At 64.8% G+C, this 57671-nt stretch carries 49 protein-coding genes and 4 pseudogenes (2 of these 53 cut by a window edge); 19 read left to right on the forward strand and 34 right to left on the reverse strand.

Translation table 11 applies throughout. From position 1 onward, the window contains the following. The 4 genes from mmsB to ACVWZM_RS00265 form a co-directional block, all read right to left on the reverse strand. Positions 1–728, reverse strand: the 5' portion of a protein-coding gene (mmsB, locus tag ACVWZM_RS00250) for a 3-hydroxyisobutyrate dehydrogenase (RefSeq protein ID WP_456827439.1). Its footprint begins 160 nt before the window's first position; the window shows 728 of its 888 coding nt (coding positions 1–728); the start codon lies at positions 726–728; its stop codon lies off the left edge, out of view. Between the two features lie 25 nt (positions 729–753). Beyond that, positions 754–1836: an enoyl-CoA hydratase/isomerase family protein gene (locus tag ACVWZM_RS00255; RefSeq protein WP_456851389.1), complete on the reverse strand. Its 1083-nt coding sequence runs from the start codon at positions 1834–1836 to the stop codon at positions 754–756. Then, the gene (locus tag ACVWZM_RS00260) at positions 1833–2978 is read right to left on the reverse strand and encodes an isobutyryl-CoA dehydrogenase (protein ID WP_456851391.1); all 1146 of its coding nucleotides are present in this window, start codon (positions 2976–2978) and stop codon (positions 1833–1835) included. The genes ACVWZM_RS00255 and ACVWZM_RS00260 overlap by 4 nt, the downstream gene beginning before the upstream one ends. 125 nt (positions 2979–3103) lie before the next feature. Further along, positions 3104–4600 (reverse strand): CoA-acylating methylmalonate-semialdehyde dehydrogenase, encoded by a 1497-nt coding sequence (locus ACVWZM_RS00265; RefSeq protein WP_057020030.1) that lies wholly within the window; start codon positions 4598–4600, stop codon positions 3104–3106. Between the two features lie 121 nt (positions 4601–4721). Here ACVWZM_RS00265 and ACVWZM_RS00270 point away from each other — a divergent pair, with 121 nt between their 5' ends. After that, entirely contained in the window at positions 4722–5636 is a 915-nt protein-coding gene (locus ACVWZM_RS00270) for a LysR family transcriptional regulator (RefSeq protein ID WP_028335019.1), read from the forward strand. A gap of 164 nt (positions 5637–5800) precedes the next feature. Here the strand turns inward: ACVWZM_RS00270 and ACVWZM_RS00275 are convergent, their stop codons facing one another. Together ACVWZM_RS00275 and ACVWZM_RS00280 are read right to left on the reverse strand one after the other, a co-directional pair. Further along, entirely contained in the window at positions 5801–6412 is a 612-nt protein-coding gene (locus tag ACVWZM_RS00275) for a TetR/AcrR family transcriptional regulator (protein ID WP_057019760.1), read from the reverse strand. Between the two features lie 60 nt (positions 6413–6472). After that, positions 6473–7023 (reverse strand): annotated as a pseudogene (locus tag ACVWZM_RS00280) (PaaI family thioesterase). A gap of 221 nt (positions 7024–7244) precedes the next feature. Between ACVWZM_RS00280 and ACVWZM_RS00285 the strand changes: the two are divergent. Next, complete coding sequence (locus ACVWZM_RS00285) at positions 7245–8015, forward strand: enoyl-CoA hydratase (protein ID WP_456851394.1); 771 nt, start codon at positions 7245–7247, stop codon at positions 8013–8015. Between the two features lie 180 nt (positions 8016–8195). Here the strand turns inward: ACVWZM_RS00285 and ACVWZM_RS00290 are convergent, their stop codons facing one another. From ACVWZM_RS00290 to ACVWZM_RS00305, 4 genes are all read right to left on the reverse strand, one after another. Next, positions 8196–9608 carry a sensor histidine kinase gene (locus ACVWZM_RS00290; RefSeq protein ID WP_456851396.1) on the reverse strand — a complete coding sequence of 471 codons (1413 nt, stop codon included), beginning with the start codon at positions 9606–9608 and terminating at the stop codon, positions 8196–8198. 141 nt (positions 9609–9749) lie between these two features. After that, positions 9750–11009: an MFS transporter gene (locus tag ACVWZM_RS00295; RefSeq protein ID WP_057019756.1), complete on the reverse strand. Its 1260-nt coding sequence runs from the start codon at positions 11007–11009 to the stop codon at positions 9750–9752. A 228-nt stretch (positions 11010–11237) separates the two neighbouring features. Beyond that, entirely contained in the window at positions 11238–11900 is a 663-nt protein-coding gene (locus ACVWZM_RS00300; RefSeq protein ID WP_456851398.1) for a hypothetical protein, read from the reverse strand. Positions 11901–12054: 154 nt separating this feature from the next. Further along, positions 12055–13185: an IS630 family transposase gene (locus tag ACVWZM_RS00305; protein ID WP_076829362.1), complete on the reverse strand. Its 1131-nt coding sequence runs from the start codon at positions 13183–13185 to the stop codon at positions 12055–12057. 39 nt (positions 13186–13224) lie between these two features. Between ACVWZM_RS00305 and ACVWZM_RS00310 the strand changes: the two genes are divergently transcribed. The 4 genes from ACVWZM_RS00310 to ACVWZM_RS00325 all read left to right on the forward strand — a co-directional run bounded on the left by ACVWZM_RS00310 (position 13225) and on the right by ACVWZM_RS00325 (position 17093). Further along, positions 13225–13506: a LexA family protein gene (locus ACVWZM_RS00310; protein ID WP_076829365.1), complete on the forward strand. Its 282-nt coding sequence runs from the start codon at positions 13225–13227 to the stop codon at positions 13504–13506. 41 nt (positions 13507–13547) lie between these two features. Further along, complete coding sequence (locus ACVWZM_RS00315; protein WP_168855689.1) at positions 13548–13715, forward strand: hypothetical protein; 168 nt, start codon at positions 13548–13550, stop codon at positions 13713–13715. A gap of 635 nt (positions 13716–14350) precedes the next feature. After that, on the forward strand, positions 14351–15547 hold the full coding sequence (locus ACVWZM_RS00320; RefSeq protein WP_253587115.1) for an acetyl-CoA C-acyltransferase: 1197 nt from the start codon (positions 14351–14353) through the stop codon (positions 15545–15547). 241 nt (positions 15548–15788) lie between these two features. Next, positions 15789–17093 (forward strand): MFS transporter, encoded by a 1305-nt coding sequence (locus ACVWZM_RS00325; RefSeq protein ID WP_456851400.1) that lies wholly within the window; start codon positions 15789–15791, stop codon positions 17091–17093. A 27-nt stretch (positions 17094–17120) separates the two neighbouring features. Here the strand turns inward: ACVWZM_RS00325 and ACVWZM_RS00330 are convergent, their stop codons facing one another. The 3 genes from ACVWZM_RS00330 to ACVWZM_RS00340 all read right to left on the reverse strand — a co-directional run bounded on the left by ACVWZM_RS00330 (position 17121) and on the right by ACVWZM_RS00340 (position 20433). Then, positions 17121–18437, reverse strand: a complete 1317-nt coding sequence (locus ACVWZM_RS00330) for a carbohydrate porin (protein ID WP_456851402.1) — start codon at positions 18435–18437, stop codon at positions 17121–17123. Positions 18438–18485: 48 nt separating this feature from the next. Further along, on the reverse strand, positions 18486–19505 hold the full coding sequence (locus tag ACVWZM_RS00335) for a transporter (RefSeq protein ID WP_456851404.1): 1020 nt from the start codon (positions 19503–19505) through the stop codon (positions 18486–18488). Between the two features lie 142 nt (positions 19506–19647). After that, complete coding sequence (locus ACVWZM_RS00340; protein WP_456851406.1) at positions 19648–20433, reverse strand: acetoacetate decarboxylase; 786 nt, start codon at positions 20431–20433, stop codon at positions 19648–19650. A gap of 221 nt (positions 20434–20654) precedes the next feature. Here ACVWZM_RS00340 and ACVWZM_RS00345 point away from each other — a divergent pair, with 221 nt between their 5' ends. Further along, complete coding sequence (locus ACVWZM_RS00345) at positions 20655–21818, forward strand: patatin-like phospholipase family protein (RefSeq protein ID WP_456851408.1); 1164 nt, start codon at positions 20655–20657, stop codon at positions 21816–21818. A 108-nt stretch (positions 21819–21926) separates the two neighbouring features. Here the strand turns inward: ACVWZM_RS00345 and ACVWZM_RS00350 are convergent, their stop codons facing one another. Next, positions 21927–23486 (reverse strand): acyl-CoA carboxylase subunit beta, encoded by a 1560-nt coding sequence (locus tag ACVWZM_RS00350; protein WP_456851410.1) that lies wholly within the window; start codon positions 23484–23486, stop codon positions 21927–21929. Continuing rightward, positions 23416–24392, reverse strand: a pseudogene (locus ACVWZM_RS00355) (IclR family transcriptional regulator). Before ACVWZM_RS00355 ends, ACVWZM_RS00350 begins: the two are co-directional and overlap by 71 nt. A 129-nt stretch (positions 24393–24521) precedes the next feature. Between ACVWZM_RS00355 and ACVWZM_RS00360 the strand changes: the two are divergent. The 4 genes from ACVWZM_RS00360 (at position 24522) to glsA (ending at position 30149) form a co-directional block, all read left to right on the forward strand. Continuing rightward, positions 24522–24743 carry an acetyl-CoA carboxylase biotin carboxyl carrier protein subunit gene (locus ACVWZM_RS00360; protein ID WP_076826552.1) on the forward strand — a complete coding sequence of 74 codons (222 nt, stop codon included), beginning with the start codon at positions 24522–24524 and terminating at the stop codon, positions 24741–24743. Positions 24744–24896: 153 nt separating this feature from the next. After that, complete coding sequence (locus ACVWZM_RS00365) at positions 24897–26060, forward strand: TAXI family TRAP transporter solute-binding subunit (protein ID WP_057019746.1); 1164 nt, start codon at positions 24897–24899, stop codon at positions 26058–26060. 143 nt (positions 26061–26203) lie between these two features. Further along, positions 26204–28267: a TRAP transporter permease gene (locus tag ACVWZM_RS00370; RefSeq protein WP_057019745.1), complete on the forward strand. Its 2064-nt coding sequence runs from the start codon at positions 26204–26206 to the stop codon at positions 28265–28267. A gap of 22 nt (positions 28268–28289) precedes the next feature. Continuing rightward, positions 28290–30149 (forward strand): glutaminase A, encoded by a 1860-nt coding sequence (glsA, locus tag ACVWZM_RS00375; RefSeq protein ID WP_456851412.1) that lies wholly within the window; start codon positions 28290–28292, stop codon positions 30147–30149. Between the two features lie 50 nt (positions 30150–30199). Here the strand turns inward: glsA and ACVWZM_RS00380 are convergent, their stop codons facing one another. The 16 genes and pseudogenes from ACVWZM_RS00380 to ACVWZM_RS00455 all read right to left on the reverse strand — a co-directional run bounded on the left by ACVWZM_RS00380 (position 30200) and on the right by ACVWZM_RS00455 (position 47249). Beyond that, on the reverse strand, positions 30200–31363 hold the full coding sequence (locus ACVWZM_RS00380; protein WP_057015126.1) for an IS4 family transposase: 1164 nt from the start codon (positions 31361–31363) through the stop codon (positions 30200–30202). A gap of 264 nt (positions 31364–31627) precedes the next feature. Further along, a complete protein-coding gene (locus ACVWZM_RS00385) occupies positions 31628–32155 on the reverse strand; it encodes a carboxymuconolactone decarboxylase family protein (RefSeq protein ID WP_168855695.1) in 528 nt (175 codons plus the stop codon). Between the two features lie 577 nt (positions 32156–32732). Beyond that, a complete protein-coding gene (locus ACVWZM_RS00390) occupies positions 32733–33092 on the reverse strand; it encodes a Zn-ribbon domain-containing OB-fold protein (RefSeq protein WP_057019742.1) in 360 nt (119 codons plus the stop codon). Further along, a pseudogene (locus ACVWZM_RS00395) lies at positions 33089–34226 on the reverse strand (thiolase family protein). The gene ACVWZM_RS00390 and the pseudogene ACVWZM_RS00395 overlap by 4 nt, the downstream one beginning before the upstream one ends. A 125-nt stretch (positions 34227–34351) precedes the next feature. Further along, on the reverse strand, positions 34352–35518 hold the full coding sequence (locus tag ACVWZM_RS00400; RefSeq protein ID WP_456851414.1) for an acyl-CoA dehydrogenase family protein: 1167 nt from the start codon (positions 35516–35518) through the stop codon (positions 34352–34354). An 11-nt stretch (positions 35519–35529) separates the two neighbouring features. After that, entirely contained in the window at positions 35530–36729 is a 1200-nt protein-coding gene (locus tag ACVWZM_RS00405) for a CaiB/BaiF CoA transferase family protein (protein ID WP_456851416.1), read from the reverse strand. Between the two features lie 163 nt (positions 36730–36892). Beyond that, positions 36893–37102 (reverse strand): hypothetical protein, encoded by a 210-nt coding sequence (locus ACVWZM_RS00410; protein WP_057019739.1) that lies wholly within the window; start codon positions 37100–37102, stop codon positions 36893–36895. Positions 37103–37245: 143 nt separating this feature from the next. Next, positions 37246–38784, reverse strand: a complete 1539-nt coding sequence (locus ACVWZM_RS00415) for a class I adenylate-forming enzyme family protein (protein ID WP_456851418.1) — start codon at positions 38782–38784, stop codon at positions 37246–37248. Position 38785: 1 nt separating this feature from the next. After that, positions 38786–39955, reverse strand: a complete 1170-nt coding sequence (locus tag ACVWZM_RS00420; RefSeq protein ID WP_456851420.1) for an acetyl-CoA acetyltransferase — start codon at positions 39953–39955, stop codon at positions 38786–38788. A gap of 45 nt (positions 39956–40000) precedes the next feature. Then, positions 40001–40651: a bifunctional 4-hydroxy-2-oxoglutarate aldolase/2-dehydro-3-deoxy-phosphogluconate aldolase gene (gene eda / locus ACVWZM_RS00425; protein ID WP_229191241.1), complete on the reverse strand. Its 651-nt coding sequence runs from the start codon at positions 40649–40651 to the stop codon at positions 40001–40003. Then, a pseudogene (locus ACVWZM_RS00430) lies at positions 40648–41605 on the reverse strand (sugar kinase). The gene eda and the pseudogene ACVWZM_RS00430 overlap by 4 nt, the downstream one beginning before the upstream one ends. A gap of 156 nt (positions 41606–41761) precedes the next feature. After that, positions 41762–42748, reverse strand: a complete 987-nt coding sequence (gene denD, locus ACVWZM_RS00435; protein ID WP_028344631.1) for a D-erythronate dehydrogenase — start codon at positions 42746–42748, stop codon at positions 41762–41764. 52 nt (positions 42749–42800) lie between these two features. After that, positions 42801–43724, reverse strand: coding sequence for a carbohydrate ABC transporter permease (locus ACVWZM_RS00440; RefSeq protein WP_057019735.1), 924 nt, complete (start codon positions 43722–43724; stop codon positions 42801–42803). Continuing rightward, positions 43717–44676, reverse strand: a complete 960-nt coding sequence (locus ACVWZM_RS00445; RefSeq protein ID WP_057019734.1) for a carbohydrate ABC transporter permease — start codon at positions 44674–44676, stop codon at positions 43717–43719. Before ACVWZM_RS00445 ends, ACVWZM_RS00440 begins: the two co-directional genes overlap by 8 nt. A gap of 109 nt (positions 44677–44785) precedes the next feature. Further along, positions 44786–46105 carry an ABC transporter substrate-binding protein gene (locus ACVWZM_RS00450; protein ID WP_057019733.1) on the reverse strand — a complete coding sequence of 440 codons (1320 nt, stop codon included), beginning with the start codon at positions 46103–46105 and terminating at the stop codon, positions 44786–44788. 76 nt (positions 46106–46181) lie between these two features. Continuing rightward, complete coding sequence (locus tag ACVWZM_RS00455) at positions 46182–47249, reverse strand: ABC transporter ATP-binding protein (protein WP_028334988.1); 1068 nt, start codon at positions 47247–47249, stop codon at positions 46182–46184. A gap of 206 nt (positions 47250–47455) precedes the next feature. Between ACVWZM_RS00455 and gntR the strand changes: the two genes are divergently transcribed. The 4 genes from gntR (at position 47456) to ACVWZM_RS00475 (ending at position 52137) form a co-directional block, all read left to right on the forward strand. Continuing rightward, positions 47456–48484, forward strand: a complete 1029-nt coding sequence (gntR, locus tag ACVWZM_RS00460) for an HTH-type transcriptional regulator GntR (protein WP_456851422.1) — start codon at positions 47456–47458, stop codon at positions 48482–48484. Positions 48485–48693: 209 nt separating this feature from the next. Beyond that, complete coding sequence (locus ACVWZM_RS00465) at positions 48694–50532, forward strand: IlvD/Edd family dehydratase (RefSeq protein ID WP_456851424.1); 1839 nt, start codon at positions 48694–48696, stop codon at positions 50530–50532. Between the two features lie 111 nt (positions 50533–50643). After that, positions 50644–51378 (forward strand): SDR family oxidoreductase, encoded by a 735-nt coding sequence (locus tag ACVWZM_RS00470; RefSeq protein ID WP_057019730.1) that lies wholly within the window; start codon positions 50644–50646, stop codon positions 51376–51378. 12 nt (positions 51379–51390) lie between these two features. Then, positions 51391–52137, forward strand: coding sequence for an SDR family oxidoreductase (locus tag ACVWZM_RS00475; RefSeq protein WP_253587127.1), 747 nt, complete (start codon positions 51391–51393; stop codon positions 52135–52137). Here ACVWZM_RS00475 and ACVWZM_RS00480 read toward each other — a convergent pair. After that, a complete protein-coding gene (locus ACVWZM_RS00480) occupies positions 52134–53006 on the reverse strand; it encodes a LysR substrate-binding domain-containing protein (protein WP_456851427.1) in 873 nt (290 codons plus the stop codon). The two genes, ACVWZM_RS00475 and ACVWZM_RS00480, sit on opposite strands and share 4 nt — an antisense overlap. Positions 53007–53098: 92 nt before the next feature. On the opposite strand from ACVWZM_RS00480, the gene ACVWZM_RS00485 reads away from it, so the two are divergent. The 4 genes from ACVWZM_RS00485 to ACVWZM_RS00500 all read left to right on the forward strand — a co-directional run bounded on the left by ACVWZM_RS00485 (position 53099) and on the right by ACVWZM_RS00500 (position 56707). Further along, entirely contained in the window at positions 53099–54001 is a 903-nt protein-coding gene (locus ACVWZM_RS00485) for a DMT family transporter (RefSeq protein WP_456851429.1), read from the forward strand. Positions 54002–54086: 85 nt separating this feature from the next. Then, the gene (locus tag ACVWZM_RS00490; protein ID WP_038384092.1) at positions 54087–54767 is read left to right on the forward strand and encodes a site-2 protease family protein; all 681 of its coding nucleotides are present in this window, start codon (positions 54087–54089) and stop codon (positions 54765–54767) included. A 102-nt stretch (positions 54768–54869) separates the two neighbouring features. Continuing rightward, a complete protein-coding gene (locus ACVWZM_RS00495) occupies positions 54870–55277 on the forward strand; it encodes a hypothetical protein (RefSeq protein WP_057020029.1) in 408 nt (135 codons plus the stop codon). Positions 55278–55513: 236 nt separating this feature from the next. Further along, entirely contained in the window at positions 55514–56707 is a 1194-nt protein-coding gene (locus tag ACVWZM_RS00500) for an ABC transporter substrate-binding protein (RefSeq protein ID WP_371852120.1), read from the forward strand. A gap of 139 nt (positions 56708–56846) precedes the next feature. Here the strand turns inward: ACVWZM_RS00500 and ACVWZM_RS00505 are convergent, their stop codons facing one another. Next, entirely contained in the window at positions 56847–57638 is a 792-nt protein-coding gene (locus tag ACVWZM_RS00505) for an energy transducer TonB (RefSeq protein ID WP_456851431.1), read from the reverse strand. An 11-nt stretch (positions 57639–57649) separates the two neighbouring features. After that, on the reverse strand, positions 57650–57671 hold the end of the coding sequence (gene exbD / locus ACVWZM_RS00510; protein WP_168855707.1) for a TonB system transport protein ExbD. 443 nt of this gene lie beyond the right edge of the window; 22 of the gene's 465 nt are visible here — the last part of the coding sequence; the start codon falls outside the window, past its right edge; the stop codon is at positions 57650–57652.

The following is a 57671-nucleotide window of genomic DNA, read 5'->3' on the forward strand; positions in this document are numbered from 1 at the left end:
TTGACCATCAGGTTCGAAGCAAAACCCGGCTTGTAATCGTTGTTGGCCGGCGACGTCGGCACCGGGCCGGGAACCGGGCAATAGGTCGTCAGTGACCAGCACTGTCCCGACGAGGTCGAGGCGACGTCGAACAGCGCCTGGTGCGACAGGCCGAGCTTTTCGGCGAGCACGAAAGCCTCGCCGACCGCGATCATGGAAATACCGAGGATCATATTATTGCAGATCTTGGCTGCCTGCCCTGCACCGCCCGCGCCGCAATGCACGATCTTCTTGCCCATGTTTGCCAACATCGGCTGGGCCGCCGCGAATGCCTTCGGCTCGCCGCCGCACATGAAGGTCAGCGTCGCGCCCTTGGCGCCACCGGTGCCGCCGGAGACCGGCGCGTCGACCGAGGCCATGCCGTGCTTGGCAGCCAGCACATGCGTCTGCTTTGCGCTTTCGACGTCGATGGTCGAGCAGTCGATGATCAGCGCGCCGTTGGCCATCGCGGGCAGCACCTCGTTCCAGACACCGAGCACGTGCTTGCCGGCCGGCAGCATGGTGATGACGACATCGGCGCCCTTCACCGCAGCAACGCTGCTCTCAGCGATCGCGGCGCCATCACTCCTGGCCTGATCGCGAGACGCTGCGACCAGATCGAACGCGGTCACCTTGTGGCCGGCCTTGACCAGATTGGCGGCCATCGGCCCGCCCATATTGCCGAGCCCGATGAATGCGACGTTTGCCATGGGAAGTCCTCCGCTTGCGACGTTTCTATTTGCTGTCGGGAAATTTCAATTCGTCAGCGCCGATCTCGGCGAAGTAAGGCGTGAGCATCTCCGGCGTCACCTGTTCGATCCGGGCCGGCGACCATGTCGGATTGCGATCCTTGTCGATGACGGCTGCGCGCACGCCCTCGCGGAAATCGTCGCTGGCGAACACCTCGAGCGCGGCGCGATATTCGCGCTTCAGGCACTCTTCCAGCGTCGCGGTCGCGCGCGCCAGCCGCAGCAGTTTCAGCGTCACCGCCATGCCGCGCGGCGACTTCTCACTGAGCGTCTTTAGCGTGGCCTGCGCCATATCCGATCCGTCGGCCGTCAGCGCGGCGACGACGTCCTCCATCCGGCCGTGTGCGAACCAGCCGTCGATTTTGGCCTGCATCGCGGCGACAGGGCCAGCCCTCTCGCTAGTGGCGAAGCCTCCGATCAGCCGATCAATCTCGGCCGAACTCGTACCCGGCGTAACCTTGGTCAGCGCCTCGCGCAGCGCCGGCAGCTTTGCGCTCGGCACCACGGCGTCGGCGAATTTGGCGTAGATCGCATCGGGTCCGTTCATGGTGGTGCCGGTGAGCCCGAAATAGGTGCCGATCTCACCCGGCGAGCGCGACAGCAGATAGGTGCCGCCGACATCGGGGAAGAAACCGAGGCCGACCTCGGGCATCGCGAGCTTGGTCCGCTCCGTCACCACGCGGTGGCGGCTATGCGCCGACAGCCCGACGCCGCCGCCCATCACGATGCCGTCCATGAAGGCGACATAGGGCTTTGGGAACTTCTTGATCCGCGCGTTGAGGATGTATTCGTCGCGCCACAGGATCTTGCCGAGATCGCCCTTGACCTTGGAGCTCACCCAGAGCGCGCGGATGTCGCCGCCGGCGCACAGGCCACGCTCGCCCGCGCCCTCCAGCACGATGACAGCGACATCGGGATCGGCCTCGAACGCATCGAGCGCCCTGTCGATGTCGTGGAACATCTCCAGCGTCACGGCATTGATCGCCTTCGGCCGGTTGAGCCGGATAATGCCGGCAGAACCTTCCTTGCGCGCGATCAGGTCGCCCTCGGCTGCTGCCGCATCATTCATCGCGCGCCCTCGATCAACTTGCGCGACACGATCAGCCGCATGATTTCATTGGTGCCTTCGAGGATCTGGTGCACGCGCAGATCGCGCACGATCTTCTCGACGCCGTATTCGCTGAGGTAGCCGTAGCCACCATGCAGCTGCAGCGCCTGGTTGGCGACCTCGAAGCCGACATCGGTACCAAACCGTTTTGCCATCGCGCACAGCATGGAAGCGTCCGGATCCTTGCGGTCGAGCGCGGCGGCCGCCCGCCACAGGAAGGTGCGTGCGGCTTCCAGCTCGGTCGCCATGTCGGCGATCTTGAATTGCAGCGCCTGGAATTCGTCGAGGCGTTTGCCGAATGCCTTGCGGTCCTTCATGTAGGCCAACGCCTTGTCGAGCGCCGCCTGCGCGCCGCCGAGCGAGCACGCCGCGATGTTGAGCCGGCCGCCGTCGAGCCCGGCCATCGCGATCTTGAAGCCGATGCCCTCCTCGCCGAGCCGGTTCGCGACCGGCACGCGCGCGTTCTCGAACGTGACAGCGCGGGTCGGCTGCGCATTCCAGCCCATCTTGCGCTCGTTATTGCCGAACGACACGCCTGGCGTCTTGCCGTCGACGACAAGCGTCGAGACGCCGCCGGGTCCGTCGCCGCCGGTGCGCACCATCGCCACCAACAGGTCGGTGCTGCCGGCGCCAGAGATGAACTGCTTCTGGCCGTTGAGCACGTAATGATCGCCGTCGCGCACCGCGCGGGTGCGCAACGCGGCAGCGTCGGAGCCGGCACCCGGCTCGGTCAGGCAGTAGCTGGCGATCAGCTCCATGGTGCAGAGCTTCGGCAGCCATGTGTGGCGCTGGATGTCGTTGCCGTAGGCATCGATCATCCAGGACGCCATGTTGTGGATCGAGATGAAGGCCGACGTGGTCGGGCACCCCGTCGCCAGCGCCTCGAAGATCAGCGCCGCGTCGAACCGCGTCATCGCCGAGCCGCCGACATCGTCCTTGATATAGATGCCGCCGATGCCGAGGCCTGCCGCCTCGCGCATCACGTCGACTGGAAAGTGCTTTGTCTCGTCCCATTCGAGCGCGTGCGGCGCGATCTTCTCCGCCGCAAACGCCCGCGCCATGTCGCGAACCGCGATCTGGTCCTCGTTGAGAGCGAACTGCATCTCGCCGCCTAGCCCTGAAGGTTACCCCACCGTCATTGCGAGGAGCGAAGCGACGAAGCAATCCATTCTTCCACGCGGGGGATAGATGGATTGCTTCGCTGCGCTCGCAATGACGTTCCCGGAAATCACTTCATCGTCGGGATCGAGAACTCCGCGCCTTCCTTGACGCCGGACGGCCAGCGCGAGGTCACCGTCTTGGTCTTGGTGTAGAAGCGGATCGAGTCCGGACCGTGCTGGTTGAGGTCGCCGAAGCCGGACTTCTTCCAGCCGCCGAAGGTGTAATAGGCGATCGGCACCGGGATCGGCACGTTGATGCCGACCATGCCGACATTGACCTTGGCGGCGAAGTCGCGCGCGGCGTCGCCGTCGCGGGTGAAGATCGCGACACCGTTGCCGTAGTCATGGTCGGACGGCAGCGCCAGCGCCTCGTGATAGTCGTGGGCGCGCACCACCGAGAGCACCGGGCCGAAGATCTCTTCCTTGTAGATCCGCATGTCCTTGGTGACGTTGTCGAACAGCGAACCGCCGAGATAGAAGCCCTTCTCGTAGCCCTGCATCTTGAAGCCGCGGCCGTCGACCGCGAGCGTCGCGCCTTCCTTGATGCCGATGTCGATGTAGCTCTTGACCTTCTCGACCGCCTCGCGGGTCACCAGCGGGCCGTAATCGGCCGACGGATCGACCGAGGTGCCGATCTTGAGCGACTCGACGCGCGGGATCAGCTTCTCCATCAGGCGGTCGGCGGTGGTCTTGCCGACCGGCACCGCGACCGAGACGGCCATGCAGCGCTCACCGGCGGAGCCGTAGCCGGCGCCGATCAGCGCATCGACCGTCTGGTCCATGTCGGCATCCGGCATCACGATGGCGTGGTTCTTGGCGCCGCCGAAGCACTGGCAGCGCTTGCCGGTCTGCGCGGCGCGCTCGTAGATGTACTGCGCGATCGGGGTCGAGCCGACGAAGCCGATCGCCTTGATATCGGGATCGTCCAGGATGGCGTCGACTGCCTCCTTGTCGCCGTTGACGACGTTGAGGATGCCGGCCGGCAGGCCCGCCTCGATCATCAGTTCGGCGAGCATCATCGGCACGCCGGGATCGCGCTCCGACGGCTTGAGGATGAAGGCGTTGCCGCAGGCGATCGCCGGCGCGAACTTCCACATCGGGATCATCGCCGGGAAGTTGAACGGCGTGATGCCGGCGACCACGCCGAGCGGTTGGCGCATCGAATAGATGTCGATGCCGGGGCCGGCGCCCTCGGTGTACTCGCCCTTCATCAGATGCGGGATGCCGCAGGCGAACTCGGCGACCTCGAGGCCGCGCTGGATGTCGCCCTTGGCGTCGGGAACGGTCTTGCCATGCTCGCGCGCCAGCAGCTCGGCGAGCTTGTCGTAGTCGCGCTGCACCAGCTCGAGGAACCGCATCATGACGCGGGCGCGGCGCTGCGGGTTGGTGGCGGCCCATTCCGGCTGCGCGGCCTTGGCGTTCTCGACCGCGGCGCGGAGCTCGGCCTTGGAGGCCAGCGCCACCTTGGCCTGGACCTCGCCGGTCATCGGCTCGAAGACGTCAGCCGTGCGGCCCGACGTGCCCTTGACCTCCTTGCCACCGATGAAATGTCCGATTGAGCGCATGAACAAACCTCCCTGAAGCACCTAAATCGCCGCTCCTCGCGGCGGGATCGCTTTACAAACCCTATTGACCCTGCATTTTATGGGATTCAAGTCCGATAAATTGCACCATAGATGTGCGGAAATGCTGGATCAAGGCGGCGGCACAATTGACTGGGACGACTTCCGTTTCGTGCTTGCCATCGTGCGCGGCGGGTCGGTTTCGGCTGCCGCCAAGCAGCTCGGCGTCGATCATGCCACAGTGATCCGCCGTGTCGACCGGCTGGAGCGCCACCTCTCCGCAAAACTGTTTGATCGGCGCAAGACCGGCTATCTGCTGACCGAGGCCGGCCAGCGCGTCGCCGACAGCGCGGAGGCGATGGAATCCACCATCGTCGCCAACCAGGAGGCGGTCGGCGGCTCGCGCGCCCACCTCACCGGCACGGTGCGGATCGGCGCGCCCGACGGCTTCGGCAGCCACTTTTTGGCCTCGCGGTTGGTCAAGTTCACCGAGCGGTATCCCGATCTCGATCTGCAGCTCGTCGCCACCGCGCGGCTGTTCTCGCTCTCCAAGCGCGAGGCCGACATCGCGATCAGCCTGACCATGCCGAAGGAAGGCCGCATCGTCGGCCGAAAGCTCCTGGACTACACGCTCGGGCTTTATGCCGCACCCGCCTATCTCGCCCAGGCGCCGGCAATTGCTGCGCGCGCCGACCTGCCGCGGCATCGGTTCGTCGGCTATATCGAGGAGCTCTTGTTCACGCCGGAGCTCGACTATCTGCCGCAGGTCTCGCCAAAGATCTCGGCGAAATTCCGCAGCGCCAATCTGATCGCGCAGCTCAACGCCACCATCGCCGGCTTCGGCATCGCCGTGCTGCCGCACTTCATGGCAACGGCCCACCCCGAGTTGCAGCCGGTGCTGCCGGACGAGGTGCGGATCTCCCGCACCTTCTGGCTGCTGATGCACGCCGACAGCAAGGACCTCGCCCGCATCCGCGCGGTGGCGGACTACATCTACGAGACCGTGGAAGCCGAGCGCGCGCTTTTTAGCGGGGTGTGAGGCGGACACCGTGTTATTCCCGTCATCCTGAGGAGCGCGTAGCGCGTCTCGAAGGATGCACGGCCCGGCTGGTGGCCGTCGACCCTTCGAGACGCGCGCGATGCGCGCTCCTCAGGGTGACGGATCGAGTATTAGGCGCGCTGCACCAGTTGGCGCTCTAAGCGCTAATTCACCTTCTTCTTCGCCGGTGCCTTGGCCGCGGCGGCGCGCCCCAGCACCGCCTCGCGGCCCGCGCTCAGGATCTCGTCGGACATTTCGCCGCTGCCGGCGATGCGCGACATTACTATGGTGCCCATCATGGTCGCCAGCGTCGCCATCGCCTGCTTGCGGGCGGTCTTGCGCGGCACGTCGATGATCTGGTCGGCCATCATGTCGATCATCTGGTCGAGCTTGAGGGCAAACGCCTTGCGGGTCTTCGGGCTCTCGCGGGCGATCTCGGCGCCGAGCGCCGGGATCGCGCAGCCCTGGCCGGGATCGTCGCGGTGCACCGCCGAAAGATAGCCGTCGATGATGGTCGAAAGTCGCTTCTCCGGCGGCGTGTCCGCGGCGACCTTGCGCCAGCGCTCGATGGCGCGGTCCATCGCGTAGCTGAAGGCCTCGATCACCAGCGCCTCGCGCGAGTCGAAATGCGCGTAGAAGCCGCCATGGGTCAGGCCGGCGTCCTTCATCAGGTCGGCGACGCCGATGCCGTGGGCGCCCCGCTCGCGCAGCCGCGTCGCGGCCTTCTTGACGATCCGCGCGTGGGTCTCCTGCTTGTGTTCTTTCGAATAGCGCATGCCGGTCTCATGGAATGTTTCTAATCATATAATAGCAGATTTGCGGCCGGAATGCTGCAGTTATTTCGCCTTGTCGGCCACTTTCGGTTCCCCGCCGAGCATCGAAAACATCGCGGTCGCGTGCACCGCAAGATTGCCCTTGCCGTCGCGGACGAAGCCCTCGGTGTAGCTGGTCTGGCGCCCGAGCTTGATCACCTTGCCTTCGGCGCTGATGGTGCCCGACCGTGCCGACAGCGGCCGCAGATAGGTCAGCTTGAGGTCGAGCGTCACCGAAGTCTGCCCCGCCGGCAGCATGGTCGAGATCGCACAGCCCATCGCGGTATCGAGCAGCGCCGCGGCGGTGGCGCCGTGCAGCAGGCCGATGGTGTTTTCCAGGCTCTCATGCGGCTCGAGTTCCATCACGATGCGCCCTGCTCGACCACGGCCATGCGGAAGCCGATCAGCTTGGCCATCGGCGGCGGCGGCAACCGGCCGTCGCGGATCGCGCGCATCGCCTCGATCCCGGACATCGACAGCGCCGCTTTCGCCACCGGTCCGGGCGCCTGCCATTCCACCACGCGGGTGCGCGTTAGATCGGGCGAACGAAGATCGATGCTTTCGGCGGCGGTCATGACGGCTCCATTTATATGACGCCTATAATTCTATAGATCCGCATCCCTCGGCGCAACCGCCGCACCCGGTCCCTTGACAGAGCCATGCTTTGTCCGGGACATGGCGCAAGTCATTCCGGGGCGACGCAAGCACCAGACCCGGAATCTCGAGATTCCGGGTCTGGTGCTTGCGCACCATCCCGAAATGACTTGTCGATCCATTCCTGCGCCGGGGCTTTTCCATGGACATGCTCAATCCCCACTGCGGCATCGCCCGCGACGACAGAGGCGTCGTCCGCCTCACCATCTGCAACGCCGGCAAGCTGAACATCGTGAGTTCCGCGGTCACCAACGGCGTGCGCGAGGGTTTTGAGCATCTGGCCGCCGATCCGAGCATCCGCGCGGTGATCCTGGCCGGCGAAAGCGAGCGCAGCATGATCGGCGGCGCCGACATCAAGGAGATGGCGACGCTCGACCAGACATCCGCCGAAGCATTCATCAGCCGACTGCGCGACCTCTGCGAGGCCGTGCGCAAATTCCCGGCGCCGGTGATCGCCCGCCTGCCCGGCTGGTGCCTCGGCGGCGGCCTCGAGGTCGCGGCCGCCTGCGACGTCCGCGTCGCCGCGCATGACGCGATGTTCGGCATGCCCGAGGTGCGCGTCGGCATCCCCTCTGTGATCCACGCCGCGCTGCTGCCGCGCCTGATCGGCTGGGGCCGCGCCCGCTGGCTGATCATGACCGCGGAGAACATCGACGCCCAAACCGCGCTCGCCTGGGGCCTGGTCGACACCGTGGCAAAACCCGGCGGCCTCGACGACGCCGTCGAGCACACCGTCAAGGCGCTGCTGGAATGCGGCCCCGAGGCGCTACGCATCCAGAAGGACCTGCTGCGGCAATGGGAAGAGCTGCCGCTGACCGAGTCGGTGAACCTCAGCGTCGGCGTGTTCGGAAAGTCGTTTCAGACCGGCGAGCCGCAGCGCCTGCTGCAGGGATTTTTGGACCGGAAGCGGTAGCGGTTCAGCACCTGTGGCCCGCATGAGCGCCACGACATGTCATCTGTAGCCCGCATGAGCGAAGCGACATGCGGGGCCGGATGCCCCGGATATCGTTTCGCTCATCCGGGCGACGCGTGCTGGGTGACTTTCGCCGCGCATTCGCTGGCACCTGCACCGGCCAGTAGTCGGCCCGCCCGCTCAGCTCGAGACCGGGATCTCGATCAGCACCAGCGTGCCGCGGCCTGGTTCGCTTTCCAGCGCGATCCGGCCGCTGAGCGACGACACCACGGTATTGAAGGCGATGTGCAACCCGAGCCCGATATTGCCCCGCTCCCGCCCGGTGGTGAAAAACGGATCGAACACGCGGGCCTGCAAATCCTCGCGGATGCCGACGCCTTGGTCGGCGCAGGCGATCCGGGCCAGCGCCTGTTCCGGCTGCGTCACCGTCATGGTGAAGCGTCCGCCGCGGCCGTCGGGATAAGCGTGCGCCGCGGCGTTGAACGCCAGGTTGCTGATCACCTGCGCCAGTGCGCCGGGATAGCTGTTCAGAACGATGCCTTGCGGGCAGTCGAGTTCGACGATCAATCCCTGCCGGGACAGCAGCGGCCCGAGCTTTGCGATCAGCTCGGACAGCCATCCGCCCAGCTCGAACGTGTGACGCTCCTCGTCGGCCTGATGGATGGCGACTTGCTTGAAGCTGTGCACCATCTCGGATGCCCGATGCAGGTTTTCCGAGGTCAGTCGAAGGCCGTTCTCGATCCGTGCAACGCCCCTTGTCAGGTCGGAGCGCCGGACAGCGGTGCCGCTCAGCGCCTCGCTCATCGCGCGAAGATCCGCCTCCATCGTCGTTGACGTGGTCAGCGCGAGGCCAAGCGGCGTGCTGACCTCGTGTGCGACACCGGCGACGAGCTGCCCGAGCGAGGCCAGCTTCTCGGCCTGCACGAGCTGCGATTGCGTCGCGTGCAGATCGCGCAACGAGGCTTCCGAACGCTCCTTTTCCTGCTTCAGCGCCTGCGCCGTTCGAAACTGCTGGCGCGCGCGGAACTCGCGGGCGGCGACGGCGTAAAGCGACAGCGCAAAGGCGTTGAGGACCAGGGAATGATTGATGAAGCGCAGCCCCGGCGGCAAAGCCGGCCCGAGCGATTCAGCGATGCATAGCGCAATCCATGTCGTGAGACAGAACACCGCCAGTGGCCCGATCCGCAGCGGCAGCATGGTCGAGACGAACAGGATCACCATCATCACGCCGGGTGCCGCATAGGTGAATCCCGAGGGCAGCACGAGGTAGACGCTCGGCAGCACGCAGCCTGGAACGACGCAATAGACGAGGAAGATCGTCTCGGCCCACGGCTTCATCGCCGGCACCGAGAGCAAGGCGGTGAGCGGCAGCAGGACCAGCACGGCGACCCCGCCGCGGATCGCCAGCGTGGTCGCCACGACGTCGGGATAGAGCACCCAATCCCAGAACGCATATCCGGCATAGGTGAAGGCGCCGAGCAGCATCGCGACCTGCGTCCAGCCGATATTGCCCCGCACGTACTGGTCTACAAATCGGCGCTCCTCGACGATGTCGTCGAAGCGCAGTCCAAGGCGGGTCAAAAGACGGAGCATTACAATATCAAACGAAAAAGGCCTGGCACTGGAACTTGGCACTGGAAATGGGAGCGTCGAAAATGATCTACGACAGCTTGCCCGCGCTGTCGCGTCCTTTTGGCGCGTCGGCGACCGCGGCGCGGCATCGCGCCGCGCCCCTCACCGGGCGTTGGCCGGGGCGTGGGTCGGCCAGAGATCGGCGCGCCAGTGCAGCGCGATTGCCAGCATGGCGATGAAGCCGGCGGCGGCGAGCAACGTGCCGGTCGCGGTGTAGCCGATCAGGTCGATCAGGCTGCCGGCGGCGAGCAGCCCGAGCGGCAGGCCGTAGATCACCATCATGCGCACGCCCATGACGCGGCCGCGCAGATGCGCGCTGGCGTTGCGCATCAGCATCACGGCGGCCGAGATCATCGACATGCTCTGCGCGATGCCGGCGAGCAGCAGGCAGGCCATCGCGACCGGCATGGTCCGGAGTTCGACGAACACCAGCAGCATGGCGTACCAGGCGAGCGTGGCGCCGATCAGAAGCCGCGCGATGCGTACCCCGCCGGCCATGCTGAGCGTGATCGAGCCGATCAGCGAGCCCACCGCGAAGCTTGCCGAGAGATAGCCGAGCCCGGTCTGGTCGGTATGGAAGATGTCGCGCGCGACATAGGGCAACAGACCGTTGGTGAGCGGAAACGCGGTGAGGTTGGCGAGGAACGCGACGCAGAGCGCGGCGCGCATGCCCGGACCGCTCCAGGCATAGACGATGCCCTCCTTGAGGTCGCGCAGCAGCTTTGAACCCGGCGCGTCGCCGGAGGCGAGATCGGTCGTGCCATGCGACTTGGGGCGGCTCATGCAGAGCATCAGGATGGCGGCGACGAAATAGAAGCCGGCGATCCCGACATAGACATAGCCGATGCCGAGCGCCGCGAACAATCCGGCCCCGGTCAGGGCTCCTGCGATGCGCGCGGAGTCCTGCGTGGTGCGCGCCAGGCTGATGGCGCCGACCAACTGCTCCGGCGGCATGATGTCGGCGAGCAGCGCGCCGCGCACGCCGAGATCCGACGGGCGGATCACGCCCATGATCGCGACGATGATCATGACGTTCAGCGGGGCGAGATGCCCGGTCAGCGCCAGCGTCATGATGGTGCCGGCGAGCGCCGTATAGGCAAAGCGCATCACGGCGAGGAGATCGCGGTGCCCCATGCGGTCGCCGATCATGCCGACGACCGGCGCGACCAGCGTGCCGACATATTGCAGCGACGCCAGCACGGTGAGCAGCAGCACCGAGCCGGTCTCGACCATGATGTACCAGCCGAGCACCAGCGTCTCGACCTCGAACGCCCAGGAGGTGAGCAGATCGGACGGCCATTGAAAGCGATAGCTGCGGATGCGAAATGGCGCGAGCGCGGAGGTCCGCGTGGTCCCGCTCAAGACGCGATGACGCGTGTCACGGCGTGTCCTGCCCTTTTCCTTGTTCTTCTGGGTCTTGCTTCTTGGTCGTGCTTGCGGCGCTTTGAATTCGTCTCGAGTCGCTTGGGAAAACGCTCTGTTCCGTCAGCGTAGCGCCGAGTCGATTGGTGTCAATCGAGGCCGCCGCATGCGGCCATGCACGATGGTATCCGCAGCGACGTGATGGCGTAGCCTCGCGAATCGCAGGCCCTACATCGGCGGCGCGGCGCGCCGCAGCATGAAATGGGTGGGTATGAAGGCGAGCAGTGGCAGGCCGATCATCAGGCCGGCCAGCCACACCAGCGGCGGCACGAAGCCTTGCGCCGCCCTGTCGCTGGTGCCGAAGACGTAGTTGATGTTGACCGGGGTCATGCCCGGGTCCGGCCGCGGTCCCGGCATCACAAAGTAGCAGATCAGCAGCAGCGCCCATGCCAGCACGCCCCAGGCGATCAGCGCGCGCTGGTCATAGCCGAGCCGCCAGACCAGGAACAGCAGCAGGAACGGCAGCCAGCCGTGGAAGCCCGACAGGAACCGCAGGAACAGCGACAGGTTCTGGTCGAACATGTAGTCGGTCATTCCGGTGAGCGAGCAGCCGGCGACATGGGCGAGAAAGTCGATCACCCAAAATGTTTGCGGCACAAGGAGTCCGACGGCGCACATCGAAATCAACAGCGCGCTCTCGGTCCAGACCCCGATCAAGGTGAGGATCAGGCAGACATCGCAGAAATACAGAAAGTTGGTCGGCCAGTAGCAGTAGGTGTACACCGGCACCAGGACAGCCATGAAGGCGCTGAAGCCGATCTTGACGGAGAGCGGAATGCGGGCGGACGGCTGCTCGACGGCGATCACGGACATTGCGGTGGGACTTTCCATTGCACAATCCGCCAGCCCTAGCGCCGGATCGGTAAACAGACCCGTATTCCGCAACCTTGAATTGATCGGCGTCCGGGAATTCGGTTAACGCCAACTCAGCGGCGCCGGTACAGTTTTAGCCGCCCGCGCGCGCGATGATCGTACTAGTAGCTCGTCACAGTGATTTTGACTCTTTGGGTATGCCTGGATAGGCGCGCCCCAGTTTGGTGCGAGCTTTGTCCGTTGTGAACATCCAGTTGATACGGGCGCGAGTTTTGTTTCGCTGCCGCTCCCATGCTGCGATCTCGTTTCTAAGGCGTTTTGGATCGTCGATCCGGCGGCCGAGACACTGCCCTTGGAGCACGCCGATCTCGATCTCGACCATATTGAGCCAACTGGCGTGTTTCGGGGTGTAGTGGAACTCGAGGCGGCGCAGGATGCGGCGGGCCTCGGCGGGGGCAAAGGCCTGGTAGAGGGCGCCGGGGGCATGGATCGACAGATTGTCCTGCACGACACGGATGCAGGCGGCCTTGGGGTAATGGACATCGACGAGTTCGCGCATGCAGTGAGCATAATCCACGGCGGTGCGCCGTTCGGTGACTTTGACGTTACGCCAGGCCCGATGCGGATCGAGGGCGACAAAGAGATTGACGGTGCCGTTGCGGCGGTACTCGTAATCGTAACGCTCGCGCTTTCCCGGCTCGGGTGGGATCGGCTGGCGCACTTCGCCGATGAGCTGGACGGGGGTTTCGTCGAAGCAGACCAGCGGCCGCTCGGGATCAGGCGCTTCAGCGTAGAGATCGAGCACATCTTCCATGCGGGCGACGTATTCGCCATCGACATGGGGAATGCACCACATGTCCCTGCGCCACGGCTTGAGGTCATTATCGGCCAGCCGGCGGCGCACGGTCTCGCCCGACAGGCTGTCATGATCGGTGAGCTTGACCATCACGTCGGCCAGCAGCGCCAGCGTCCAGCGCCTCCGGCCAGCGGGCGGCTTGGCGCATGCGGTCGCCACCAGCAGGGCTTCCTCCTTGCCGGTCAGCTTGCGCTCCGCACCGGGACGCGGCTCCTCACTCAAGGCCCGATCGAGATTGCCTTCCACCAAGCGGCGTTTGGTCCGATAGACGGTGGAGGCGCTTACTCTGACGGTCCGGACAATCTCCTCGTCGCGGCTGCCGATGTCGGCCGCCAGCAAAATCTGGGCCCGCTTGAGTTTGCGAGCGGCATGCTTGCCGCCGCTCAGCATCGCCGTCAGTTCCTCTCGCTCGGCTTGGCTCAATTCAACCCGGTACCGTACATTCATCGTTCGCCTCCCTGTCGGAGGCTCCGGACGAATCGATCCATGAGTCAAAAATCAGGCGCACGCTTTACCGAGAAGCAGGGCCATTATCTGGCTTTCATCTATACCTACTCGCACATGTTCGGACGGCCCCCCGCCGAAGCCGACATGCAGCGTCACTTCGGTGTTAGCCCGCCCTCAGTCCATCAGATGATCGTCACGCTCGAACGTAACGGCCTCATTCGCCGTCGAGCCGATATCCCCAGAAGCATCGAAATCCTCGTGCCGCCAGAGAACTTGCCGATCCTAAGCTGGCTCGGTATCAAACCGTCAAAATCACTGTGACGAGCCACTAGCATGTCTGTTCCGAAGCCGCGGAGGACGACATGAACGCCTTCGAAGTTTTCGCGATCTACCTGGCGCCCTTTGTAATCATCGCGATCGCAATCCGCCTCCTGATGCAGCGCCATGCCGTCGACCTGCCGGACGTGCAGAAACAAGCGGGCTCCGCGCCGAAGCGACGATTTCTGCTCGGCGCCTGGCGGTCGGATTAGGTCAGGTCGCAGACAAGCTCGGATGCGCCGCCGCCCAGCGAAAATTCTCAATCACTGATTTGCCCGACGGCGCAAGCGACGACCAAGCGAGTGTATGGTTTGTCTGTCTCACCCGAATCGAGGGACGAATCGCGATCGTCACGAACGGTCGATATGCGGACACCTATTCGGTGTCGTCCCTGCCTAGTGCGCAATTGCGCACGGGAGCAGGGACCCATAACCACAGGCCGTCATTGTTGAGCGGCGCCCGAACGACGAGTCCCATTCACAATATCCGCTGCGGAGTATGGGTCCTGGCTTTCGCAGAGACGACGCCTGGGAAGCAACCGTGCGCTCTCATTCTCCCCGGCATCATCATGAATCGAGGACCATCCTCGTCGTCCTGGCGAAGGCCAGGACCCATTATCCCGAATGCGAATTACCTCGCTATGCTGGGCCGCTACCCTCCAACAGCACAAGTCGGTGGTTATTGGTCCTGGCTTTCGCCAGGACGACATTGGTGATGGCGGAACGATCCCATCCCCGACTCATGCGAACACGACATTTTGTCATGAGAGCCGCAGTTGCATTTTTTGCATTGCATCATATGATGACAATAATTCAATCAAATCCCCGGCCTTGAAGGGACTCCTGCCATGGCAACCAGCACCGATCCCGTCGTCATCCTCTCCGCCGCCCGCACCCCGCTCGGCCGCTTCATGGGCGAGCTCGCGCCGCTGCCGGCGCACAAGCTCGGCTCGCATGTGATCGGGGCGGCGCTCGAACGCGCGAAACTCGCGCCCGAGCGCATCGACGAGGTGTTCATGGGCAACGTGCTGCCTGCCGGTCAGGGGCAGGCCCCTGCCCGCCAGGCCGCGCGCGGCGCCAAACTGCCGGATGCCACCGGCGCCACCACCGTCAACAAGGTCTGCGGCTCCGGCATGAAGGCGACCATGCTGGCCCACGACATCATCAAGGCCGGCTCGGCCGAGATCGTGCTGTCCGGCGGCATGGAGAGCATGAGCAATGCGCCGTATCTGTTGCAGAAGGCGCGCGGCGGGTATCGCGCCGGCCACGACCGCATCATCGATCACATGATGATGGACGGGCTCGAGGACGCCTATGAGACCGGCCGCTCGATGGGCGATTTCGGCGAGGCGACCGCGGAGGCCTATCAGTTCACCCGCGCCGACCAGGACGCGTTCGCGATGGAGACGCTGAACCGTGCCCGCAAGGCGGTCGAGGGCGGCGCCTTCAAGGCCGAGATCGCGCCGATCACGCTCGCCGAGAAGGCCGGCCCGCGCATCGTTGCCAATGACGAGCACCCGCTGAAGGTCGATCCGGCAAAAATCCCCGGCCTAAAGCCGGCGTTCCGCGCGGGCGGCACCATCACGCCGGCCGCCTCCTCCGCCAATGCCGACGGCGCCGCAGCGCTGATCCTCAGCCGCCGCTCGCTCGCCGATCGCGATGGACTGCCTGTGCTGGCCGAGATCAAGGGCCACGCCACCCACAGCCAGGAGCCGCAGTGGTTCACGACAGCGCCGATCCCGGCGATCAGAAAACTGCTCGACAAGGTCGGCTGGAGCGTCGGCGATGTCGACCTGTTCGAGATCAACGAGGCGTTTGCGGTGGTCGCGATGGCGGCGCAGCGCGATCTCGGCATTCCCAGGGACAGGCTGAACATCAACGGCGGCGCCTGCGCGCTCGGCCATCCGATCGGCGCCACCGGCGCACGGCTGATCGTGACGCTGCTGCACGCGCTGGAGGCGCAGAACCTGAAGCGCGGCGTTGCCGCGCTGTGCATCGGCGGCGGCGAAGCCACCGCGATCGCCGTCGAGCGGGTCGCGCACTGATCCGGTATGCCGTCATTGCGAGCGAAGCGAAGCAATCCATCTCTTTTCACAAACCGAACGATGGATTGCTTCGTCGCTTCGCTCCTCGCAATGACAGTTAGTTATGAAAGGCGTCCGTGAGGCAGTACGACGGCCTGGCGCCTGAGTCCGAAAACGAGGGAACTATGGCATTTTAGCCATGGCTCCCCTGTGCCATATTGCGCATCACGCAAAGCTTTCACCGCAATCGATCCGGAACACAATGATCTCGAACTGGCTTGTTTCCGCCCTCGCCCGCCGCAACATCCACTACGGCTGGGTGATGGTGGCCGTGACTTTCCTTGCCGCCCTGATCTCCGCCGGCACCGTCGGCGCGCCCGGCGTGTTCATCGTGCCCCTGCAGAAGGAGTTCGGCTGGTCCACCGCCGAGATTTCCTCCGCGCTGTCGATCCGCTTCATCCTGTTCGGGCTGATGGCGCCGTTCGCCGCCGCGCTGATGAACCGCTACGGCCTACGCAACGTGACGCTGGCGGCGCAGCTGATCGTGGTCTCCGGTCTATTGGCCTCGCTCGCCATGACCCAGGTCTGGCAGCTCATCCTGCTGTGGGGTGTCGTGATCGGAATTGGCACCGGGATGACCGCGCTGGTGCTCGGCGCGACCATCGCTGCGCGCTGGTTCGTGGCGCGGCGCGGCCTCGTGGTCGGGATCCTCACCGCAAGCGTCGCGACGGGACAGCTCGCCTTCCTGCCCCTCCTCGCGACACTGACCGAGCGCTACGGCTGGCGCGTCGCGCTTGGGCTGGTCTGCGTCATGCTCGGCGTCGCCGCCTTCGCCGTGCTGATGGTGATGCGCGACCGGCCGAGCGACGTCGGCCTGCGTCCGTTCGGCGACGAGGGCACCGCGCCGCTACCCGCGCCGCCGCCGGCCAATGCGCCGATCGTGGCCGCCGCGCTCGGCACGCTGCGCGACTCCGCGAAATCCTCGGTGTTCTGGATCCTGTTCGCGACCTTCTTCGTCTGCGGCGCCTCGACCAACGGCCTGGTCCAGGTTCATTTGATCCCGATGTGCCTCGACTACGGTATCCCGCAGGTGCAGGCGGCAAGCCTGCTCGCCGCGATGGGGATCTTCGATTTCTTCGGCACCATCGTCTCGGGCTGGCTGTCGGACCGCTACGACAACCGCTATCTGCTGTTCTGGTATTACGGCCTGCGCGGCCTGTCGCTGCTGTTCCTGCCGTTCTCCGACTTCACGTTCTACGGGCTGTCGCTGTTCGCGATGTTCTATGGCCTCGACTGGATCGCGACGGTGCCGCCGACCGTGCGCCTCACCGCGCAGCGCTTCGGCGCCGAGCGTGCCAACCTGGTGTTCGGCTGGATCTTCGCCGGCCACCAGCTCGGCGCTGGCGCCGCCGCGTTCGGCGCCGGACTGTCGCGCACGATCTATCAGAGCTACCTGCCGGCGTTCTTCATTGCCGGCGCGCTGTGCATCTTTGCCGCGCTGATCGCTCTGGCGATCGCGCGGCCGCAGCCGAAATCGGTGGCGGAGCCGAAGCCGGTCGCGGCCTGAGGCCGCTTCCCGCGCGACGTGCGCCGGTCAGTACGACAGAATGGTGCGCATCCCGAACACCACGCTGTCCTTGATCCGATGCGTTTGCGTCGGATCGTTGGGATCGACGGCGCCGCCGCCGGGATGGGCGATGTATTGAAACATCGGCTGCATGGTGAAATTCGGGTTCACCACGTGCTGGTAGGTGATCTCGAGAATCGCCTCGTAGTCGCGGATCGGATACGGCGTGCCCGTGAAGATCTGGGTGTCGCGGTCGAGCGCACGCGCGGCGTCCGAAATCCTGGCATAGATCGCGGCGATCCCGAACCGATCGTCCGGATATGTCTCGCTGAAGCCGGTGAACAGGAAGCCGCCGTCGACATAGGTGCTGATCAGATTGCGGTCCGATGGGCTGACCGAGGCGCGCATGAAGAACGCCACGCCCTTGTCAGCGTCCGGCCTGGCGCGCGCAAGCAGCTGCTCGTAGACCATGAAGATGCCGTTGTCCCGCCGCAGCCATCGCGTGTCGCCGGAGCTGTCGGGATCAGCGAGCGACAGCCCGTCGGCCGAGAAGCGCTGGTCAGCAAACGAGCCCATGTGATACCAGGCGCCGCCGGTGATGGTCGCCGGCAGCCTGCTCTCGCCGATCTCGAACTTGTATTTGAGCTGGCCGATCCACCATGGCGGATCGTTGACCCGGAAATTCAGCCCGTGGGCGTTCAAGATCTGTGGATCGTCGGCCCCCTGCGGCGGCGAAGCCGAGCCGTCGAACAGTGCCAGATAGGCGGTGATGCGGTCGGACAGATTGGCCTTGAACCGGATGCCGGGCACCGCAAGTGGCGGCGACGGTCCGCCGGCCGGCAGGATGGTGCCGACAATGCCGGGCCAGCCCAGCGCCGAATTGATGAAGATGTCGTCGTACTGGCTGTCAATGAACTCGACGTCCGAGCCCTGCTGGCCGACGCGAACCGAGAGTTTGCCGCCGAGCAGCTTCTGCTCGATCCAGAATTCATAGAGCCGCGTCGCCGGAAGCGACTCGACACCGGACACCAGGAACAGGTTGCCGACATAGCTCCGCGACAGCCCGTCGCCGTGAATCTGGTACATGTTGGCGTGGAAGGTCGCGCCGGTCCAGCCCATCGCCTTCTCGAGGTCGATGGTGGTGCCGAGATCGAGACGGCCGGTATAGGCCGCGCCGTTGCTGACGCCGCCGGAGACGTTGGAAAACCCCTCACCAATATAGGTCAGGCTGAACTGGTAGCCGGCTTCCTCGAGCGCAGCCCGCGTATCCGCAATCCGGTCGGCGAAGGGCTGGTCCTCCGCATGCGCCGGCGCGCCGAGTGCGAGGCCCGCGGCCACCAACATCGCGGGGGAGAGAACTCTGCACATGGGAAATGCCGCGGTGCGATCGCGCTATTTGACGATGCCAAGCCGCCGCATCAGCAGATAGGCCAGCAGCGCCGACCCGGCCAACAGGCCTGCGGCCACCAGAAATCCGCTGTCGACGTCGGTCAGCGGCAATCCCTTGGTGTTCATGCCGAAGATGCCGGTGACGAGCGTCGGCGGCAGCAGCATCATGGTGACGACGGACAACGCGTGGAGGTGCTTGTTGCTCTCCTCCTCGAGCTTGAAGCGCAGCTCCTCCTCGAGCAGGCGGCTGCGCTCGTGCAGTTCGACGATGTCGTGGTCGAGGCCGTCGAGCCGCTGCGCGAGCTTGCCGGCCTGCAGCCGCACCGCCGGGCTGAGATTGTCGGTGTTCTTCTGCTCGAGCCGGTGAAAAAGCACGCGCAGGCCGGCGAGCTGACGATGCAGGCGCACACAGGTGCGGCGCATCCGGCTCAGATTCTTGCGCAGCTCCGATCCGGTATCCTCGGCGAGCACCCGCTCCTCGATCGCATCGATATCGGTGCCGATCTTGTCCGCCATGCGGTCCATGGTGTCGGCGATCTCGTCAACGATCTTCTCCAGCAGCGCCGCGACGCTGCCGACGCGATGGCCGCCCTCGAGCACGCGGCGCGTCGCATCGGCGGAGCACAGCGCCTGATGGCGGCCGCTGACCAGGAGGCGTTCGGTCATCGCAAAGCGGAGAAAGCCGGTCTCCCGGGTCGCGGCGTCGATATCCCGCACCAGATCGGAAAACACGCCGTAGACGCAATTGTCGACGACGTGGATCTGCTGGAAATTGTCATTCGACAGCAGCAGGTCCCGCGCCAGCTGCGGGATGTGCATGTTGGCAAGCCATGCCCGGGTGCGGACGTCGGTCAGGTTGAAGTGCAGCCACAGCCTTCCGTCGTGGCTCGGCTCGATCGGCGCATCGATCGGAAGCGCCTCGGCACGGCCGTCGTGATGCAGGCGGAACGCCCAGACCAGACCGGGGATTGCCTCGCGGGTCAGCAGCGACCCGACCGGAGCGGGAGGTGGATCAGCCAGCATGGCCCGCCCCCAAGGCAATCGATAACGCAACCGCGCGAAATGACATGTTCAAGACCTCGCCCACGCGCAACGCTGAGCAAGCGCGTCCCCTCGACGCAACATAGGAGGACGCGCCTGTTACAGTTTTATGTCAGCGACCGCCCTACTCCGCCGCAAGACCGGTCGGCGCCGCCGCCTCCGCGGCCTCCTTGTTGTAGTCGTGCACGACGCGGCCGAACGGCAGCGTCAGATCGGCGAGGAAGTGATGCGCGCCGACGACACGCTTGACCGGGAAATCGGCGACCGGTGCATTGACATGCGGCACCAAATGCAGCCGGCCGGGTCCGATCCAGGAGCCCTTGACGACGATGTCGGTCAGGTTGATCGCGACCAGCTGGCAGACCTCGAGATGCCCGTCGACGCCGGGGATCATCTTCAGATTAACTTGCGTCTTCGACAGCGTGGCGCGGGTGACGTCGCCATTGCCCGCCATGCTCTCGTGCTTGTAGCCCATCGTGCCCATCGCAACGAGCTGGCCGGCATATTCCAGCGTGCCGGTCAGCGTGTCCTTGACGATCTCGAGCTTGGGATGAGCGTACTTCTTTGGAAAGCCCCAGATCTCGCGGCCGGCCGCGATCGGCGGATCGTCGTCGAGGTACATCTGGCAGACGAAGTTGACCTCTTGGCCATGCAGGCGCGCGGGGATCACGAGGCCGGACTCGGTGTAGCTGCCGAAGCCGGAGCTGTCGGGCATCTTGATCCATTCGTAATGCACGAACGCCTGCTCGATCGGCTCCAGCGGCTCGGGCAGGCCGGCGCGGATCAACTCCGGATCGGTCTCATAGGTGATGACGAGGAATTCGCGATCGATGAAGCGATACGGACCGGCGGGATAGCTCGGGCCGGCGGCCGGCATCGACGGAAGCTTGAGCAGATATTCCCTGCGCATCGCAATAACCCCCTGTTTGAAAAGTTTGCCCGAAAGCTAGCGGCCGAGATTGACAGCGATGTGAGGAATTTCCGTCAGGCGCATGACCTGCGTTTCGTGGTGGAGCCCAATGCTAACCATGCAAGCGGGCATGCCGGATGCGCCGTGCGCGGGCGCCGCAATTGTCATCACGGCGTCATCGGCGCGCTGAATTCTCGCCGCGAATTTTTGGAGTGTCTGATATGGACGCGCGAACCCCGCATTTCGACGATATCGATCACGCGACGCCGGGCTGGCGTCCGGAAGGCTGCGATCGCGTGGCCCTGGTCCTGCAGGGCGGCGGCGCACTCGGCGCCTATCAGGCTGGCGTCTATCAGGCGCTGCATGAATCCAACATCGAGCCCGACTGGGTCTGCGGCGTCTCGATCGGCGCGATCAACTCCGCGATCATCGCCGGCAATCCGCCCGAAAAGCGGCTGGAACGGCTGCACACGTTCTGGGATCGCATCACCAGCCGCAAGATCTGGCACTACACCCCGGACGGCGACATCTTCCGCAAGGCGCGCAATTTCACCAGCTCATGGCTGACGACCACGCTCGGACAACCCGGCTTCTTCACCCCGCACCAGACCAATCCGTGGTTCAGCCAGGCCGGCGCGCGCACCGCCACCAGCTACTACGACACCACGCCGCTGCGCGAGTCCTTGCTCGAGCTGGTCGATTTCGGCCGCATCAATTCCAAGAAGATACGCTTCGCGGTCGGCGCAGTGAACGTGCTGTCCGGCAACTTCATCTATTTCGACAATGCCCATGACGAGATCATTCCCGAGCACATCATGGCGAGCGGCGCGCTGCCGCCGGCGCTGCCGATGGTGAAGGTCGGCACCGATCATTTCTGGGACGGCGGCATCGTGTCCAACACGCCGCTGCAGCATCTGCTCGACCAGGAAGACAACATGAATTCGCTGGTGTTCCAGGTCGACCTGTTCTCGGCGCGCGGCGCGCTGCCGCGGGACATCCAAGACGTGATGGCCCGGCACAAGGACATCATGTATTCGTCGCGCACCCGCTACAACACCGACGTCTATCGCAAGACCTACAATCTGCGCACCGCCCTGCACAATGCGCTGGGAAAAATCCCCGACGATCAGCTGTCGGACGAGGAGCGCCAGCTCAAGAAGGCAAACGCCCGGCTGCCGGGGATCACGCTATTGCAGCTGATCTATCAGCAGAAGGCCTATGAGGGCGACGCCAAGGACCACGAATTCTCCGGCACCTCGATGCGCGAGCACTGGGTGAGCGGGCACGAGGACACCAAGCGCTCGCTGAAGCGGCGCGAATGGATCAAGATGCCCGAGAACGGCATGGGCATCGTGATCCACGACGTGCATCGGGAGGCGGAGTAATAAGGCCGTCATTGCCGGGCTTGACCCGGCAATCCATCCCGCTTCGGATGACTCATTCGATGGATGCGCGGGTCAAGCCCGCGCATGACGCGTTGAGTCTGAGGGCCCTTACGGCCGCGTCGACATGTTGCTCGGCGGCCCGGCCTTGCGGATCGGTTCGGCGAGGCGCGCGAACTCGCAGAGCAGCGAGCGCGTCTTGCGCGGATCAATCACCTCCTCGACCCAGAACTTCTCGGCCGAGCGGAATGGCGAGCGCAGCTTGTTGAGGCGATCCTCGATCTCGCGCAGTTTGGCGGCGGGATCGGCGGCCGCATCGATCTCGGCGCGATAGGCCGCCTCGATACCGCCTTCGAGCGGCAGCGAGCCCCAATAGGCCGACGGCCACGCATAGCGCATCGAGAAGCGGTTGGCCGGCTGATGCACCACGCCGGCGACGCCGAAGGCGTTGCGGATGATGATGGTGCACCACGGCACCGTGCTCTGGTTGACCGCCGCCATCGCCCGCACGCCGTGGCGGATGGTCGCCGTCTTCTCCGCCTCGAGCCCGATCATGAAGCCCGGGCAGTCCATCAGGTAGACCACCGGCAGATGGAAGGTCTCGGCGAAGTCGACCCAGCGCACTACCTTCTGGCAGGCGTCCGCGGTCCACGAGCCGCCATAGTGGAACGGATCGCTGGCGAGCAGCAGCACCGCCCTGCCCTCGATCCGTGCCAATCCGGTGATGATCGGGCGGCCGAAATTGGTGCCGACCTCAAAGAACGAGCCCTTGTCGACGACGGCATCGATGATCGGCCGCATCTTGTAGACCTGCCGGCGGTTGCGCGGCACGGCGGTGAGCAGCGATTCCTCTGCACGTTCCGGATCGTCGGTGCAGGGAATGGTCGGCGGCAGATCGTAGACCGACGACGGCAGATAGGACAGGAAACGCCGCGCATAGTCGAACGCCTCCTCTTCGGTCTCGACGGCCTGGTCGATCGCGCCGGCGCGGGTCTGGATGTCGGCGCCGCCGAGCTCTTGCTTGGTCAGATCCTGACCGAGGCGCTTCACCACCGGCGGGCCGGCGACGAACATCGCGGAGCTCTTGGTCATGACCGAGTAGTGCGTGGCGGCAAGCCGCGCGGCACCGAGGCCCGCGACCGAGCCGAGCCCGAGACCGACCACCGGCACGCGCGCCAAATTGGCGGTCGTGTACCAGTACCAGCGCGTACCGCCGACGCCGCCGGGCAGATTGGCGGCGCCCTTGGTCTCGATCGTTTTCACCGAGCCGCCGCCGCCGGAGCCCTCGATCACGCGAACGATCGGCAGGCGAAAGTCGTGCGCCATCTCCTCCGCCATCAACGGCTTGGCGGAAATCGATGCATCCGCCGAGCCGCCGCGCACGGTGAAGTCGTCGCCGACCACAACGACGGTGCGGCCGTCGACCCTGGCGCGGCCGAACACGCAGTTCGCCGGCGTCAGGTGCTTGAGTTCGTTGCTCTCGTCATATTCGGCGATGCCGGAGATGGCACCGACTTCGTGAAAGCTGCTCTGGTCGACGAGCTTGTCGATGCGCTCACGAACCGTGAGCCGGCCCTGGTCGCGTTGCCGCTTGACCTTGTCAACGCCTCCCATCTCCCGCGCGAACGCTTCGCGGCGGGCGAGGTCGTCGAGTTCCGGCTTCCAGTTCATTCACTGCTCCCGTCTTGATGATTTTGTTGTTGTTATGGGCGGTCACCGGAAGCGACTTGCGCTCGATCCGATTGCTGAAGATGTCGCCGTCGGCGCCTTCGAGCAGGCTGCCGAGCGCGGCGGCGAGCTCGACCATTTGCGGCGCGACCTCGCGATGCAGCCGCGCCTCGTCATACATCGCCGAGAGCAGGCCGATCGTGGTGACCACATAGGTCTGATACTGCGGCGACCACAGCGGCACCGCGACGCCGTTGATGTGCGGGCTCCACAGGCCGCAGGCGACGACGTAGCCGTGCTCCTGCAAATGCCGGCGGTTGGCCTCGATGCGCGGCGTCAGCATCTTGGCGCGCTGTCGGGCAATTCGCCTTCCATCTCGGCGATCAGCGCGTCGCCGACCGCGGGATCGAGCGCGGCCGTGTAGGCGTGGCCGGCCGCGGTGGTCGCCATCGAAATCCGGCTGCCGGTGGCCTCATGCAGGCCCAGCGCGTTCGCCGCGCGGGCGAACTCCAGATAGACCAGGTGAAAGCGGTCGGGGATGACGAAGCCCACCGTGCCGGGCAACTGATCGGCGACATCCTGCAGGCGCAGCCGGATCAGATTGCGCAACTGCAGCCCCTTCATCATCGTGGTGCTCATCGCGACCGCGCTCGGGCCGATGCGATATTTCTGGTCGCGCGGCAGATAGACGAGCTGTCCCATCCGCGTCAGCGTGTGTGTCAGTCGCGACACCGTCGAACGCGGCAGGCCGCAGCGGTTCGAGATCTCGAGATTGCCGAGCCGGGCCTCGTGTCCCTCGAAGCACCGCAACACATCGAAGGCGCGCGACACCACCTGGATGACATCGCCATCGCCTGTCTCGCTGGCGAGCATTCCCTGCCTGCTAAGCCGTTCCGAGCGCCTTCCCATCTGTTTGGCTCCATTCCGTCCTGCGGAATAAAATTCCACTTGCAGAAGAAGCTACCTCAGGCAATCTGCCGCCACAACAAAAAGCCGTTCGCCGGATGAAATTTCCGCAAGACGGTATCGGAGAGTGGAATGCCAGAGATCAAGGTTGTGACCGAAGTTGCCGGGCGCGTTTGCGCGCTTCCTGTCGAGACCGGCAGCAGCATCGGCAATGGCGACGAGATTGCGTTCGTCGAAGCGATGAAGATGGAAATACCGGTCACGTCGACGACAGCGGGCAAAATCAAGTCGATTCTGGTCAAGATCGACGATGTCATCGCCGAAGGCCAGGCGGTCGCGATCGTCGAGACCTGAGATCCCACCCCTGCCATCCGGCCGCGACAATCTGTCCGGTGATGCAGCGGCCGAAATCGCCGGCTTGCGCCGGAGGTAGCGTTGCCATCGCCGGATCACGATGCAATCATCCCGCCCGGAAAAGTTTCGCACAACGAAACAAAGGGAGGAATTATGATCCATCGGCTGATGGCGCTCGCGCCTGCCGCTCTTGCCGGCATTTCGATCTTCGCTGCCCTGCCCGCCTCGGCCGAGGACATCAAGCTGCCGCCGACCATGGCGGTGACCGCCTACGACACCGGCACCGCCGGCTTCAACATCGCGGTCGGCGTCGGCAAGATGATGAAGGACAAATACGGCACCGACGTCCGCGTGCTGCCGGCCGGCAACGACGTCGCGCGGCTCGCGCCGCTGCGCGCCAAGCGCGCGGTCTCCTCGGCGATGGGATCGGGGACCTATTTCGCGCAGGAAGGCGTGTTCGAGTTCGGCGCCAAGGAGTGGGGCCCGCAGCCGCTGCAGCTCATGCTGTCGTCGGTCGACTGCAATTGCGGCGCGCTTGGCGTGGCAGCCGATGCCGGCGTCAAGGAAATGAAGGACCTTCGCGGCAAGCGCGTCGGCTTCGTGGTCGGCTCGCCGGCGCTGAACCAGAATTCGCTCGCGATGCTCGCGTTCGGCGGCCTCACCCAGAAGGACGTCAAGATCGTCGAGTTCGCAAGCTATGGGGCGATGTGGAAAGGCCTGATCAACAACGACACCGATGCCGCCTTCGGCACCACGATCACCGGCCCCGCCAAGGAAGCCGAGACCTCGCCGCGCGGCCTGATGTGGCCGCCGCTGCCCGCCGACGACAAGGAAGGCTGGGCACGGGTGAAAAAGGTCGGCTCGTTCTTCTTCCCGCAAACCGCAACCTGCGGCGCCGGCATCTCGCCGGACAAGCCGATCCAGCTCGGCAATTACCCCTACCCGATCTTCGTCGCCTATGCGGCGCAGCCGGTCGACCAGATCTACGCGATCACCAAGGCGATGATCGTCAACTACGACGCCTACAAGGATTCGGCGCCCGGCGCGGCCGGGCTCGGCGCCGACCGGCAGACCAAGAACTGGGTCGTTCCCGTGCATCCCGGCGCGGTGAAGGCGCTCAAGGAAACCGGCCACTGGAGCGACGAGCAGGAGGCGCACAACAACACGCTTTACAAGCGCCAGGAGGTGCTGGCCGCCGCCTGGACGGATTACGGCAAGTCGAGCCCGCCGTCGGACGACAAGGCCTTCCTCGATGGCTGGATGAAGGCGCGCGCTGCCGCGCTTGCGAAAGCCAATATGCCCAATGGCTTTGAGTGAGACCCGCCAACGCGCGATGAGATCGCGTTAGTCGTCATCGCGCTTGCGCCCGTTTGAGCATGGTGCTTCCGGAAAACCGCTTCGCACTTTTCCGGATCATGCTCTAGGCTACGGGCAAAACGGACAACATTGGGGGATGCGTAATGCCCGAGAACGCCGCGGCTGCGCCTGCGAAAAGAATCGAGTTTGAAGATCCGCATGCTGGTCTCGACAATCTGCAGGAGGCCGAGGTCACGCGCGTGCGCACCCTGCGCGGGGTGTGGCGTTGGGCGCTGGTGGTCGCAACCGCCGCAACCATCCTGCTCTGCATCAACCAGCAGTTCTCGCTGCGCTTCTTCATCGACTACACCCAGCTCAACACCGAATATTTCTATCTCTTGATCGCGCTGATGCTGCCCTTCACGTTCCTGATCTTCCCCGGATCGGAGCGCGCGCCGCTGAACCGCATTCCCTGGTATGACCTCGCGCTTGCCGTCGCGACCTTCGCCGCCTCGATCTGGCTGATGCTGAACGTGCGCAAGGCGGCGCAATATGGCTGGGAGTCCGACGGCGCCCCGAGGAATGTCATCATCGCCGGCCTGGTGATGTGGGTGATGCTGATGGAGGCGCTGCGCCGGACCGGCGGCTGGAGCCTCCTGCTCAGCGTGCTGCCCTTCACCGTCTATCCACTGTTCGCCGAGGCCAGCTGGCTCGGCCCGTTCCGCGGCTCGCAGCTGACGCTCGACCAGACCACGGCCTATCACGTGCTGTCCGGCGAGAGCCTGCTCGGCATTCCGATCCAGGCCTTCGCCGACACCGTAATCGGCTTTTTGGTGTTCGGCACCGCGCTGATGATGACCGGCGCCGGAAAATTCTTCATCAACCTCGCCTTCGCGCTGTGCGGCACGTTCCGCGGCGGCGCCGCCAAGGTCTGCATCTTCGCCTCCGGCCTGCTCGGCATGATGTCGGGCTCGATCGTCTCCAACGTGCTGACCGCCGGCACGATGACGATCCCGGTCATGAAGAAGAGCGGCTTCCGCGCCTCCTATGCCGGCGCGATCGAGGCCTGCGCCTCCACCGGCGCCGTGCTGGCGCCGCCGGTGATGGGCGCCACCGCGTTCGTGATCGCGCAGTTCCTCAATATCAGCTACGCGGAGGTCGCGGTGGCCGCGATCATCCCTGCGGCGCTCTACTATGTCGGCCTGTTCATGCAGGTCGATTCCTACGCCGCGCGCCACGGGCTGAAGGGCATTCCGCGCGCCGAGCTGCCGCGCGTGATGGATACGATCAAGGACGGCTGGTACTACGTCTTCGTGATCGCGCTCCTGATCGTGATGCTGCTGTATTTCAAGCGCGAAAGCCACGCGCCGTTCTACGCCACCGCGCTGCTGCTGGTGCTGAACCAGATCTTCTCCAAGGAGAGCCGCTGGACGCTCGGGACGATCGCAAAATTCCTCGAGGTCAATGGCCGCACCTTCGTCGAGCTGGTCGGCATCCTCGCCGGTTGCGGTCTGCTGATCGGCGCGTTCTCGATGACCGGCGTGGTGTCGAGCCTCGCCAACGATCTGTTGACGCTTGCGGGCGACAACGCGTTCCTGCTGCTCGTGATGTGCGCCTTCACCAGCCTGATCCTCGGCCTCGGGCTGACCACCACCGCCTGCTACATCTTCCTCGCCATCCTGGTTGCGCCCGCGCTGGAGAAGCTCGGGCTGAACCGGATGGCGGTGCACATGTTCATCTTCTATTGGGGCATGCTGTCGTCGATCACGCCGCCGGTGGCGATCGCCTCCTTCGCCGCGGCCGGCATCGCCGGCTCGCCCGCGATGAAGACCGGATGGGAATCGATGTGGGTCGGCAGCATCATCTATTTCATCCCGTTCTTCTTCGTGCTGAACCCGGCGCTGGTGATGCAGGGACCGAGCCCCTATCTCGCCGGCCTCGGCCTGATGGCGCTCGCGGCCTGCGGCACGCTGTTCATCTGCGGCGGCATCCAGGGCTATCAGGCCTTCGTCGGCGACCTCCGCGGCGCCGGTGCCCTGGAATGGCCGCTCCGGGTGCTGCTGGTGATCGGCGGCTTCGTGCTCGCGACGCCCGGCGGCGGCATCAACCCGCTGTCGCAGCTGCAGGTGTCGCTGCTGGGGGTCGCGATCCTCGCCCCGACGGTGTTGATCGCCTTGATGCTGGTCCGCCGTCAGGCGCTGGTTCCGAACCAGTTGCGCGCGCCCTGATTGCGATGCACAACAGGAGGCGATGAAACGATCGCCTCCTCCCGTCACCGCCACCACCACGGCCTGGTCCAGCTCGAAGCCGCCGCTGCTGCGGTTTCTGCACACTTGTTACGCAGACTTCCTGCCGGAGGCCGCGGGCGCGGTTGCCGACTACATCCCCGAGCTCGGCAAGGCCGACCCTGCCCATTTCGGCATCAGCCTGGCGACGCTCGACGGCCACGTCTACGAGGTCGGCGACACCAGGGTGCCGTTCACCATCCAGTCGATGTCGAAGCCGTTCGTGTTCGCGCTGGCGCTGGACACGCTGGGCGCCGAACGAGTGGAAAGCGTGATCGGCGTCGAGCCGTCCGGCGACCCCTTCAACTCGATCCGGCTCAATGCCGAGAACCATCCGTTCAATGCGATGGTCAATGCCGGCGCGATCGCCTGCTCCGGCCTGCTCCACGCCGACAAGGGCGACGGCGCGTTCGACTACATCCGACAGGCGCTCGGCCGCTTCGCCGGACGTGAGCTCGATATCGACGAGGCGGTCTATGCCTCCGAGAGCGCCACCGGCGACCGCAACCGGGCGATCGGTTATCTGCTGCGCACCAACAGCGTGATCACCGAGAACGTGCCTGCGGTGCTCGACGTCTATTTCCGGCAATGCTCCATCCTGGTCACCGCACGCGACACCGCCGTGATGGCGGCGACGCTCGCCAATCGCGGCATCAACCCGCTGACAGAGGAGCAGGTGGTGACGCCCTACGCCATCGCGCGCACGCTATCGGTGATGACCTCGTCGGGCATGTACGACTATGCCGGCGAATGGATCTACCGCGTCGGCATTCCCGCCAAGAGCGGCGTCGGCGGCGGCATTCTGGCGGCACTGCCGGCGCGGCTCGGGCTCGGCAGCTATTCGCCAAAACTCGACAAGCACGGCAACAGCGTGCGCGGCATCAAGGTGTGCGAGACGCTGTCGGCGCATTACGACCTGCATATGCTCAACCGCAGCGACGACGCACGCCACAGCATCATCGCCGACTACAATATCGGCAAGAACCCGTCGCGGCGGGTACGCCGGCCGCAGGAGCAGGAGATCCTGGCAAGGCACTTCCAGGAAGTCCGCGTGATCGAGCTGGTCGGCACCCTGTCGCTCTCCAATGTCGACTATGTCTCGCGCCGCCTCGCCGGCAGCCCGCGGCCCGAATTCGTGATCTTCGATCTGCGCCGCGTCACCTCGACGACCCGCGCCGGCGCAAGGCTGGTGGCCGAAGCTTTCCAGGAGCTCGCCGAGCTCGGCGTCACCGTGATCCTGTCCGGCATCAAGCGGACCTCGCGCGAATGGGCCACGATCAGCGAGTGGACCAGGCGGCTCGGCAATATCAGGGATTTCTATCTGCTCGACACCGCGATCGAGTGGGCCGAGGACCAGATCGTCTACCGCTATGGCGGCTCGATCGACTTCCTCGAGACCACGGAGCTTTCCGAGCAGCCGCTGCTCACCGGATTGAGCGAAGCCGAGATCGCCGATCTCACCTCGCTTTGCACGGTCCGGACCTACCAGCAGAATGAAAAGGTCATCGCCGCGGGCAGTGAGGCCACCTCACTGTTCTTCCTGCGCAGCGGCGTGGTTCACGTCACCCTGCCGGACGGCATCCGGCTCGCGACGCTGACTGCCGGCATGGCGTTCGGCGAGATGGCGCTGCTGGAGCCGAAGCGGGTCGCGGACGTGGTCGCCGACATGTCGGCGACCACCTACGAAGTGACGATCGAGGATTTCGAGCGCTTCCGCGAGCGACATCCGCGCGCCGGCGAGCGGATCATGCGCAACCTCGTGCAGATCCTCGCCGATCGGCTGATCGTGGCGAACGCCAAGGTGGATCTGCTGACGTCGGGGTAGGTCTCTCTGTTCTCCCTCTCCCCGCCCTTCGCAGGGGTGTCCGGGGAAATTCAGGCATAGCGGAGCTCCATCTGGTCAGGTGAGATGGTTGATTTCCGACGGCTGGGGTTGATGGGCGGAGGTTTGTCGATGGCAGCGAGGGATCGACGCGTGAGCAGGAGCTGGCCGACGAGTTCGGCGAACCTGAGCGGGAGCATTTTGATGCAGTTGGTGTGAGCGGCGATGCGCAGCAGCAGGTAGGCAATCATCGCAGCGAGCACCTGAAGGCGGATCGCGTTGTCGTTGGCGCCGAGGAACTTGCGAATATCGAGATGCTGCTTGATCCAGCGGAACAGCAGCTCGATTTGCCATCGGCTCTTGTAGAGGGCGGCGATCTCGACGGCGCTACGGGCAAGGTCGTTGGTCAGGAGTGTGATCTTGCCGCCTTTCTCGCGTCTGATCTTGATGCGGCGGAGCGGGATTGGAAGGCGCGAATCGCCCTTGCTGGTGAGCTTCACCTCGTCATCGGCAAGGATTTCGAAGCCATCCCCGTTACGCTTGCGGATGGCGCGATGCCTGAGCGAGCGAAGACGGATGCTCGTCTTCGCCCGGGTAACGAAGAAAGCCTTGCTATCATTGATCTTCTGCCACCAGTCGAAACGGCAATATCCCTTGTCAAACACATAGGTGGTGGCGGGCTGGATTGGGGTCTGTCGGCCGATCTCGATGTCATTGACGTTCGCGGCCGTCATCTCGACGCAGGTCGGGACATCGCTCCTTGGGTCGTAGACGACATGCAGCTTCATGCCGCGGATGCGGCCGTTCCACGTCGCCCAACTGCAGACCTTGCCGAGCGGGATCGGACTGGCGTCGATCAGACGCACCATCTCCATGCCTTCACTCCGCAGCTGGCGACGCGCCATCGCCGACAGCGCCGCAAAGGTTTGCGCGAAAATGCCGATCGGACGGCGGGCATTGGCATCGGACAACGTCGAGCGCGACAGCTTGCCGGTTCCCAAGTGATAGTGATGCTGCGAATTGGCGTTGAAGCCAGTCACCACCCCGCGCAGACTGCTGTTGCCGCTAAGCTGGGCATAGATCAGCGCCACCAGATGATCCCAGCTCCTGAACGACTTGTCGTAGGCATCCCCGTCCAGACGATCCACAACCGTCTGAAACTGCCGTCGATTGATCGGTTCAAGCAGCCTTCCAAAAATGCTACCGCGATATCGCATGCTCGGCCCTCTGTGTCTCGACAACCAGAAAAGACCGATTTGCCTCGGTCCTGCCGAGCATGCACCGCGACACAGTGAATCATTCCCCGGACACCCCTGCGTTCTTAGGGGAGAGGGTTGGGGTGAGGGGCTGCATCCGCAAAATAACTTCGAGTTAGACTCGCGGAGATTCCCCCTCACCCGGACCGCATTCCGCTTCGCTGCATGCGCTCCGGCCTCTCCCCGCAGGCGGGGCGAGGCGAAGGACTCCGCGACGCGATCCGCTCAGCTCACTACTTCCGTCACCGGCTGCATGTCGATCTCGAAGGTCTCGAGAAATTTCGACGTCATGATGTAGAAGCCGACCGAGAGTTGCAGCTCGATCAGCGCGGCCGGCGTCAGCTTCGCCGCGATGGTCTTGAAGGTCGCGTCGGTCGGCTTCTTGAGCTTGACGATCTCGTCGGTGAAGGCGAGCGCAGCGCGCTGCACCTCGTTGAAGCAGGTCGCGGACCGCCAATCCTCGAGCGCGGCGTTCTGCTCGTCGGTGACGCCGACATTCTTGCCGATCCGCTTGTGCGCGACGATCTCGTAGGGCGCCTCGCAGAGAATGCCGGTGCGCGTGATCGCAAGCTCGCGGACGACGGGATCGAGCTCGCCCTTGTGGCGGATCGCGCCGCCGAGCCGGCAATACTGTTCAAAGTAGCTTGGCGAATGCGCCATCATGCGAAAGATATTGGCGTTGCGGTTCTTGTCGAGGATCTCGCGGGTCCGCGGGCTTGCCTTCGCGGGATCGGAGTAGTCGATACGGGCCATTTCCTAACCTTGATCTTGCTGTCGTTTCTATCGGGTTCCGAAACACTAGAGCCTTTTCCGTTCCGATGAAATCGGAACGGGGCTCTAGATCCTTGTTTTGACGCGTTTTCTTCACGCGAACCGGCATCCACTTCGCTCGAAAACGGTCTGTACGGGCTGCTGTCGCAGGAGCAACACGCGCGAGTCAAATTGCCGCCGCATTCCCAGACAACGCTGTCACAGTCGATATTCGCTGAGTGGGGACTCGTCAAAAGCGAATACTCGACGCGGGGTGTTCCGAGTAAAAAATCCGGCCGTCTTGCGCGCAATGTGCGCAACGATGAGTCACGCCCAAGTCTAGGGGAAACGCATGAAGGAAGCCACCAAGAGGGCGGCCTCGGAAGCGCTTGCGCAAATGCTGGCGGTGACGGCAATGCTCGTCATCGCCAGCGTGATCTTTTATTGGCACTGAGGCATGATCCCGAAAAGTGTGTAGCGGTTCTCGGAAGGATCATGCCCAAAATGATCCGCAAACTATGAGGGGCAAGAGCGAACCTGTTCAGCCTGGTCTTGCGTTCTGACTGGATCGTTCAGCCCCTCATTTCGCCTTTGCGAAATACGGAACCAGCCGTCCCGCGAATTGCGTGAAGCGCGCCGCGACCTTGTCGCCGATGGCAAGGTCGTTGTCGCCATGGGCCATCATGCGAAAGCCCTCGTCGGCATCGACAAGCACGATGTTGTAAGGCACATGCGCCCGCGTCTCCGGCGTCGCGGCGCGGCAGACCAGCGAGGTCGCATACACCGTCCCTGCCCCACTGGCGCGATGCTCGGCAAGATCGGGCGAACCGCATGCGGCGCAAAAGCTGCGGCGGAAATATTGCCGCGCGCCGCAGCCGTTGCAGGACTGGTAGACGATGGCTTCCGCGCCCTTGGTCCAGTCGGCGATCGGTCCGCTCATCGCACGCGCTCCAGGAACATGCTGACATGTGACGACAGCACCCCGCCGTCGCCGTGCAGCAGCGCCACCGAGGCGTCGCGCACCTGACGATTTTCGGCGCGGCCGGTCATCTGCAGATGGGTCTCGACCAGGTGCGCCATCGCGCCGCCGACGCCGCAATGGCCATAGCTGAGCAGGCCGCCATGGGTGTTGAGCGGCATCTCGCCATCCTGATTGAAATAGCCGGCGCGCACCCGCACCGCCCGCCTCACCGCGCCCGGCAAGGCCGAGATCCTCCAGCAGCATCGCGAGCGTGATCGTGAAGCTGTCATAGACCGCGGCGTAGCGCACGTCCGGGATCGCGACGCCCGCCGCCTGCTTCGCTTTCGCGATCGAAATCTCGGCGCCGAGTTCGCTCAGCGCAGGCGCTGCGGTGACGTGCTGATGGGTGTGTGCCTGGGCGCAGCCGCGGACGCGGACCTGCCGCTCGCCGGTCGGCTCGCGGCTGATCACACAGGCCGCACCGCCGTCCGACACCGGGCAGCAGTCGAGCAGCTTGAGCGGCATCGCCACGGGCTTGGAGGCCATCACGTCGGCAACCGTGATCGGCTCGTGGAATTGCGCGCCGGGATGCGTCAGCGCGTGCTTGCGCATCAGCACCGCGAACTCGGCGAGGTCTTCCTGCGTGAGGCCGTATTCATGCATGTAGCGCGTCGCGACCAGGCCGTAATAGGCCGGGATCGTCGGCCCCAGCGTCACCTCGTAGTCGGGATGCCCGACCTGGGCCAGCGCCTGGATCGAGGCGTCGCGGCTCTGCCCGGTCAGCCGGTTCTCGCCGCCGACCACCAGCACGTGTTTTGCAACACCGGCGTCGACTAGGTGATGCGCCAGCATGGTCATCGCAAGCCCGGTGGCGCCGCCGACCTGAACGGCGTGCGCATAAGACGGGCGAATGCCGAAGTGCTCGGCGAAGACCGTGGCCAGCATGATATGCGGCGAGACCGTGGAGTAGCCGCAGAGGATGCCGTCGATCTCGGAGCGCTTCAGCCCGGCATCCGAGATCGCAAGCTCGGCCGCCTTGCTCATCAGGTCGAGCGAGGACAGGCCCTCATGCTTGCCGTAGGACGTGAGGCCGACGCCGGTCACGAAGCTCATTTCAGCGCACCTATCTCAGAGCGTCATTCCGGGGCGATGCGAAGCATCGAACCCGGAATCTCGAGATTCCGGGTCTGGTCCTTCGGACCATCCCGGAATGACAACCTACAATGACTTGCGTCATCTCAATACGACTTCGGAAGGCCGAGCACCTTCTCGCCGATGAAGCTGAGGATCAGCTGCGGACTGATCGGCGCGATGCGCGGGATCAGCGATTCCCGCAAGTAGCGCTCGACGTGGTACTCCTTGGCGTAGCCGAAGCCGCCATGGGTCATCACCGCTTGCTCGCAGGCATGGAAGCCGGCTTCCGCCGCGAGATATTTTGCGGAGTTCGCCGCGGGGCCGCAGGGCAGGTTCTGGTCATACTGCCAGCCGGCGCGCAGCACCATCAGCCAGGCTGCCTCCAGTTCCATCCAGCACTTCGCCAGCGGATGCTGGATCGCCTGGTTCATGCCGATCGGCCGGTTGAACACGATGCGGCCCTTGGCATATTCCGACGCCCGCTTCAGCGCTATCTGGCCGAGGCCGACCGCTTCAGCCGCGATCAGGATGCGCTCGGGATTCATGCCGTGCAGGATGTATTCGAAGCCGCGGCCCTCCTCGCCGATACGGTCTTCGACCGGGATCTCGAAATTCTCGAAGAACAGCTCGTTGGAATCGACCGGCTTGCGGCCCATCTTCTCGATCTCGTGCACGGTGACGCGCTTGCGGTCGAAATCGGTGTAGAACAGGCTGAGGCCATGGGTCGGGCTGCGCACCTCCTCCAGCGGCGTGGTGCGCGCGAGCAGCAGGATCTTGTTGGCGACCTGGGCGGTCGAGATCCACACCTTCTGGCCGTTGACGATGTATTTGTCGCCCTGGCGCACCGCGCGGGTCTTGAGCTGCGTGGTGTTGAGGCCGGTGTTCGGCTCGGTCACCGCGAAGCAGGACTTGTCGCGGCCGTCGATGATCGGCGGCAGCATGCGCTGGCACTGCTCCTTGGTGCCGAACACCACCACCGGATTGAGCCCGAACACGTTCATATGCACCGCGGACGCGCCGGACATGCCGGCACCGGATTTGGAGATCGTGCGCATCATGATCGCGGCATCGGTGATGCCGAGCCCGGAGCCGCCATATTCCTCGGGGATGCAGATGCCGAGCCAGCCGGCATCGGCCAGCGCGCGGTGGAAGTCGGCCGGATAGCCGCCCTCCTTGTCCTTCTTCAGCCAGTAGGCTTCGTCAAAGCGCGAGCAGATCTTGGCGACGGCATCGCGGATCGATTCCTGGTTGGCGGAGAGTGCGAAATCCATCTGTCGTGCTCCTATGCCTGCACCGCTTTGGCCGCGCCGTCGCGCACCATCGCCGCGATCTCCTCGGTGGAGAAGCCTGCCTCCCGCAAAATCTCCGCGCTCTGCTCGCCGAGCCGTGGCGCCAGCCGGCTCGGCTCGACCTTGGTCTCCGACCACCGCGCCGACGGCGTCATGCTGCGGATCCGCCCCTCGGTCGGATGATCGACCACGGGGAAGACGCCGGTCGCGACCATATGCGGGTCCTCCAGCAGGCTCTCGAGATCGTGCATCGGCATTACCGGCACGTCGGCCTTTTCGAGGATCCCGTTCCACTCGGCGGTCGTCTTGGTCTGCAGGATGCGCGCGAGCTCGGCGTAGACGACATCGATATTGGTGGCGCGGCCGGCGAAGGTCGCGAATTTCGGATCGCTGCGCAGATCGTCGCGGCCGGTCGCCTTGAAGAAGTTCTCCCACTGCTTGTCGTTGTAGACGATCACGCAGATATAGCCGTCGAGCGTCTTGTACGGCCGCCGGTCCGGCGACAGATGGCGCGCATAGCCGCCCTTGTCGAGCGGCGGATCGTAGGTCAGGCCGCCCATGTGATCGCCCATGACGAAGCCGGCCATGGTCTCGAACATCGGAATATCGACGCGTTGGCCCCGCCCGGTGCGATCGCGATGCACAAGGCTCGCACAGATCGCGCCGACCGCGGTGAGGCCGACGATGCGATCCACCAGCGCGTTCGGCACATAGCGCGGCACGCCGTCCGAGGTTTGCGCCATCAGCGCCGGCAGCGCGGTCGCGCCCTGGATCAGATCGTCATAGGCGGGCTTGGCGGCATAAGGTCCCTCCTGGCCGAAGCCGAACACGCCGGCATAGATCAGCCGCGAGTTGACCTTGGAAACGACGTCATAGCCGAGCTGCAGCCGCGCCATCGCCTGCGGGCGCACATTGTAGACCAGCACGTCGGCCTTCGCGATCAGCCGCAGCACCGCCTCGCGCCCCGCCGGCTTCTTCAGATCGAGGCAGACCGAGCGCTTGCTGCGGTTGGTGTTGAGGAACACCGGCCCCATGCCGGGATGCCGCGTTGGGCCAATCTGCCGCGTCACGTCGCCGTCGGGCGATTCCACCTTGATGACGTCGGCGCCGTAATCGCCAAGCATCTGCGTGGCGTAGGGTCCCATCAGCACGGTCGTCATGTCGACGACCTTGATACCCTGCAGTGGTCCCATCGTCCTGTTCGCTCCCGGATGTCGTGGTTATAGAGCTAGTAACGGGAGCTATTCCAAGAGATCAAGCTGCGCCGGGCGTATGGGCGTATGCATGGCTGCGGCCGGGCCGCTTCCGTGCGGCGGAACGCAGGCTGGGCAAAACGAAGCGGATTCACCGCCGCCCTTATGCCGGCGACTGCCCCGTCATCACCTCGCGCGCCTTCAGGAGCTTTTCCAGTTCCGCATTCTGCTGCTCGAGCCGCTCGGCGATGCGCTCCTCGACTTCGGCGCCGGCTGCGCCTGCGGCCTGCTCGATCAGCTGCCTGATATTGTCCCGGAGGATCGCGATGCGATCGTTCACTTCCGACAGCGACAGAGACGTCTCGATTCCCATGGTCCGTTCTCCCGGTGACAAGCACAGGCAGCTTAGCGCGGCGGGAGGCGGCGGCCTATCCCTTAACCACCTTAGTGACCCCAATCCCTACTGTGCATGGGGTTGTTTTCGATGTTTTCGATTCAACCCAGCCTCGCCGCGCTTTAGCCCATGCCTTTCGCCAGCATCTCCCGCAGCGCGGTCTTCAGCACCTTGCCATAATTGTTCTTCGGCAGTGCACCGAGATAGACATAGCGCTTGGGCCGCTTGAAGCGGGCGATCGAGGCGAGGCAATGCGCGTCGAGCTTGCCGTCGTCGGCGGTAGCACCGTCCGTCAGCACGACGCAGGCGACGACGATCTCGCCCCATTCCGGATCCGGCACACCGACGGCCGAGACCTCGCTGACATCGGGATGGGTCAGCAGGGCTTCCTCGACTTCTCGCGGATAGATGTTGGTGCCGCCGGAGATGATCACGTCCTTGGAGCGGTCCGACAGCGTGAGGAAGCCGTCGCCGTCGAGCCGGCCGACATCGCCGGTGCGCAGCCAGCCGTCCTTCAACGTCTCGGCATTGGCCTCGGGATTGTTCCAGTAGCCGAGCATCACGGTCGCGCCCTTGACCTCGATCTCGCCGGTCTCCCCGGCAGGCAGCGACTTGCCGTCCTTGTCGGTGATGCGCACGGTGACGACGCTCTGCGCCAGTCCGACCGAAGCCAGCCGTTCGAGATAGCGCGGGTGATCGCTCCGGGCGTGCCAGCCGCGCGACAGCGCCGTGATGGTCATCGGCGACTCGCCCTGGCCATAGATCTGCACGAAGCGCTGGCCCATCGTCGCCATCGCATCGGTGATGTCGGCCGTGTACATCGGACCGCCGCCATAGATGATGGTGCGCAGCCCCTCGCCGTTCTCGCCGCGCTTCTTCGCGGCATCGACCAGGCGGCGCACCATCGTGGGGGCTGCGAACATCACGACATTGTCGAGCTGGCGGCCGAGGTTGAGCACCACGTCAGGATCGAAGCCGCCGGACTCCGGCACGACGTGGCGGCCGCCCATCCGGACATGCGGGAAATTGTAGAGGCCGGCGCCATGCGAGATCGGCGCGGCATAGAGCGAGGCGTCGTGCGGCGTCGCCGGATCGACGTCGGCGAGATAGCACAGCGACATTGCGACCAGATTGCCGTGGCTGAGCATCACGCCCTTGGGACGGCCGGTGGTGCCCGATGTGTAGAACAGCCAGGCAAGATCGTTGCTCTCGCGCGGCAGCGGCGCGGGTCGGCCCTCGCCGCTTCGCATCGACTTGTAAGCGTCGCTGTCGACCGACAGCGTGGTCATGCCGGCGGGGCAGTCGTCCTTCGCCTCGTTCAACGCACCGATCGTATCGTCGGAGACGAAGGCGAGCTTGGCACCGCCATTGCCGCAGATCCATGCCGCCTCGCGGCCGTGCAGCTTGGCGTTGATCGGAATCGCGGCGGCGCCGATCCACCAGATGCCGTAGAGGCATTCGAGATATTGCGTGCAGTTCGACGCAAACAGCGCGATGCGGTCGCCGGCGGCAATGCCGTGATCGCGCGCCAGCGCCGCCCCGATCGAGGCGGCGCGGCGGGCAAAGGTGGCGTAGTCTGCGTCGAGATCGAAACCGGTCAGCAGCGCCGGCGCGTCGGGACGCGCCCGTGCCGTCGCCGCCAGCCATTCGGCAATGTTCAAGCTACTTCGCCGGCTCGAGGATCGAGACGTAGTTGGCGACCGCGGCGCCGCCCATGTTGAAGATGCCGCCGATCTGCGGGTTCTTAAGCTGCATGCCCTCGGGCGCCTGCCCCGTGAGCTGCATCGCGCTCATCACATGCATGGAGACGCCGGTGGCGCCGATCGGGTGGCCCTTGGCCTTGAGGCCGCCGGACGGATTGACCGGCAGCTTGCCGTCCTTCTGGGTCCAGCCTTCCATGATCGCGCGCGCCCCCTGTCCCTTCGGCGTCAGGCCCATCGCTTCGTATTCGATCAGCTCGGCGACGGTGAAGCAGTCATGGGTCTCGACGAAGGACAGGTCGGAGAGCTGCAGGCCGGCCTTCTGCAGCGCGCGCTGCCAGGCGGTGGTGCAGCCTTCGAACTGCAGGATGTCACGCTTGGACATCGGCAGGAAATCCTGCGCATGCGCGGTGGCACGGATGTTCACCGCCTTGCCCATGGTCTTGGCGGTCTCGGCATCGGTCAGCACCAGCGCGGCGGCGCCGTCCGAGACCAGCGAGCAGTCGGTACGCTTCAAGGGACCGGCGACGAACGGGTTCTTGTCGCTCTCGGCGCGGCAGAACTCGAAGCCGAAATCCTTGCGCATCTGCGCATAGGGATTGGCGACGCCGTTCTTGTGGTTCTTGGCGGCGATCATCGCCAGCGCATCCGACTGGTCGCCGTGTTTCTGGAAATAGGCCTGCGCGATCTTGCCGAACACGCCGGCAAAGCCGCCGACCGTGTCGCCGTCCTCGGGCAGATACGACGCCTTGAGCAGGTTCTTGCCGATCTCCGGGCCCGGCGTCTTCGTCATCTGCTCGACGCCGACCACCAGCACGATCTTCGCGGCGCCGGCTTCGATGGCGCGAATGCCCTGATGCACGGCGGCCGATCCGGTGGCGCAGGCATTCTCGACCCGGGTGGTCGGCTTGAAGCGCAGCGCCGGATTGGCCTGCAGTACCAGCGAGGCCGTAAAATCCTGCGGCGAGAAGCCGGCGTTGAAATGACCGAGCATGATCTCGTCGACATCGGACGCGGCGATGCCGGCGTCAGCCAGCGCCTCGTTGGCGACCTTGACCACGAGACCCTCGACGGTCTCCGCGTCGAACTTTCCGAATGGCGTGTGCGCCCAACCCACGATGCTGGCGGTCATGGCTGTATCTCCCTGTTCCTGTTCGGAGAGTTATGTAGCGTATCTTCAGGCGGCTTTCAGCGTTTTCATCGCCGTCGCGCACATGGCGGTTATGCCGGCCCAATTGCCGGCGCGGATATCGGCCGCCGGGCACAGCCAGGAACCGCCGACTGCCAGCACATTCGGCTCGGCGAGCCAGGTCGTCGCATTGGCCTCACTGACCCCGCCGGTCGGGCACACCCTGACCTGCGGAAATGGCCCGGCCAGAGCCCGCAGTGCCTTGATACCGCCCGCCTGCTCGGCCGGGAAGAATTTGACGACGTCGAAGCCGTGGGCCAGCGCCTGCATCAACTCGGAGGCGGTCGCGATCCCCGGCGCGAAGGGCAGCCGGCTGGAGGCTGCCGCCGCCAACAGCTCGGGCGTCGCACCCGGGCTGATGCCGAATTTGGCGCCCAGTGCCTCGGCGCGCATCAGGTCGTCACCATTGAGGATCGTGCCGATCCCGACGATCGCCTCCGGCACACCGGCGATGATGGCCCTGGCCGCGTCGACCGCGACCGCCGTCCGCAGCGTCACCTCGAGCGTCCGCACGCCGCCGGCGACCAGCGCCTTTGCAAGCGGCACCGCGTCCTCGAGCCGCTCGATGGTCAGCACCGGGATCACGGTGGCCTGGCGGATCAGCTCGGCGATCCGGTCCTGCTTCGATGTCGTTGTCATTGCGAGGCCTTACGGGATGGTGGGAGACGAAGCGCCTTTTTCGGCGGCATGGCGTAGCGCGGAATGATCGCGCCGGGATAGCACACCACGACACCGGCCAGCCGATGGCCGGCGCGCGCCGCCTCCTCTGGCTCGGCGCCGCCGAGCCGCGCGGCGAGATAGGCGGCGGCAAAGCTGTCGCCCGGCCGCGGTGGTATCGACCACTGGCTTGGTAAGCTGCTCCGCCTTCACCTCGCGCGTTCCGCCGGCCGAGCGCACGATGCAGGCCGGCTCGGCGAGCTTCAGCACCACCTCGGGGCTCGAGATGCCGGCCAGCAGCGCCGTGTTGCTCTCGCCGGGATAAAGCGGCGCCAGATCCTCGGTCGAGGCAAGCACGATATCGGCCGTCTCGAACGCGCTGCTGAAGACCTTCCGCGCGACGTTCAGGTCCGGCCAGCCGCGGGCGCGGAAATTGGTGTCGAACGCAAACCGCGTCCCCAACAGCCGCGCACGCTTCAGCGCCGCCAGCAATCGCTCCTGCCCGTCCTCGCGCAGGATCGAGAGCGTGATCGCCGAGAGATAGACGACGTCATAGGTCGCGAGTGAGTTCAGGATGTCTTCCGTTTCGGGCAGATCCATCAGGTCGCGGGCGGCGGCGCTGTCACGCCAGTGGAAGAAGCGCCGCTCGCCCTTGTCGTCGGTCTGGATCAGATAGAGGCCGGGCAGCTTGCCCGCCGATCGCGCGACATGCTTGGTGCCGATGCCCTCGCTCGCCCAGCCCGCGATCATCTCATCGCTCAGCGCATCATCGCCGAGCGCCGTGAAGTAATCGACGTGGATGCCGAGCCGGGACAGATAGACCGCGGTGTTGAGCGTGTCGCCGCCATAGGAGCGCGAATACAGCCCGCCGAGCTGCCCGCCAGGGGCCTGGCGCAGCTCGATCATGCATTCGCCGATGCTGGCAACTCTGGTCATCTCGAGCGCCGCGCTAAAGCGCGATGAAGCCTGGTTGAATCATCATCGCGCCTTAGCCCCTTGTCTGAGCATGATCTTCGCGCAAACGCGTTCCGCGTTTGTCGCGAGGGAAACCGCTTCGCACTTTTCCGGATCATGCTTTAGCCCGGACGTTGCTCAGGCGGCGAACTTGCCGCCGAGTTCGTCCTCGATATGGATCCGGATGATGTCGTCGAACGTCTTCTCGGCCGTGGTGAAGCCGAGCTTCAGCGCGCGGTCGGTAGCGAAATCGCGCGGCCAGCCCGAGACGATGCTGATGATGGTCGGATCGGGCACCCGCTTGATGCGCGCGGTGACGTTCTTGCCGGCGACGCGCTCCAGCGACGCGATCTGCTCGCCGACGGTGACGGACATCCCCGGCATGCTGAGATTGCGCCGCGGCCCCATCGCGTTGAGATCCATCGTGCCGGCGTGAACCAGAAAGCCGACCGCCGATTTCGGCGAGGCGTGCCAGTGCCGGACGTCCTCGGAGACCGGCAGCACCGCCTCCTCGCCCGCCAGCGGCTCGCGGATGATATTGGAGAAGAAGCCGGACGCCGCCTTGTTCGGCTTGCCCGGACGCACGCAGATTGTCGGCAGGCGGATCGAGATCCCGTCGAGCAGGCCCTTGCGGGTGTAGTCGTTGATCAGGAGCTCGCAGATCGACTTCTGCGTACCGTAGCTCGTCAGCGGCGTATGGAAGAATTCGTCGCCGATCTTCTCGGGGAACGGCGCGCCGAACACCGCGATCGAGGACGTGAACACCAGCCGCGGCTTGTAGCCGCCGCCGACGGCACGGATGGCGTCGATCAGATAGCGGGTGCCGTCGAGGTTGATCCGGTAGCCCTTGTCGAATTCGGCCTCGGCCTCGCCCGAGACGATCGCGGCAAGATGGAAGATCACCTCGGGACGCTCGGCGATCAAGGGCGCCGCGGCGCCGGCATCGGCGAAATCGGATGCGACCACATTGACCGGGATCGAGGCATTCGCGGGCTTGGCCGGCGCGACCACGTCCTGCAGCGTCATCCGGGTGATCTCTTGCTTGCCGAGGCGGCCCTCGCGCAAGAGACGCTCGGTCAGCTTGCGGCCGACCATGCCGGCGGCGCCCAGAATCAGAATGTGCACGACCCTGCTCCTTTTCTTGTCTTGTTCGAATTCAGCTGCGGGCCTTGCGCGCTCATTCCTTCACGGCACCCGTCATCGCCGAGACATAATGCTCAACGAAGAACGCGTAAAGAATAACCAGCGGCAGCGAGCCGCATAGCGCCCCTGCCATCAGGGACCCCCAGCGATAGATGTCACCGTCAACGAATTCGTTGACGATGGCGACCGGGACGGTCTTGTTCGGGGTCGATTGCAGGAACGTCAGCGCATAGATGAATTCGTTCCAGCACAGCGTGAAGCAGAAGATGAAGGCCGAGATCAGGCCGGGGACGGCGAGCGGCAGCACGATCTTGATCAGGATTTGCCAGCGGCTGGCGCCGTCGATCAGCGCGCATTCCTCGAGCTCGAACGGGATGGTCTTGAAATATCCCATCAACAGCCAGGTCGAGAACGGAATCAGGATCGTCGGATAGGTCAGGATCAGCGCCAGGGGCGAGTCGAACAGGCCGTACTGAAACACGACGGTCGCGAGCGGAATGAACAGGATCGACGGCGGCACCAGATAGGCCAGGAAGATCAGGCCGCCGACGACGTTGGCGCCCTTGTAGCGCAGCCGCACGATCGCATAGGCCGCGAGCACGCTCGCGATGATCGACAGCACGGTGGCGCCCACCGCCACATACATCGTGTTCCAGAGCCAATGCGGATAGTAGCTCTCGAACAGCAGCTTGTGGACGTGCTTGAAGGTCGGATTCCAGGTCCAGAACGGATTGTACTTGTCGAGATCGAGCAGTTGCTCGTCCGGCTTGATCGCCGTCAGCCCCATCCAATAGAACGGGAACAGCAGGATGATCACGATGATCGACAGCGGGATGTAGAGCGTCACGATCCGCCGCGGCACCGACTGCAGGTAGCTCATGCCCTCGCTGTTGTCGACGCGCGACGGCGTCGACAGGATGCTCTTGAGGTCGACCTTGGAGGCGGGAAGATCAGTCATTGCTCTCTCCCTGCTGCCACTTCCTGCGTTGCAGGCCGAACCATGACACCATGATCGCGGCGAGCAGGAACGGGATCATCGCGCTCGAGATCGCAGCGCCCTCGCCCAGCTGCCCCGCGATGATCGCGCGCTGATACGACAGCGTCGCCATCAAATGAGTGGCGTTGACCGGGCCGCCGCGCGTCATCGCCCAGATCAGCTGGAAGTCGGTGAAGGTGAACAGCACCGAGAACGTCATCACGACGGCGATGATCGGCGTCAGCAAGGGATAGGTGATGTAGCGGAACATCTGCCAGCGCGAGGCGCCATCCAACGTCGCCGCCTCATACAGCGACGGCTGCACGGTCTGCAGGCCCGCCAGCAGCGTGATCGCCACGAACGGTACGCCGCGCCAGATATTGGCGAAGATCACGCAGATCCGGGCCCAGGTGGTGTCGCCGAGGAAATTGATGTTCTGGGTGATCAGGCCGAGATGCTTGAGCGACCAGGAGATGATCGAGAACTGGGAATCGAAGATCCACCAGAACGCCAGCGCCGACAGCACGGTCGGCACGATGAAGGGGATCAGCACCGCGGCCCGCAACAGCGCCTTGAACGGCATGCGCTCGTTGAGCAGCAGCGCCAGATAGAGTCCGACCGCGAACTTCACGGCGCTCGCGATGAAGGTGTAGAGCAGCGTGTTGAAGACCGACAGCCAGAAGATGGCATCGTCCCACAACCATTCATAGTTCTCAGTGCCGATGAAATGACCGACGCGGCCGATGCGGGTGTCGGTGAAGGACAGCCAGATGCCGAGCCCGAGCGGATAGGCCAGGAAGAAGATCAGGAACGCCATCGCCGGCAACATGAACCAGAAGCCGAGCCAGTTCTTGTTGTGGCGGAGCTGATCCCAGGTGGTCGCTTCGCGGATTTCGGTTTTCGCACGTCGCGGCGCAAGGGCGATGTCAGCCATAGGCGATGTCCCGATTGCTCAACGGATTGAGCATGACTACGCAATATTCCAATGATGGCATTCCAATGATGACGCGGGCGGCGGCTCTCCGCCGCCCGCGGCCATCACATCAGCGATAGATGCGCTTCAGCTGCCGTTCGGCTTCCGCCATCGCGGCCTTGCCGTCCTTGGCACCGGTGCAGTAGTTCGCGAACATGTCGACCACAATGAAGTCGGCGATCGCGGTCGCGGCCTTCTCGCCGGGCGTACCGATGCCGGAGGCCGGCAGCGCGCGCTTCGAGGCCTGGCCGAACACCGCGTTCTTCGGATCGGCGGTCCACACCGGAGCCGAGTCGTAGGCATTGAGCGTGTGGGTGAGATAACCCCGCGCGCCCGACAGCCACTTCTCGAAATTCTCCTTCTCCAGCATGAAGGCGATGAACGCCTTTGCCGCGTTCGGATATTTGCAGAAGTTGAAGGCGAGGATCGGAACCGCGAGTTGCAATTCGGTCGGCTTGCCGATCGAGCCGACCGGCCACAATGCGTGGTCGATGTCCTCGGCGAGCTCCTTCTTGCTCGGATCGTCCTTGGCCGCGACGTAGATCGAGATGCCGTTCGAGGTCAGGAACAGCTCGCCGGACAGGAAGGCCTTGTTGTTGGAGGAGTCGTTCCAGGACGCGACACCCGGAATGAAGGTCTCCGACAGCGCCTTGGCATATTCCAGCGCCTTCATCGTCTCCGGCGAGTTTATGATGACCTTGTCGTCCTTGTCGACAGTCCAGGCGTTGTGGCCCCAGAGGATGTTGTGCACCCAGGCATTGGCGTCGCCGGTGGCGTGGCCGAGCGCGAAGCCGGCCGGCGTGTTGTTCTTCTTCAGCGCCTTGCACAGTTCGAGATAGGCCGGGAAATCGGACGGCACCTGCTTGAAGCCGGCCTTCTCGACCGCCGACTTGCGATAGGTCAAATAGCCGCCGATGGTCGCGACGGGAATGCCGAGCCAGTCATTGCCCTGCTTGCAGGTTTTGGCCGCGGCTTCGGTCCAGCCGCCATACTTGTTGCCGAGATAATCGGCAACGTCGTTCATCTTGAGAACCTTGGTCGGGAACAGCTGCGGCAGCGTGTGCAGGCCCCAGGCGAGGTCGAGACCCGAGCCGGTGTTGGCGGCGACCGAGGCCTTCGGCTGCACGTCCTCGAAGGACTCGCTGAACACGTTCATCTCGGTGCCGGTTGCCGACTTGAAGGCCGCGACCATGGCGTTGAATGCATCGTCTTCCGCGGGCACGAAGCGCTTCCAGCGCATCACGGTGAGCTTGGCGCCGGGCTCCGCCTTCCAGGGCGCGCTCTGCGCCCAGGCCTTGGCGAAGTCAAACAGCGCCGGCCCGGTGAGCATGCCGGTTGCAGCCAGCGCCGTGCCGCCCTGAAGTAGCGAGCGGCGAGTAAAATCGTGCATCGTCCTTCTCCCTATGATTGTGTTTTTGTTGTTTTTGATCTGGCCTGTTGGTCGGCCATTAAGATCGATCGGTCCGTCAGCTGTTCAGTCGCTTCCCCGTCGAATCGTCGAACAGATGGACCAGCGACGGATCCGGCTTGAGCCGAACCTTGTCGCCCGGGTTGAACAGATGGCGCTCGCGGAACACGGCGACGACCTGCTCGCCGCCGAGCTTGGCGAACACCTGGGTCTCCGACCCGGTCGGCTCGACCACCACGATCTCGGCCTCGGCGCCGTCATCGGCGATGGTGAAATGCTCGGGCCGCACGCCGTAGACCGCGGGCTGGCCGTCGGAATTGGCCGGCGCCGATTTCAGCGGCAGCTTGACGCCGTTCGGTCCCTCGAAATAGGCGGCGCCGTTCACCTTCACATTGCCCTTGAGGAAATTCATCGCCGGCGAACCGATGAAACCGGCCACGAACTGGTTCGCCGGCGTGTCATAGAGTTCGAGCGGCGAGCCCATCTGCTCGACGATGCCGTCATGCATCACGACGATCTTGTCGGCCATCGTCATGGCCTCGATCTGGTCGTGGGTGACGTAGACGGTCGTGGTCTTCAGCCGCTGGTGCAGCTCCTTGATCTCGGTGCGCATTGCAACACGCAGCTTGGCGTCGAGGTTCGACAGCGGCTCGTCGAACAGGAACACCTGGGGATCGCGCACGATGGCGCGGCCCATCGCGACGCGCTGGCGCTGGCCGCCCGAAAGCTGGCGGGGATAGCGCTCGAGCAGCGGCGTAAGCGCAAGGATTTCCGCGGCGCGCTTGACGCCGGTCGAGATTTCCTCGGGCTTGGCGCCGCGCAGCTTGAGCGAGAAGCCCATATTGTCGGCGACCGTCATATGCGGATAGAGCGCGTAGTTCTGGAACACCATCGCAATGTCGCGCTCTTTGGGCTGGACATTGTTCACGACGCGGTCGCCGATCGAGATCGTGCCGGAGGTGATGTTCTCGAGCCCCGCCAGCATGCGCAGCAGGGTCGACTTGCCGCAGCCGGAGGGGCCGACCAGAACGACGAACTCGCCGTCCTCGATCGGGATCGACACGCCGTGCAGGACCTCAAAATTGCCGAACGATTTCCGCACGTCGCGAATCTGGACCGACGACATCCACTTCCCTCCCTCAAGTTCCCGACGACGTACGACGAGTGCCGCCACCGCTCTGTTTTGTTCCGGCCGCGCTGGGTGCGCGGCGCTGTTGGACTGACGTTATTGTCCGCAGTTTATCCGGTTTTGGCAATCGTTCGATTAGCAATCGCTTGGTAGCGCTGTCAATATCAGTTTGTCTGCGACGAACGTCGTGATATGAGCGGCAAATGGCCCGAAAGCGCATCACGCCAGGCAAGATCCGGCTCGCCGAAGTCGCGAAGCTCGCCGGTGTCAGTCCGATTACGGCCTCACGGTTCTTCAGGAATCCGGAAGCACTTTCGGCCGGCAAGCGCGCGCGGGTCGATAGTGCGGCAAAAGAACTCGGTTACGTGCCCAATCTCGCGGCACGCGCGCTTGCGTCGCAGCGCACCGAGGTGATCGGTGTCCTGATCCCGTCGCTGACCAACAACGTGTTCTCCGACGTGCTGCGCGGCATCTATGACGCGCTCGACGGCAGTCGCTACAGCATTCAGCTCGCCAACACCCGCTACAGCATCCTGCAGGAAGAGCGCCTGCTGCGTCTGTTTCTGGCACAAAAGCCCGCCGGGCTGATCATTACCGGCATCAACCAGACCGCCGATTCCCGCCGCATCATGGAGACGGTCGATTGTCCGATCGTCCAGATCATGGAGGTCGGTCCCTCCCCGATCGACATGATGATCGGATTCTCGCATTTTGACGCCGCAAAAGCGGCCATTGCCCACCTGCTCGCGCAGGGCTACCGGCGGATCGGATTCCTCGGCGCGCGGATGGATCCGCGGGTGCAGCGCCGGCTCGACGGCTATCGCTCCGCGATGACCGACGCTGGGCTGTTCGATCCACAGCTTATTGTGACAACGGCGATCCCGACCTCGGTCACGCTCGGCGGCACGCTGTTTGCCGACCTGCTCGCCAAGGCGCCCGACATCGACGCCGTGTTCTGCGTCAATGACGACCTTGCGCTCGGCGCGCTGTTCGAATGCAAGCGGCGGCACATGGCAGTGCCGGAGCAGATGGCGATCGTCGGCTTCAATGACCTCGAATTCATGGCGTCGAGCGAGCCGACCTTGAGCAGCGTGCGTACCAACCGCTACGAAATGGGCAGAAACGCTGCCGTGATGGTGATCGAGACGCTGGAAGGGCGCCGGCCGACCGAACCCGTCGTCGATCTCGGCTTCAGTATCATGGAACGGCAAAGCTCGGCGCGACGCAATTGACGTCGCCCGGCAGCTGCCTGTCATAAGGGACGCAAAAATGATAAAATGATAGCGCAACCAAGACCCTTCAACTAAGGTCCAATCCATCACACGAAACACCTGTGCGTGATCGGTCGGGTTTGTAATGCACGACGATTTGCGCAAGGTAGAAACGACCTTGAACCAGAGCCCTTGAATGGGCCCACCAGTTTGCATTGCGGGAGAAACCAATGACAAAACCCCCCACCAACGGGCACGACGCCGCACGCGCGACCAGCGAGGGCAAGGGCCGCAGGCTCCGCTCCCAGGAATGGTTCGACAACCCGCACAATCCGGGCATGACCGCGCTCTATCTCGAGCGCTATCTCAACTACGGCCTGACGCGCGAGGAATTGCAGTCGGGTAAGCCGATCATCGGCATCGCGCAGACCGGCAACGACCTCTCGCCCTGCAATCGGCATCACCTCGAGCTCGCACACCGCGTCCGCGAGGGCATCCGCGCCGCCGGCGGCATCGCGATGGAGTTTCCGACCCATCCGATCCAGGAGACCGGCAAGCGCCCGACTGCGGCGCTCGACCGCAACCTCGCCTATCTCGGCCTGGTCGAGGTGCTGTTCGGCTATCCGCTCGACGGCGTGGTGCTGACCACCGGCTGCGACAAGACCACGCCGGCCTGCATGATGGCGGCGGCGACCGTCAACCTGCCGGCGATCGTGCTGTCGGGCGGCCCGATGCTGAACGGCTGGCACGAGGGCCAGCGCACCGGCTCCGGCACCGTGGTGTGGAAGGCGCGCGAACGGCTCGCCGCCGGCGAGATCGACTATGAGCAATTCATCGAGATCGTGGCCTCCTCGGCCCCCTCGGTCGGCCACTGCAACACGATGGGCACCGCCTCCACCATGAACTCGCTCGCGGAAGCGCTCGGCTTCTCGCTGCCGGGCTGCGCGGCGATCCCGGCGCCGTATCGCGAGCGCGGCCAGATCGCCTACGAGACCGGCAAGCGCATCGTCGACATGGTCTGGGAGGATTTGAAGCCGTCGGACTTCCTGACGCGCGAGGCGTTCGAGAACTGCATCGTGGTCAACTCCGCGATCGGCGGCTCGACCAATGCGCCGATCCACATCAATGCGCTGGCGCGCCATGTCGGCGTCGAGCTGTCGATCGACGACTGGCAGAAATACGGCCATGACGTCCCGCTGCTGGTGAACATGCAGCCGGCCGGCTTCTATCTCGGCGAGGAATATCACCGCGCCGGCGGCGTGCCCTCGGTGGTACGCGAGCTGATCAAGCACAAGCGCATCCACGAAGGCGCCCTCACCGTCAACGGCCGCACCATGGGCGAGAACTGCAAGGAAGCACCTGCGCCCGACGGCGACGTGATCTGGGGCTACGACAAGCCGCTGGTGAAGGACGCCGGCTTCATCGTGCTGCGCGGCAATCTCTTTGATTCCGCGATCATGAAGACCAGCGTGATCTCGAAGGAATTCCGCGACCGCTATCTGTCCAACCCGAAGGACCTCAATGCCTTCGAGGGCCGCGCCATCGTGTTCGAGGGGCCGGAGGATTATCACAACCGTATCGAGGATCCCGCGCTCGACATCGATGAGCACTGCGTCCTGTTCGTCCGCGGCACCGGCCCGATCGGCTATCCCGGCGGCGCCGAGGTGGTGAACATGCAGCCGCCCGCCGCGCTGATCAAACGCGGCATCCTGTCCCTGCCCTGCATCGGCGACGGAAGGCAGTCCGGCACCTCGGGCTCGCCCTCGATCCTCAACGCCTCGCCCGAGGCCGCCGCCGATGGCGGGCTCGCAATCCTGAGGACCGGCGACAAGGTGCGCATCGACCTCAACAAGGGCAGCGCCAACATCATGATCTCGGAGGATGAGCTGCGCACCCGCCGCGCCGAGCTGAAGGCCAAGGGCGGCTTCCCGCATCCGGCCAACCAGACGCCGTGGCAGGAGCTCTACCGCAAGACCGTCGGCCAGCACGCGACCGGCGCCTGTCTCGAGCTCGCGACGCGCTACCACGACATCGCCGGCAAGGTCGGCGTGGCGCGCGACAATCACTAGGACGCAAACCGTCATTGCCGGGCGCGGCCCGGCAATCCATCGTTCTTCGAAAGATGGATGCGCGGGTCAAGCCCGCGCATGACTGCCAATCGCCAAAGAAGGAAGAAACGCATGTCAGACCGCCTGAAGGGCAAACGCGCATTCGTAACCGCAGCGGCCGTCGGCATCGGCCGCGCCTGCGCGCTGGCCTTTGCCCGCGAGGGCGCGACCGTGTTCGCGACCGATATCGACGAAGGCAAGCTTGCGCTGCTCAGGCAGGAAGGCGCCGCCGAGGTTGCGAAGCTCGACGTGCGCGACACCGCAGCGGTCGAGGCAATCGCAAAGCGCGCCGGCAAGACCGACATCCTGCTCAATGCCGCAGGCTTCGTGCATCACGGCACGGTGCTGGAGTGTTCGGACGACGACTGGGACTTCTCCTTCGACCTCAACGTCAAGTCGATGCACCGCACCACGCGCGCTTTCCTGCCGGGCATGCTGGCGCAGGGCGGCGGTGCCATCGTCAACATCGCCTCCGCCGCCGGCGCGGTGAAGGCGGCGCCGAACCGCTACGTGTATAGCGCCACCAAGGCCGCGGTCGCGGCACTGACGCGCTCGGTCGCGGCCGACTTCATCACCAAGGGCATCCGCTGCAACTGCATCTGCCCCGGCACCATCGAGACGCCTTCGATGCTTGAGCGTGCGGCGGCTGCCGGCCCGCAGGGACGCGAGATGTTCGTTGCGCGCCAGCCGATGGGCCGGCTCGGCACCGCCGAGGAAATCGCCGCGCTCGCCGTCTATCTCGCCAGCGACGAAAGCTCGTTCACCACAGGCGTCGCCCATGTCATCGACGGCGGCTGGACGCTTTAATCGGGAGGCAGCATGAACAAGATCGATCTCAACGGCCGCTGTGCCGTCGTCACCGGCGGCGCGCAGGGATTTGGCCGCGCCATCACCGAGCGCTTTGTCGCGTCGGGCGCCAAGGTCGCGATCTGGGATTTCGACCAGCCGCTGGCCGAGAAGACCACGCGGGCGATCGGCGAGAACGTGATCGCGATCAAGACCGACGTCACCAATCCCGACGCGGTCGACGCCGCGCGCGATCAAACTCTGCGGGCGTTCGGCAAGATCGACATTCTCGTCAACAACGCCGGTATCACCGGAGCCAACAAGCCGGTATGGGAAACCGATCTCGACGACTGGCGCAGGGTGATGCGCATCAATCTCGAGGGTCCCTTCATCTGCTGCAGGGCGATCGTGCCGACTATGATCGGCCAGAAATATGGTCGCATCGTCAACATCGCCTCGATCGCCGGCAAGGAAGGCAATCCAAACGCCGCGCATTATTCGTCGTCGAAGGCGGGCCTGATCGCGCTCACCAAATCGCTCGGCAAGGAGCTCGCGCAGCACGACATCCTGGTCAATGCGGTGACGCCGGCCGCGGCGAAGACCGCGATCTTCGACCAGATGACCCAGCAGCACATCGATTTCATGCTGTCGAAGATCCCGAAGGCCCGCTTCGTGCAGGTCGAGGAACTCGCCTCAATGGTGGCATGGCTGGCGTCGGAAGACTGCGCCTTCTCCACCGGCGCGGTGTTCGACATCTCCGGCGGCCGCGCGACCTATTAACTCGCCGCCCGCCTCGCCGGCTGCCGCAGCGCCGCGACGAGATGATCGGCCAGGAGTGACGCCGCGTGCGGCAGGTTTTGCGCGCGATGCAGCCATATCTCGGCCCGCGGCAGCAGGGGCATGCCGTCGCGCGCGGTCAGCCGACGCAGCGTCGGCGGAAACGTCCCCGACTTGACCACGGTCACGGCGAGCCCCTGCGCCGCGATCGCCTCGACCGCGGACAGGCTGTGGCTGACAAAGGCGAGCCGCCACGGCCGGTTCGCCTCGTCCAGCGCCTGCATCGCCCAGTTCCGGAACAGGCAGCCCTGCGGATAGAGCGCGACCGGCAGCGGATCGAGCTCCTCGACGCGATGCGCAGCGCTCGCGGCCCACACCGCCTGCTCGGTGCGCAGCAACTCGCCCTCGCCGCGTCCCTCGGGGTGCATCGCGATCACGAGGTCATAGGCTTCGCCGAGCCGATCGGTCATCGTCGACGTCAACCCGGTCTCCATCTCGAGATGGATCAGCGGATAGCTGGCGATGAAGTCCTTGAGCAGCGGCGGGACGATCATCGTCCCATAGTCGTCCATCACGCCAAGGCGAACCCGTCCATCCGTGCCATGCTCGCGCACCCGGCCGACCGCCTCCGCGTTGAGGCTCAGAATGCGGCGGGCATAACCGAGCAATCCCTCGCCGGCTGCACTCAGGTCGACACTGGACGTGCTGCGGTGAAACAGTTCGGCCTGCAGCCGCTCTTCCAGCCGCTTCACCTGCATGCTGACGGCGGATTGGGTCCGGTTCAACGCCGAGGCCGCGCGGGTGAAGGAGCGATGCTCCGCCACCGCGACAAAGGCCTGCAGAAGATCCGGGTCCATGATGGGCGCGCTCATAACGATCTGTGATTTAGTTGATCAAATCTATTCCATTCCCTGATTATGTCCCCGTCCCTAGATTGCGCAAGCAAAACCGAGGGGCGAACGGAATGGGCGAGATCTGGGGGGTATTGGCGGCGGTGGCCTCGAGCGCGCTCGGCGGCACTTCGATCGGGGCGACGCGGTTTCTGGTCGGCGCCATCGACCCGCTGGCGATCGGCGCGTTCCGCTTCGGCATCGGCGTCCTGCTGCTGCTGCCGCTGGCACAGCTGCAACGCCGGAACTGGCCGACGCGGCACGATTGGCTCGGCGTTGCCGGCCTCGGCCTGCTGTTCTTTGCGGCGTTTCCGGTCCTGTTCAATGCCTCATTGATCTTCACCACCGCCGCGCGCGGCGCACTCGCGCTGTCGACACTGCCGCTGCTGACCATGCTGGTCGGCGCGGTGCTGGGCGCCGAAGCGCTCACCGCGCGCAAGACCGCAGGCGTCCTGATCACCATCCTCGGCGTCTCGATGGCGCTGCTCTCCGGCCTCGCCACGGCGCCGCCTGGTGCCTGGCGCGGCGACCTCTTGATGATCGCAGCCGCGCTGTGCATGGCGCTCTACAGCATCTGGTCAAAACCCTATATCCGCCGCGCCGGCCCGATCCCCTTCACCACGCTCGCGATGGCCGCCGGGGCGGTGGTGCTCATTGTCGCCTCGCTGCTGCGCGGCAGTTTTGCGCCGGTTGCCGATTTCGGCGCGCCGCAATGGTCCGGCGCGATCTATCTCGGCGCCTTCGGCGCTGCGCTTACCTTCTATCTCTGGGCCTTCGCGCTGGAGCGGACGACGCCGACCCGGGTGGCGATCTCGGTCACCGTCAATCCGATCGCGGCATCGCTGGTCGGCGCAGCCCTGCTCGGCGAGCCGCTGAGCTGGAATCTGGTGGCCGGCATCGTCACCGTGTTCGCCGGCATCTGGATCGCGACCACCCAGCCGCCTCTGGCGCACGCGGTCGCCCCCGACATGCGCTGACCTGCGGCAACGCTCGCCAGCAAGGCCTTCCGCGAATCCGTGCTAGCCTGAGGTCCGGTCCCAGCGAACCCGAGGCGGCATGCCATTGAACATCTCCCTCTATGACATCTCCGTCTGGGTATTGCCGGTCGTCATTGCGATCACGTTTCACGAAGCCGCGCACGGCTTCGTCGCTCATCGGCTCGGCGACGACACCGCCTGGCAGCTCGGCCGCGTCAGCTTCAACCCGCTGAAGCACATCGATCCGTTCGGCACGCTGATCCTGCCTGCAGTGCTGCTGTTCGCGCATTCGCCGTTCCTGTTTGGCTACGCCAAGCCGGTGCCGGTGAACTTCCGCAAGCTCAATCATCCCAAGCTCGACATGGTGTGGGTGGCGCTGGCCGGCCCGGCCACCAACATCATCCTGGCGATCGCCGCGGCGCTGGCATTCCACGCGCTGCCATTGGTGCCGGCCGATGCCGCAAAATGGACCGCGGACAATCTGAAAAACGCCTTCCTGATCAATATCGTGCTCGCGATCTTCAACATGATGCCGATCCCGCCGCTGGACGGCGGCCGGGTCGCGGTCGGGCTGTTGCCAAGGCCGCTGGCGATCCCGCTCGCCCGGCTGGAGCCCTACGGCATGCTGATCCTGATCGGGCTGTTGATCCTGCTGCCGGTGATTGGCCAGCAAGTCGGCCTAAATCTTGATGTTATTTCAACGATACTGCGAACTCTGACCGGCTATGTAATCAACGCCCTTCTCCTCATTACCGGAAACACATAGCCTTGATCTGCGCACGACCCGACCGAAAACCGGTAGCCATTTTTCCGGGTCGCGCGTTGAGGACAGGAACGCTTCGAGGCCATGGTGATCAAAGCTGCCGATATGCTGATTGCACGACGCGCCGACACCCGAGCGCGGGCCGACTTTGCGACCTGGAAGATGATGGCCAAGCTGAACGGCGCCTCCGCCTTGCCGCCTGAGGCGCAGAATTTCCTGGCCATTTACAACAAGCTGCTGGGACAGATGAGCGAAGCCGACGCCGGCGAGGCGACCATCCAGGAGATGTACCGCACCTACTATGTCGAGATGGGCGGCGCCGGCAAAGCGCCGGAGGTTCCGGCGCGCGCGCGCGAGCCGGTCGCCGACAATGGCAACGTCACGACGTTCCGCCGCCTGCCCCCCAAGAAGACGAGCACCTCCGACCCGAACGCCAAGCGTTCGATGCCGGTGGCACTGATCTTCGCCTGCCTCGTCGTGGTCTACGTCGCGATCCGGTACTACTGGAAATAGCGCCGTCCGCGCTTCACCCTATCCGCGTCCGATGATCGAACTCCGCGCACCGCGGCATCCCGTCGCGCGTCACCGGCTGCGCAATCGCCGCGGCGCGGAATATAGCGCACGATCAAACGCGCCGGCGCTCTAGGCGATGCACCCGATGCCGGGCATAATCCGGAACTCAAAAGCAAAATCATACTGGAGGGAAGATGAAGCGTTCCATTGCAGCCTCGGTCACGACGGCCTTGGTCATGGCCACGAGTCTTGCGTTCTGCGGCGGTGCGTCGGCGCAGACGATGGACAAGGTCGCCAAGGTCGGCGCGCTCGGCGATCAGTCCGGCCTCTATCAGGATATCGGCGGTCCCGGCTCGACGGTGGCGGCGCAGATGGCGATCGAGGATTCCGGGCTGCTGGCGAAGGGCTGGAAGATCGATCTGATCTCGGCCGATCACCAGAACAAGCCCGATGTCGCTGTCAATATCGGCAAGCAGTGGATCGACGTCGAGAAGGTCGACGTGTTCGTCGATCTCGCGGCCTCCAATGTCGGGCTCGCGATTGCCAACCTTTCGAAGGAGAAGAACGTCGTCAACCTGAACTCGGGCTCCGCCTCGTCCGATCTCACGGGCGCGCAGTGTTCGCCGAACACGGTGCACTGGGTCTATGACACCTACATGCTCGCCAACGGCACCGGCAAGGCGCTGGTCAAATCCGGCGGCGACACCTGGTTCTTCCTCACCGCGGACTATGCGTTCGGCCAGGCGCTCGAGCGCGACACCTCGGCGGTGGTCACCGCGAATGGCGGCAAGGTGCTCGGCAGCGTCAAGCATCCGCTCAACAACGCGGACTTCTCGTCCTTCCTGCTGCAAGCACAAAGCTCGAAGGCCAAGATCGTCGGGCTCGCTAACGCCGGCGGCGACACCACCAACGCGATCAAGCAGGCCGCGGAATTCGGCATCGTCTCGGGCGGCCAGCGGCTTGCCGGCATGCTGCTGTTCATCACCGACATCAACGCGCTCGGCCTCAACGTCGCGCAAGGGCTGAACTTCACCGAGACGTTCTACTGGGACATGAACGACCAGACCCGCGCCTTCTCCAAGCGCTTCATGGAGCGCTTCAAGAAGAACCCGCCGACCATGGTGCAGGCCGGCGTCTATTCCTCGCTGATCCACTATTTCAAGGCGCTGGAAGCGCTCGGCGGCAATCCGCATGACGGTCGCGCCGTGGTCGCCAAGATGAAGGAGATGCCGACCGACGATCCCCTGTTCGGCAAGGGCTCGATCCGCGTCGACGGCCGCAAGATCCACCCCGCCTATCTGTTCGAGGTGAAGAAGCCGTCGGACTCGAAATATCCGTGGGACTATTACAAGCTGGTCGCCACCATCCCCGCGGACGAGGCCTTCCTCCCGCTCGAGAAGAGCGTCTGCCCGCTGGTGAAGAAGAGCTGAGGCAACGTCGTTCCGGGCCGCGTGAAACGGCGAATCAGGAATCGACCAGCGGCTCATTCAATGGAGAAATGGATTCCGGGTCGCGACTTGTCGCGCCCCGGAATGACACCGGCGTCTGATCGCAGGCAGCCGCGGCTCGCTACTTCTTCGGCTTGTTGTAATTGACATCGAGGCTGAAGGAGAACTGATCGTCGGTCAGGTCGGCCGGCGGCGCCGGGACCGGATCGGACCGGTGGACCATCGAGATCGCCGCGTCGTCAAAGGCGGCATCTCCGGACGATTCCAGCACGGCAACCGACAGCACCTTGCCCAGACGATTCAGCACCAGGGCGACCTTCACCTTGGCCTCCTTGGCCTTGCCCTTCTCCGGGAATTTCTTGTGCAGGTCGAGATAGGCGCTGATCTTCTTGCCCCACTTGGCGGTCAGCAGCAGCTTGTCCTTGCCGATGCCTGGGTTGGGTGCCTTGGTGGTGTCCGACTGACGCGCGTCCTCCAATTTGGTCGGCGCGGCCGCCTCCGAGGCCTGCTGCGCTTCCTGCGCGTTGGCCTCGACCTTGGCGACCTTGGCCTCCTCCTCCTTCTGCTTCTTGGCAGTGTCTTCCGTCACGATGCGATCGGGGTCGTCGGACTCCACCGGCTTTTCCTGAGGCAGGTCGGTGTCCTTCACCTCGGCCTTCTGTTGCGCCATTTCCTGCACGGCCTGCTGCTCGTCAGCCGGCGCGCCCGGCGGTGCCGCATCGTCGGGCACATCCGCCGAGGCGAGCTCGACGGCGTATTCCGCGCCGGCAGCGCCGAGCCCCTCGCCATCGTCGCCGCGCAAATTGGTCAGCGCCAGCGCGGCGCCGCCCAGATGCAGCCCGACCGCCGTCACGGCAGCGATCACCCAGAGCCGCTTCGAGGTCCGCAGGTCGAGATCGGGGTTGGTGGACATCGCGTTCGCCGTCAGGGTTTGGCAGGATCGGCC

The sequence above is a fragment of the Bradyrhizobium sp. USDA 4501 genome (assembly GCF_054062115.1).

Excerpts from the sequence above, each read along its gene's own strand:
- ACVWZM_RS00445 (WP_057019734.1), bottom strand. The coding sequence starts at position 44,676 with ATGGCTGACATCGCCCTTGCGCCGCGACGTGCGAAAACCGAAATCCGC.
- ACVWZM_RS00370 (WP_057019745.1), top strand. The coding sequence starts at position 26,204 with ATGCCCGAGAACGCCGCGGCTGCGCCTGCGAAAAGAATCGAGTTTGAA.
- ACVWZM_RS00470 (WP_057019730.1), top strand. The coding sequence starts at position 50,644 with ATGTCAGACCGCCTGAAGGGCAAACGCGCATTCGTAACCGCAGCGGCC.
- ACVWZM_RS00305 (WP_076829362.1), bottom strand. The coding sequence starts at position 13,185 with ATGAATGTACGGTACCGGGTTGAATTGAGCCAAGCCGAGCGAGAGGAA.
- ACVWZM_RS00270 (WP_028335019.1), top strand. The coding sequence starts at position 4,722 with ATGCTGGATCAAGGCGGCGGCACAATTGACTGGGACGACTTCCGTTTC.
- ACVWZM_RS00340 (WP_456851406.1), bottom strand. The coding sequence starts at position 20,433 with ATGCGCAGGGAATATCTGCTCAAGCTTCCGTCGATGCCGGCCGCCGGC.
- ACVWZM_RS00300 (WP_456851398.1), bottom strand. The coding sequence starts at position 11,900 with ATGGAAAGTCCCACCGCAATGTCCGTGATCGCCGTCGAGCAGCCGTCC.
- ACVWZM_RS00285 (WP_456851394.1), top strand. The coding sequence starts at position 7,245 with ATGGACATGCTCAATCCCCACTGCGGCATCGCCCGCGACGACAGAGGC.
- ACVWZM_RS00420 (WP_456851420.1), bottom strand. The coding sequence starts at position 39,955 with ATGACCGCCAGCATCGTGGGTTGGGCGCACACGCCATTCGGAAAGTTC.
- ACVWZM_RS00320 (WP_253587115.1), top strand. The coding sequence starts at position 14,351 with ATGGCAACCAGCACCGATCCCGTCGTCATCCTCTCCGCCGCCCGCACC.
- ACVWZM_RS00365 (WP_057019746.1), top strand. The coding sequence starts at position 24,897 with ATGATCCATCGGCTGATGGCGCTCGCGCCTGCCGCTCTTGCCGGCATT.
- ACVWZM_RS00290 (WP_456851396.1), bottom strand. The coding sequence starts at position 9,608 with ATGCTCCGTCTTTTGACCCGCCTTGGACTGCGCTTCGACGACATCGTC.
- ACVWZM_RS00480 (WP_456851427.1), bottom strand. The coding sequence starts at position 53,006 with ATGAGCGCGCCCATCATGGACCCGGATCTTCTGCAGGCCTTTGTCGCG.
- ACVWZM_RS00350 (WP_456851410.1), bottom strand. The coding sequence starts at position 23,486 with ATGAACTGGAAGCCGGAACTCGACGACCTCGCCCGCCGCGAAGCGTTC.
- ACVWZM_RS00255 (WP_456851389.1), bottom strand. The coding sequence starts at position 1,836 with ATGAATGATGCGGCAGCAGCCGAGGGCGACCTGATCGCGCGCAAGGAA.
- ACVWZM_RS00360 (WP_076826552.1), top strand. The coding sequence starts at position 24,522 with ATGCCAGAGATCAAGGTTGTGACCGAAGTTGCCGGGCGCGTTTGCGCG.
- ACVWZM_RS00310 (WP_076829365.1), top strand. The coding sequence starts at position 13,225 with ATGAGTCAAAAATCAGGCGCACGCTTTACCGAGAAGCAGGGCCATTAT.
- ACVWZM_RS00335 (WP_456851404.1), bottom strand. The coding sequence starts at position 19,505 with ATGCTGGCTGATCCACCTCCCGCTCCGGTCGGGTCGCTGCTGACCCGC.
- ACVWZM_RS00260 (WP_456851391.1), bottom strand. The coding sequence starts at position 2,978 with ATGCAGTTCGCTCTCAACGAGGACCAGATCGCGGTTCGCGACATGGCG.
- ACVWZM_RS00505 (WP_456851431.1), bottom strand. The coding sequence starts at position 57,638 with ATGTCCACCAACCCCGATCTCGACCTGCGGACCTCGAAGCGGCTCTGG.
- ACVWZM_RS00265 (WP_057020030.1), bottom strand. The coding sequence starts at position 4,600 with ATGCGCTCAATCGGACATTTCATCGGTGGCAAGGAGGTCAAGGGCACG.
- glsA (WP_456851412.1), top strand. The coding sequence starts at position 28,290 with ATGAAACGATCGCCTCCTCCCGTCACCGCCACCACCACGGCCTGGTCC.
- ACVWZM_RS00405 (WP_456851416.1), bottom strand. The coding sequence starts at position 36,729 with ATGGGACCACTGCAGGGTATCAAGGTCGTCGACATGACGACCGTGCTG.
- ACVWZM_RS00385 (WP_168855695.1), bottom strand. The coding sequence starts at position 32,155 with ATGGCCCGTATCGACTACTCCGATCCCGCGAAGGCAAGCCCGCGGACC.
- ACVWZM_RS00325 (WP_456851400.1), top strand. The coding sequence starts at position 15,789 with ATGATCTCGAACTGGCTTGTTTCCGCCCTCGCCCGCCGCAACATCCAC.
- ACVWZM_RS00500 (WP_371852120.1), top strand. The coding sequence starts at position 55,514 with ATGGCCACGAGTCTTGCGTTCTGCGGCGGTGCGTCGGCGCAGACGATG.
- ACVWZM_RS00485 (WP_456851429.1), top strand. The coding sequence starts at position 53,099 with ATGGGCGAGATCTGGGGGGTATTGGCGGCGGTGGCCTCGAGCGCGCTC.
- ACVWZM_RS00345 (WP_456851408.1), top strand. The coding sequence starts at position 20,655 with ATGGACGCGCGAACCCCGCATTTCGACGATATCGATCACGCGACGCCG.
- ACVWZM_RS00380 (WP_057015126.1), bottom strand. The coding sequence starts at position 31,363 with ATGCGATATCGCGGTAGCATTTTTGGAAGGCTGCTTGAACCGATCAAT.
- ACVWZM_RS00465 (WP_456851424.1), top strand. The coding sequence starts at position 48,694 with ATGACAAAACCCCCCACCAACGGGCACGACGCCGCACGCGCGACCAGC.
- ACVWZM_RS00495 (WP_057020029.1), top strand. The coding sequence starts at position 54,870 with ATGCTGATTGCACGACGCGCCGACACCCGAGCGCGGGCCGACTTTGCG.
- ACVWZM_RS00400 (WP_456851414.1), bottom strand. The coding sequence starts at position 35,518 with ATGGATTTCGCACTCTCCGCCAACCAGGAATCGATCCGCGATGCCGTC.
- ACVWZM_RS00330 (WP_456851402.1), bottom strand. The coding sequence starts at position 18,437 with ATGTTGGTGGCCGCGGGCCTCGCACTCGGCGCGCCGGCGCATGCGGAG.
- ACVWZM_RS00440 (WP_057019735.1), bottom strand. The coding sequence starts at position 43,724 with ATGACTGATCTTCCCGCCTCCAAGGTCGACCTCAAGAGCATCCTGTCG.
- ACVWZM_RS00410 (WP_057019739.1), bottom strand. The coding sequence starts at position 37,102 with ATGGGAATCGAGACGTCTCTGTCGCTGTCGGAAGTGAACGATCGCATC.
- ACVWZM_RS00315 (WP_168855689.1), top strand. The coding sequence starts at position 13,548 with ATGAACGCCTTCGAAGTTTTCGCGATCTACCTGGCGCCCTTTGTAATC.
- ACVWZM_RS00475 (WP_253587127.1), top strand. The coding sequence starts at position 51,391 with ATGAACAAGATCGATCTCAACGGCCGCTGTGCCGTCGTCACCGGCGGC.
- ACVWZM_RS00390 (WP_057019742.1), bottom strand. The coding sequence starts at position 33,092 with ATGAGCGGACCGATCGCCGACTGGACCAAGGGCGCGGAAGCCATCGTC.
- ACVWZM_RS00450 (WP_057019733.1), bottom strand. The coding sequence starts at position 46,105 with ATGCACGATTTTACTCGCCGCTCGCTACTTCAGGGCGGCACGGCGCTG.
- eda (WP_229191241.1), bottom strand. The coding sequence starts at position 40,651 with ATGACAACGACATCGAAGCAGGACCGGATCGCCGAGCTGATCCGCCAG.
- gntR (WP_456851422.1), top strand. The coding sequence starts at position 47,456 with ATGGCCCGAAAGCGCATCACGCCAGGCAAGATCCGGCTCGCCGAAGTC.
- ACVWZM_RS00275 (WP_057019760.1), bottom strand. The coding sequence starts at position 6,412 with ATGCGCTATTCGAAAGAACACAAGCAGGAGACCCACGCGCGGATCGTC.
- ACVWZM_RS00455 (WP_028334988.1), bottom strand. The coding sequence starts at position 47,249 with ATGTCGTCGGTCCAGATTCGCGACGTGCGGAAATCGTTCGGCAATTTT.